The sequence below is a fragment of the Dryocola clanedunensis genome (assembly GCF_038405435.1).
Lineage (GTDB): Bacteria > Pseudomonadota > Gammaproteobacteria > Enterobacterales > Enterobacteriaceae > Dryocola > Dryocola clanedunensis_A.
On sequence record NZ_JBBYHZ010000003.1, the window covers coordinates 111,792 to 155,391 of the forward strand.

The window sequence follows — 43,600 nt, forward strand, 5'->3', positions numbered from 1 at the left end:
CCGCCAGGCCTTTAGAAGCTTCAAAGTGGTAGCCAGCGGTTGGCCAGTGGCCCACGATGGTGGCACCGTTAGGCTCGATGATGTCGCGGATGGTGCCCAGCGCATCACAGAAGTATTCTGCGTAGTCTTCCTGATCGCCGCAGCCAAACAGCGCAACCAGCTTGCCGTTGAAATCTACCTCTTCCAGCGTCGGGAAGAAGTCGTCCCAGTCGCACTGCGCTTCGCCGTAGTACCATGTCGGGATGCCGAGCAGCAGGATATCAAAGCCTTCTAAATCTTCTTTGCTGCTCTTCGCAATGTCACGCACCTCAGCAACGTCTTTACCGAGCTGTTTTTGGATCATTTTCGCGATATTTTCGGTGTTACCGGTGTCGCTGCCGAAAAAAATGCCTACGATTGCCATGAGTTAAATAACCTCTTGAAACTTAATGATATGGTGGTGGCTTATTGCCCACAGATACGGCAATCATAGCAGAACACGCGACGGTGCGGAAACTGCTAACCGTTCGCTGTGCACAGACTGCAACATGCTGCGCAATAAGCGTTCACTTTTTTGCCAGATGGTACGGCTGGACGGCGGGTTTTAGCTGAGGTGCTGTTTAAGCTGGGCCAGCAGCATCTCTTCGATCAGCTCGCTGCGGCTGATGTTGCGCGCATCGGCAAGCTGGTTCAACGCATCCACCGCATCGTGGTTGAGTTTTAGCTCTACTCGTTTCAGGCCGCGTACTTTGTCGCGCTTGAGCTGGTTGCGCTTGTTGATGCGCAGCTGCTCATCCCGCGTTAGCGGATTGGTCTTTGGTCGCCCCGGGCGACGCTCGTCCGCGAACAGATCTAAGGTAGTACGGTCCGTTTGTTCTTTTGCCATGATTAGAGTACTGACAGGAAATTCAGGATGCTGCGAGCAGAATGCTCCGGCGCATTTAAGCGCGCCATCATACATCAGCAGGCACGGCGCGCCAACGCGTTAGCCACAAGTTGCGGCCAGTCGGTCTGTTTTTAAACAGTTTCGTCGATAAAACGGTGAATGGCGCGTAAAACGGCCTCTGGCTTTTCGGCATGAACCCAATGACCGGCACCAGCAACCACGTGTGCCCGTGCTTTAGGGAACTGAGAAAGCAGCGCTTCACGATGGGATTCATCTACGTAGGGAGAGTCGCCACCGCGAATAAACAGCGCGGGATGATCCCAGGCAGGGAGGGGCTGCCAGCCAACAATCTGCTCGTACTGATCCCACAGCACCGGGACGTTAAATTTCCAGACGCCTTCGGCGAAAGATTTCAGCAGGAACTGAATCACGCCTTCTTCCTTTATATATTCGCGCATCCGGGCTGCCGCCTGTGAGCGAGTTTTAATCCCCGCTTCGGTTACGGCATTGATGGCCGCAAAAATCTCATCGTGGCGGCGGACGTGATAATCAACGGGTGCGATATCAATCAGTACCAGCTTGTCGATGCGTTCCGGGGCGACGGCCGTCAGCGCCATCGCAACTTTGCCACCCATCGAATGGCCGATGATAATCGCCTTCTCAATGCCGTATTCGTCCAGCGTTTCCACAACATCCTGCGCCATCGCAGGGTAGTTCATCTCGTCACTGCGCTCTGACAAACCGTGATTGCGCAGATCAAGCTGCAGCAGCGTGCGATCCTGGCCGAGATCCCGGGCCAGCACGCCAAGGTTATCAAGGCTGCCAAACAGGCCGTGGATGAGGACGACAGGAGAATTGCTAGTCGATTGTTGCGCAGATTGCAGGCGAGCGTTTAATTTCATGGCAAAGTTCTTTTTTTTGATTCGTAGGGTTAGGGTATCATGAAGCTATTCCTGCCGCAGTGCCGCAAACATTCAGTTTAATCTGGCTTTATATGGCGACACCTGTTTGGCGCTACCCGCTGTTGGGATTTGCTCCTATAATCCCAGCGACTTGTATTCAGAAAAGATATCGCACTGGATGAAGATGAAAACGATTGAAGTTGATGACGAGCTGTATCGCTATATTGCCAGCCACACGCAACACATAGGCGAGAGCGCGTCCGACATTTTACGGCGTATGCTGAAATTTACCGCCGGTCAGACTCCCGCAGCGACGACTCCCTCTACCGTGAATGCAGCGCCTGCCGCCGCAGCTCCTGTCACCGAAGAGAAACCTGTAAACCGCGCCCGCGATCGCGTGCGTGCGGTACGTGAGTTGCTACTCTCAGATGAGTACGCGGAGCAAAAGAAAGCCGTTAACCGTTTCATGATGGTGCTTTCTACGCTTTATCAGCTGGACGCAAAGACCTTTGGCGAAGCCACCGAGTCTCTGCACGGCCGTACCCGTATCTACTTTGCCGGCAACGAGCAAACTCTGCTGGCCAACGGCAATCAGACTAAGCCAAAACACGTGCCGGGTACGCCATACTGGGTGATAACCAATACCAATACGGGCCGTAAATGCAGCATGATCGAACACATCATGCAGTCAATGCAGTTCCCTGCGGAGCTGATTGAGAAGGTTTGCGGCACTATTTAACCTGTTTCAAAAGGAAGGGCCAATGGCTAACCACAACCGTGCGGGTCAACCTGCGCAACAGAGCGATTTGATCAACGTAGCCCAGCTGACGGCCCAGTATTACGTGCTGAAGCCAGCAGTGGGAAATAGCGAACATGCGGTGAAGTTCGGGACCTCCGGCCACCGTGGCAGTGCGGCACGTCATAGCTTTAACGAACCTCACATTCTCGCGATTGCCCAAGCGATTGCCGAAGACCGTGCTAAAAATGGTATCACCGGGCCGTGCTATGTCGGCAAAGACACACATGCCCTGTCCGAGCCTGCGTTTATCTCCGTGCTGGAAGTGCTGGCGGCCAACGGTGTGGATGTTATCGTCCAGGAAGCAAACGGCTACACGCCAACGCCTGCGGTGTCTAACGCTATCCTTGTGCACAACAAAAAGGGTGGCGCTCAGGCGGACGGTATCGTCATTACCCCTTCCCACAACCCACCTGAAGATGGCGGCATCAAGTACAACCCGCCAAACGGCGGTCCGGCTGACACCAACGTCACCAAAGTGATTGAAGAGCGTGCCAACGCGCTGCTGGCCGAAGGGCTGAAGGGCGTTAAGCGCATCTCTCTGGATCAGGCCTGGGCAAGCGGCCACGTGAAAGAGCTGGATCTGGTCCAGCCGTTTATCGAAGGGCTGGTGGACATTATCGATATGGCCGCCATCCAGAAGTCGGGCCTGACGCTTGGCGTCGATCCGCTCGGCGGCTCCGGTATCGAATACTGGCAGCGTATCGCGAAGCACTACAATCTGAACCTGACTATCGTTAACGATCATGTCGATCAGACGTTCCGCTTCATGCACCTGGACAAAGACGGCGCAATCCGCATGGACTGCTCCTCCGAGTGTGCGATGGCGGGCCTGCTGGCGCTGCGCGATAAGTTCGACCTGGCGTTTGCCAACGACCCGGATTACGACCGCCACGGCATCGTGACCCCGGCGGGCCTGATGAACCCGAACCATTACCTGGCCGTTGCCATTAACTATCTGTTCCAGCATCGCCCGCAGTGGGGCAAAGATGTGGCGGTAGGCAAGACGCTGGTCTCTTCTGCAATGATTGACCGCGTGGTGGAAGACCTGGGCCGCAAGCTGGTGGAAGTACCGGTTGGCTTCAAATGGTTCGTTGACGGCCTGTATGACGGCAGCTTCGGCTTCGGCGGTGAAGAGAGCGCCGGGGCATCCTTCCTGCGCTTCGACGGCACGCCGTGGTCAACGGATAAAGACGGCATTATCATGTGCCTGCTGGCCGCAGAAATCACCGCGGTAACCGGCAAGAACCCGCAGCAGCACTACGACGAGCTGGCCGGGCGCTTTGGCGCGCCGAGCTACAACCGTCTGCAGGCTTCTGCCACCTCCGCACAGAAAGCGGCGCTGTCTAAGCTTTCCCCGGAAATGGTCAGCGCCGACACGCTGGCTGGCGACCCGATCACCGCGCGCTTAACGGCAGCTCCGGGTAACGGCGCCTCCATCGGCGGTCTGAAGGTGATGACCAAAAACGGCTGGTTTGCGGCACGTCCGTCCGGCACGGAAGACGCGTATAAAATCTATTGTGAAAGCTTCTTAGGCGCTGAGCACCGTCAGCAAATTGAGAAGGAAGCGGTAGAGATCGTCAGCGAAGTGCTGAAAAACGCGAAGTAAGCTATAAAAGAAAGGAAAGGGAGCGACTATTCGCTCCCTTTTTTGTGGATAGTTTATCAGATGTGGCGGTCTTTCAGCTCAAAGCGCGGAGAGACCAGGCCATACAGCGTCCAGCCCAGGAACGTGACCATCGCGCCCCAGAGCATCGCTTCCTCACCGGAAGAGTAAAGCGCGTAGAAGCTGTAAATCGCCCCTACCAGAGCAATGAAGTTGCCCAACTTCGCTTTCCCCGGCTCCACCTTCGCCAGCTTCTGAATGATCACCAGCGCCGCCATCGACAGGATGTACGGAATGATGTTGGTCACCACAGCCAGGTTCACCAGCACGTTAAACTGATTATTAAGCGACGGGCTGATGGTCATCAGCGACAGCAGGCTCTGGAAGATAACGATGACCAGCATGCCTTTCACCGGCGCTTCAGTTTTTGACAGCTGAGAGAAGATTTTCGGGAAGTAGCCTTCATCGGCCGAGGATTTAAACACCTGCGCGATGGTGAACTGCCAGCCCAGCAGCGAGCCGCAGCAGGACATGACCATCAGCGCCATGATGATTTTACCCACCGTCGGGTTGAACATCTGGGCGAAGGCTACGCCGAACGGCGCGGTAGAGTTGGCAATATCCATATTCGGTACGATACCGGCGATGACGTTAGTGGAGATGATATAGATCACCGCCGCGCCTAACGTACCGCCCAGCACGGCGATAGGAACATTGCGCTCCGGGTTTTCGACCACGTCGGTATTCGCGCAGGCGGACTCCAGGCCGAGGAAGGCCCACAGCGTCATGGCGATGGAAGAGCCCACGGCTTTAAAGAACGGCACGTGGTGCGGGTTCCATGAAGCGGCGTAAAGAGACGGGCTAAACCAGAACCAGCCGATAACGGACAGGCCAACTACCGGGATAATCACACCCCAGACGGTGATACCGCTAAGCTGCCCGGTGATGCGTGCGCCGCCGAAGTTGGCGACGGTGCAAATCCACAGCACGCAGATCGTGGCAATGGCAATTTGCACCGGCGAGAGGACAGCGCCGAACAGCTCGCTGCCGTAGCCGACCGCCGAAATGGCTATCGCGACGTTGGCTATCAGCAGCGATACGCCGTAGGTGTAGTTCGCCATAAAGTTGCCGGACTTGCCGAACGCATATTCTGCGTAGCCGCCCATCCCGCCTGACTTACGGCTGAACATCCCGCATTTTGCGAAGGCATAGGCCAGCGCCATCGAGCCTACGGCTGTTACCAGCCAGGAGATGATGGAGATAGTCCCGACGTCCGCAAGCTTGGTAGGGAGCATGATGATGCCGGAGCCCATCATGTTGACCGTGGTAAGGATAGTCAGCTGCACCACGCCCATTTTGTTACTTTTCTGAGTACTCATAATTTCTTCTCATTGTGAAAGTAGACGAGGATTAGCGCTTAAGCACGTAGCTCCAGACCTGTTTGCGTCCGTCGCATTCGTGGATGTACACGCCCTGTAATTCCGGAGCAAAGCCCGGCAGCTGATTGATGCCGTCTTCCAGCGCCTGGAAGTAACGCTGCACCGCGCCGCCCCAGATTTCGCCCGGGACCACGCACAGCACGCCCGGCGGGTAAGGAAGCGCACCTTCAGCCGCAATCCGGCCTTCCACTTCGCTCAGCGGCACCAGATCCACCTCACCACGAACAAAGGCGATGTTGGCCTGCTGGGCGTTCATCACCACGCGTGGGAAATGCGCCTGACGGAACATCTCTTTTTGCAGCTGTTTTACGTTATGGCTGGCATAAAGGTTGTGCATTTCCTGACAGAGCTGACGCAGCGTGTAGCCTTCATAGCGCTGCTGATGCTGGCTATAGAAAGATGGCAGAACGTCAGCGAGCGGCGCGTCGGTTTCCAGAAGTTGTTCAAAGCGCACCAGATGCGCCACCAGATGCTGCATCTTGGCCATGTCTTCTGCCGGGGTCAGCAGGAAGAGGATGGAGTTCAGATCGCATTTTTCCGGGACGATGCTGTTCTCGCGCAGGTAGTTCGCCAGAATGGTCGCCGGTACGCCGAAGTCTTCGTATTCGCCGGTCCGCGCGTCGATGCCCGGAGTGGTGAGCAGCAGCTTGCAGGGATCGACAAAGTATTGATGCTCGGCGTAGCCTTCAAAGGCGTGCCAGCGTTCGCCAGGAATGAAATTGAAGAAGCGCAGATCGTTAGCAATCACCGGCGTGTCAAACGACTCCCACGGCTGGCCATCGACGGTAGCCGGAACGAACGGACGCAGATATTTGCAGTTTTTCAGCAGCAGCTTGCGGGTATCAATTCCGGTTTCAACGCAGCGCATCCACATGCGCTTACCGCTTTCACCTTCATGCATACGGGCGTTAACGTCGAGTGCCGCAAACAGCGGATAGAACGGGCTGGTGGAGGCGTGCATCATAAAAGCATTGTTCATGCGCTTATGGTTAACGTAGCGGGCCTGGCCTTTGATATGGCTGTCTTTTTTATGGATTTGCGAAGTCTGCGAGAAGCCTGCCTGCTGCTTATGCACGGACTGGGTGACGATAATCCCCGGATCGTTAGCCGTCAGCTCCAGCAGCAGCGGCGAACAGTCAGCCATCATTGGAATAAACTGCTCGTAGCCGACCCAGGCGGAATCAAACAGAATGTAGTCGCAAAGATGACCAATTTTATCCACCACCTGGCGGGCGTTATAGATGGTGCCGTCGTAGGTGCCGAGCTGGATAATCGCCAGGCGGAACGGGCGTTTTTCCCCGATACGGTTTGGGGCAACCTGCTCAATCTGCTCGCGTAAATAGCGCTCTTCGAAGCAGTGGGCGTCAATCCCGCCGATGAAGCCGTACGGGTTGCGGGCCGTCTCCAGATAAACCGGCGTGGCGCCTGCCTGAATTAACGCACCGTGGTGGTTTGATTTATGGTTGTTACGGTCAAACAGAACTAGATCCCCTGGAGTGAGCAGGGCGTTTAATACAACTTTATTTGAAGAGGATGTTCCGTTAAGAACGAAATAAGTTTTGTCGGCATTAAATACTTTTGCCGCATGCTGTTGCGCGGTGCTCGGCGCACCTTCATGAATAAGTAAATCGCCCATTGAAACATCGGCATTACATAAATCAGAGCGGAATAATGTTTCGCCAAAATATTCAACGAATTGATTGCCGGTCGGGTGCTGGCGGAAAAATTGTCCACCCTGGTGTCCGGGACAATCGAAAGCGCTGTTTCCCTGTCCGACATAATCTACCATCGCATCAAAAAATGGTGGCAGGAGGTTTTTTTCATATTTGACAGCGGCTGCTTCTAGCTGGCGGCCATAATAATCGGCCTGGGTTTCGCTTTTTTCGAAGACGCCGGTAATACGGGTTAAATACTCGGCCGGAATGATTTCATTTTCAAGCGTCGCAACAAAAACGGGTAAACCGAAGCCGGTCAGCTCCACTTCCTCAAGCATTCCGCTGTGCAGGTCAGGCACAGACAGCACGACAGCAGCAACGTCAACAAAGTCGGTCGCCAGTAAATTAGCGACTTCGCGGGTAGTAGTAAAACAGTCAGGGCAGGTACGGTTTAACGCAATTTTTAAAGATTTCATGGCATAGCCTATATTTCAGATAGCACTTCTCTTCAGCGTTCAAATAAATGAAAGCTGTTGATGGCTGGAAAAATGACAACGCGGTTCCGATGGTCATTAATAATGATCATGGCGATTGTCTTTTTTTAGATAATAAAAAACCTTCGGTCCAGCAACCGAAATTAATTGATTTTAAATTATTGCGGACAGCGTCGGGCGCAGGTAAATAACTAAACCTATAAAGAGTCAGGCAGGTAGATATAATTGCGCTAACGCGATGTCAGCTATCTGAGGGACTAGCGGGCGTTGAAGAAATGGAAGTCAAAGCAGCTTCGGTGGGTAACCATCATAATATGCGTCGTACGCCGGATATGCGGCATGACGCGATTGTTGTTTTCCATCAGGGTTTTTCCTTTTATGTAAAGGTGACGCCATTTTATCGGGCGGCAACCCTTTAACTGTGATGGAGATCACGAGATTTTGCGGGATTCAGAAATAAATAGTCAATTAGCATGCATAGCTTAGTGAATAAATTTGCATACCTGACAATTGTTGGTGAATTTGTGTGGCGGTTGTTAAATGTTCTGGATAAACACTCTGCCGACTTGTTATTTCGGCAGATCGTCGTCAAAGCATGAAGCGGTAGCCGATGCCCGTTTCGGTTAACAGGTGGGCAGGGCGAGCGGGATCGTTTTCCAGCTTCTGGCGCAGGTGGCCCATATAGATACGCAGGTAGTGGCTGTGCTCAACCGCGTTCGGCCCCCATACCTGGTTAAGCAGCTGGCGCTGGGTCAGCACTTTGCCGTGATTATTCAGCAGCACCGCCAGCAGGCGAAACTCGATGGGGGTGAGGTGAATCTCTTCGCCGCCACGGGTAATGCGCCGGGCGGCCAGGTCCACGGTAATGGTCGAAAACTGATAAACCGGATCGGGCTGGGCGAGGCTGGCATGACGACGCAGCGCCACGCGCAGGCGGGCCTGAAGCTCGCCGATGCCGAAGGGCTTACTCAGGAAATCGTCGGCCCCCGCGTCCAGGGCGGCAATTTTGTCCGCCTCGTCGCTGCGGGCAGAAAGCACGATGACCGGCGTCTGGCTCCACTGGCGGAAATCGCGGATAAAATCAATGCCGTCGCCGTCCGGCAGCCCCAGGTCGAGGATCACCAGGTCGGGCTTGCGGGTCGCGGCTTCCAGTAGCCCGCGCTGCAGCGTCTCTGCGTCGTAGACGCGCAGCGACTCGCCTTCCAGCGCGGTGCGCAGAAAGCGGCGGATCTCTTTTTCATCTTCAACAATCAGTACGGTTATCACAGCGCCTCGTTAAATTCTTCCAGCTCGGGTGGCGGAGGAAGAGGGAGCAGCACGTGGAAACTGGCTCCGCCTTCAGGGCGGTTTACGGCGTAGATTTCCCCGCCGTGGACCTCGACAATCGCCTGGCAGATAGCCAGCCCCAGCCCTACGCCGGGAATTGCAGATTCTTTAGTGCCCCGGGCGAATTTAGCAAAGATAGACTGCTCCTGGCCAGCCGGAATACCTGGGCCGCTGTCCCAGACCTCCAGATCCAGCCGGTCGCTGGTTTCCCGCGCGCGGATGCCGATGTCGGCTTTATGCCCGGCATACTTCACCGCATTCTCGAGCAGATTGATCAGCACGCGCTCAAACAGCGGTCCGTCTACGTGGATCAGCATCAGCGGATCCGGCAGCGACAGCCTGATTTGCTCTCCTCCCAAACCCGGCTCAAGCATCTTCAGCGCGCTGCCGACAACTTCCTCCAGCGTCAGCCACTCTTTACGCAGGCTGAAGCCGCCGGACTGGATGCGGGCCATATCCAGCAGGTTATTAACCAGCCGGGTCGTGTTCAGGACGTGCTGGCGGATCTCGTTGGCCTGGGGCGCATGCTTTGAACCTTCCGATGCCAGATCGAGCGTTAAAATTTCGGCCTGCCCAAACAGCACGGTGAGCGGGGTACGCAGGTCGTGAGAAAGCGCCGCCAGCAGCGAGTTGCGCAGCTGTTCGCGTTCGCTGGATAAGCGGGCCTGCTCTTCACTTGCGGTAAGCTGTAGCCGCTCCAGCGCGGTCGCCACCAGCAGCGTGAAGGTTTCCAGCAGGCGCTGCTGTTCCGGGATCATCAGCTGGCGGAGGTTGTTTGGCTCAACCACCAGCAGCCCCAGCGTTTTTTCCGGCGTGCGCAACGGCAGGATTTGATAAGGCACGCCGGGCAGCGTATCCGTCCCGGCCCCGGCCGGCTGGCCTTTGTCAAAGCTCCAGCGGGCAATGGCCTCGTCCCAGTTGGCAGGCTCCCCCTGCGGGCTGACGAGATGCAGCATGCCCTGGCCGTCCGGCAGCAGCAGCTGGCTACGGGCGTGGAAGCTGTTATTGATAAAGAGCTCGCTGGTGGCGGCTATGGCCTGCGGCGTTCTTTCTGCCGCCAGGGCTTTGGACATTTCGTACAGGTGGCGGGTGCGCTGCTCGCGATAGCGGGCGATGCGCGCCTGGTAACGAACCCCTGCGGTCAGATTGCCGATGATAAGCCCGACGCTGAGCATGACGGCGAACGTCAGAACGTACTGCACGTCGGAGACGGCGAGCGTGCCGCGCGGGTTAATAAAGAACAGATCAAAGCTGACGACGTTAATCACCGTTGCCAGCACCGACGGCCAGCGCCCGTAAAACAGGGCCACGACCACGACGCCCAGCAGGTAAATCATCACAAGGTTTGCCGCATCGAAGGCAACAAGCCACTGGTTCGCTATAAAAGTTATTACTGCGCAGAGCAGAACCGCGAGCGCACAGCCTCGAAGCTGGACACGCCATTTTTCGGACATGCTGCGTGTATCAGGCGCGCGCGGAGCGGCTGGCGCGGGTTTGTCATCCAGAGCAATAATCACCAGATCAAGATCCGGGGCGCGGTTCGCGAGCTTATCGGCAAAGGATTTACGGCCCCATCCCCGACGATTTGTCCGGCGGCCAATCACGATTTTTCCCAGGTTATGCTCGCGGGCGTAGCGCAGCACGGCTTTCTCTTCTGACGGATCGGCGAGGGTGGCGGTTTCAGCCCCCAGCTCCTGAGCCAGACGTAGCGCGCTGAGAATTGCCCTGCGCTGATGTTCCGGTAGCTGGTGGAGCTGCGGCGTTTCCACATAGACGGCGTGCCACACGCTGCCGAGCTTCGCCGCCAGACGCGCCGCCGTTCGCACCAGCTTTTCATTGCCGGAGTTATGGCCGATGCATAGCAAAATTGCGTCCCTGGTATGCCAGACTTTTTCCTCGCCCTGATTATCCCGCCAGGCGCGCATCTGATCGTCTACGCGGTCAGCCGTGCGGCGCAGAGCAAGTTCGCGCAGGGCAATCAGATTCCCTTTGCGGAAGAAATGTTCGATGGCGCGTTCAGCCTGTCCGGCGATATACACCTTGCCTTCGTTCAGGCGCTGGCGCAGGTCGTCCGGGGGCAGGTCAACCAGCACGATTTCATCGGCAGAATCAAAAATCGGGTCGGGCACCGTTTCACGGACCTGGATGCCGGTAACGCCGCCGACGATATCGTTGAGGCTTTCAAGATGCTGCACGTTGACGGTGGTAAAGACGTCGATACCCGCGTCCAGCAGCTCCTCAACGTCCTGCCAGCGCTTCGGGTGGCGGGAGCCCGGCGCGTTGCTGTGCGCCAGTTCGTCCATCAGGATTAGGGCGGGATTACGGGCGAGGGCGGCATCAAGATCGAATTCCTGTACCACGCGGTCGCGGTGGCGAATGCGTTTCGCGGGCAAAATACTCAGCCCGGTTAATAGCGCAGCGGTCTCTTTCCGGCCGTGGGTTTCCACTACGCCAGTCAAGATATCCAGACCCTGCCCGCGCAGGCGCTGCGCCTCCTGAAGCATGGCGTAGGTTTTTCCGACGCCCGCACAGGCGCCGAAAAACACTTTCAGCTTGCCGCGCGGGTGGCGGCTCGCCTGCTGCAAAAGTTTGTCCGGGTCGGGGCGCAACGGCTCCTCAGTCATGACTTTTCCTTTATGGTGCCTGGAGGGCGTCCAGCGCCAGGTTTAGGCGCAACACGTTGACCACAGGCTGGCCGATGTATTTGACCAGCGGTGAGGTGGTGTTCTCATCAATCAGCCTGGCAACCTGCTCTACGGGAAGATTACGTGCTTTTGCCACGCGCTGGATTTGCCATGCCGCAGCCTGCGGGGAGATCTGACCGTCCAGGCCGCTGGCCGAGGCCGTCACCAGCTCAACCGGCACCGCCGGATCGGCCTGCGGATTGGCGGCGCGTAACGCAGCGACGCGTCCGGCGATCTGCTTATCCAGCTCGGGATTACTGCCCGCCAGGTTGCTGCCGCCGGAGGCCATTGGATTATAAGGGCTTTCTGCGGTGGCAGAAGGGCGGCCCTGAAAATATTTATCCCCGGTAAAGTTCTGCCCAATCAGGCCTGAACCGCGGACCACGCCGGTGTCGATAATCAGCGAGCCGTTTGCCTGCGCCGGGAACCACCACTGGCCCAGCAGCGTGGTCAGAAGGGGATACAGTCCCCCGGTGATGAGCGTCAGTAAAAGCAATAACAGTATAGCGGGACGAAAGATAGCCATTTGTTTTTCCTCTTAAACCAGACCGCAGGCGGTGAGCAGCAGGTCGATAACTTTGATGCCGATGAAGGGCACAACTAACCCCCCCATGCCGAAGATAAGCAGATTGCGGCGCAGCATGGCGGCGGCGCTCAGCGGCTTATAGCCGATGCCTTTCAGGGCCAGCGGGATCAGGCAGATAATGATCAGGGCGTTGAAAATCACCGCGCTCAGGATGGCCGAAGTCGGGGAGTGCAGATGCATGATGTTCAGCGCGTTGAGCTGCGGGTAGGTCGCCGCAAAGGCCGCCGGGATAATGGCAAAGTACTTCGCCACATCGTTAGCGATGCTGAAAGTGGTGAGCGAGCCACGGGTCATCAGCATCTGTTTGCCAATATGCACGACCTCAATAAGCTTGGTGGGGTTGGAGTCCAGATCCACCATGTTGCCCGCCTCTTTTGCGGCCTGGGTGCCAGAGTTCATGGCGACCGCCACGTCGGCCTGCGCCAGCGCTGGTGCGTCGTTGGTGCCGTCGCCGGTCATCGCCACCAGGCGGCCTTCGGCCTGATACTGACGGATCAGCGCCAGCTTGGCCTCCGGCGTCGCTTCGGCCAGGAAGTCATCCACGCCCGCTTCGGCGGCAATGGCGGCGGCGGTCAGGCGGTTATCGCCGGTGATCATCACCGTTTTGATCCCCATCTGACGCAACTGGGCAAAACGTTCTTTAATGCCGCCTTTAACGATATCTTTCAGGGCTATTACGCCCATCACGTTGGCACCTTCGGCGACAACAAGCGGCGTCCCGCCCACGCGGGCGACGTTTTCCACCAGCTTATCAACCTGCGGCGGGAAGTGGCCGCCGTTGGCCTCGACATGGCGACGGATCGCGTCAACCGAACCCTTACGGATCATTCGATCCTGAATGTTGATGCCGCTCATGCGGGTTTGCGCCGTGAAGGGAACGAACGTTGCGTGCAGATTCTGGACGTCGCGCTCGCGCAGGTTAAAGCGCTGCTTCGCCAGAATTACGATGCTGCGACCTTCCGGCGTTTCGTCGGCCAGAGAGGAGAGCTGTGCCGCATCTGCCAGCGCTTTTTCCTCAATACCCGGAGCGGGAAGGAAGTCCGTCGCCTGGCGGTTGCCCAGCGTAATCGTTCCCGTTTTGTCCAGCAGCAGAACGTCCACGTCGCCTGCTGCTTCCACGGCGCGTCCGCTGGTGGCGATAACATTCGCGCCGAGCATGCGGCTCATTCCCGCCACGCCAATGGCGGAAAGCAGGCCGCCGATGGTTGTGGGGATCAGGCAAACCAGCAGCGCTACCAGCACGGTGACGCTCACCGCCGTCCCGCCGTACTGCGAGAATGGATAAAGCGTTGCGGTTGCCAGCAGGAAGACGATGGTCAGCGCGACCAGCAGAATCGTCAGCGCGATCTCGTTTGGCGTTTTCCGGCGCTGGGCGCTTTCTACCATCGCAATCATGCGGTCGAGGAAGGTTTCGCCCGGGTTAACGCTGCACTGAATAACCAGCCAGTCAGACAGAATGCGCGTACCGCCCGTGACCGAGGCGAAGTCACCGCCGGATTCACGAATCACGGGAGCGGACTCGCCGGTAATCGCGCTTTCATCCACCGACGCGCCGCCTTCCAGCACTTCGCCGTCGCAGGGGATAATATCGCCCGCTTCGACCAGCACGATATCGCCTTTGCGCAGGTCGGCGGCCGGAACGCGGTCCATCTGGGCGTCATGCTTAGGCGCACGAAGTTTACGTGCCCAGCTCTCTTTTTTGACCCCCTTCAGGCTGTTGGCCTGGGCTTTACTGCGCCCCTCGGCCAGCGCTTCGGCAAAGTTTGCGAACAGCACGGTAAACCACAGCCAAAGGCTGATAGCTGCGGTAAAAAGTGCATTGCCCGGCAGTGAACCCGCATACATTGCGATGGCCAGCGCGGTGGTGATAACGCTGCCAATCCAGACGATAAACATCACTGGATTGCGCCACTGGGTGGCCGGGGAGAGCTTTTTGAAAGAATCAATCAGCGCCTGACGAATAAGCGCAGGTTCAAACAGCGCCTGTTGCTTGCGACTCATGGAAGCCTCTTAATCACAAATGCACTAAAGAAAGGTGTTCCGCGACCGGGCCTAAGGCGAGGGCGGGAATAAAGGTCAGCGCGCCAACCAGCAGCACGGTGCCAATCAGTAAACCGATAAACAGCGGGCCGTGCGTGGGCAGCGTGCCGACGCCTGCGGACTGGGCTTTTTTCGTCACCAGCGTGCCGGCAATAGCCATCACCGGAACGATCACCGCAAAACGCCCAAACCACATGCAGACGGCCAGCAATACGTTCCAGAACGGGGTGTTTGCGCTCAGGCCTGCAAAGGCGCTGCCGTTGTTGTTGGCGGCGGATGAGACGGCATAAAGCACTTCGCTGAAGCCGTGAATGCCGGGATTCAGCATGCCCGCACGTCCCGCATCGGTCATCATCGCTAAGGCCGTGCCGAGCAGCACCAGGGCAGGGGTGACCAGAATGGCCAGCGCGGTCATTTTCATCTCCGCAACGTCGATTTTTTTACCGAGATACTCAGGCGTGCGCCCAATCATCAAACCGGCAATAAAGACCGTCAGCAGAACGAACAGCAACATGCCGTACAGGCCAGAACCCACGCCGCCGAAGACCACTTCGCCAATCTGCATCAGCCACATTGGGATCATGCCGCCGAGGGCGGTGAAGGAGTCATGCATGGCGTTGACCGCTCCGCAGGAAGCGGCGGTAGTAATCACCGAGAACAGGCTGCTGACCAGTACGCCGAAGCGGCTCTCTTTGCCTTCCATATTGAAGTTGCTGTTTGCGCCCAGCGCGGTGAAGTGCGGATTGCCGCTGGTTTCCGCCCACATCACGACGGCAACGCAGATAACAAAGATGATCCCCATCGCCCACAAAATAGCGCGGCCCTGGCGCTTATCCCCCACGGCCTCACCAAACGCGAAGCACAGGGCGGTCGGGATCAGGAAGATCGCCAGCATCTGCACAAAGTTGGCCAGCGCGGTTGGGTTTTCAAACGGGTGGGAGGAGTTGGCGTTAAAGAAGCCGCCGCCGTTGGTGCCGAGCATTTTGATCGCTTCCTGAGAGGCGACCGGCCCCATCGGCAGAACCTGATGCACGCCCTCAACGGTGGTAAACGGCAGATAGGCCGACAGGTTTTGCAGCGTCCCCTGGCTGATGAAGAACAGGGCGATCAGTAACGAGATCGGCAGCAGGATATAAAGCGTGATGCGCGTTAAGTCGACCCAGGCGTTACCCAGCGTAGTCATTGAATGGCGGGCAAAAGCGCGGATCAGGGCAAAAACCACCGCGATGCCGGTGGCGGCAGACAGGAAGTTCTGTACCGTCAGCCCGACTATCTGGCTGAAGTAGCTCAGCGTCGTTTCACCGCTGTACGCCTGCCAGTTGGTGTTTGAGACGAAGCTCACGGCGGTGTTCAGCGCCAGGTGCCAGGAGAGGCCCGGCAGCCGCTGAGGGTTAAGCGGTAAATGCCCCTGCATCAGAAGAGTAGCGAACAGGAGCACGGCCCCGAAGGCATTGAACGCGAGAATAGCCAGCAAGTAGCGTTTCCAGCCCATCTCTTCGGTATTGCTTTTGCCCAGCGCTCCCCACAGGAGGGGTTCTATCCGCCCGGCAAAGGGTATTTGCCCCCCTTCGATCAGGCGCGCCAGCAGCGTCCCCAGCGGTTTGGCCAGAATAAAAAGGATCAGTAAATAACTGGCGATCAGTAAAAATCCCGAGGCGGCCATCAGAATGCCTCCGCATTAATCAGGGCGTAAATCAGGTAGCCCAACAGTACAAACACCAGCACCACGCCAGCAATCAGTCCTGCACTCACAATCCACCTCCAGAGGCGTTAACGATGTGCAGGCAGAGTAAGAATTCGGGTGCAAAGATGTCGTAAAAGTCAGGGGGCAGGGTGTAAAAAAAGTATAAAAATGCCAAAAACCATAATTTAACTAATGATTAGTATTTATTTAACCATCGTGTAACTAAATTACGGGCTAAATGTAAATCTCAGCTAAACGATGCAAATTTAGTGGTCGGATGAGTAGTAAACTTTCAGACAATGCGATACTATTTTAGCCAGATAACAAGCTCTGAATTCCCGACTTAAGCTGTCGGTCACAAAATAAAGGGAGAAGCCTATGTCTTTATATAAAGAATATCCTGCGCATCAGGTCATCCTGCGACGCACCTTCGCGGTTGTGGTCGGCGTACTGGCCCTGCCGGTAATGCTGTTCTGGAAAGATCGCGCGCGTTTTTACAGCTATCTGCACCGCGTCTGGTCTAAAACCAGCGATAAGCCGGTATGGATGGCCCAGGCCGAAGCCGCCTCTGGCGATTTCTACTGAGTGCTGAAGACATAAAAAAAACCGCCGTGAAGGCGGTTTTTTTATGTCGGTTGGATTCGCGGTCCTCGCGACCTTTGCTGCATTACGCAGGCGCTGTCAAGCAGAGTGATTTTCATACTATTTGAGTGGACTGTCAAATAACTGCTTTTTAAAGTTTCGTGACGAAGGGTCACTATTGTTTCCGCCTTTGCTGCCGCCAGAAGGCTACCTTTCGGGTTAGCCTTTTTTGTTATGGCGACTTGCTACACTTACTGATTTAAGGTGAGGGCACCTGCGCAAGCTGTTAAAACATTCTCTGCCAGAATATCCTGATAACTATCTGGCGGAACAACGCTATTTTGAACCGTATCCGGAAGCACTGCGTCTGCGCTACGGCAATTAATTCAGGGAGTTGTATGACCACCCATCTGGTCTGGTTTCGCAATGATTTACGTATTACGGATAACCTTGCGCTGGCGGCGGCATGTCGCGATCCTGATGCAAGAGTGATTGGTTTGTTTATCGCCACGCCGCAGCAGTGGCGACAGCACGGCATGTCCCCTCGGCAGGCTGAATTTATCTGGCTTCATCTTGCTGAACTTCAGCGTTCGCTGGCCGAGCGGGGCATAGCCCTGCATGTCAAAGAAGTGGATGATTTCGTCGCCTCCATCGACTGCGTTAAACAGTTTTGCGACGATGAGAGCGTCGACGCGCTGTTTTACAACTATCAGTACGAGCTAAACGAGCGGGAGCGCGATGCTGCGGTTGAAAAAATTCTCGGGCGTGAGGTTATCTGCCAGGGTTTTGACGACAGCGTGCTTCTGGCGCCGGGCAGCGTGACCACCGGCAATCATGAAATGTACAAAGTGTTCACGCCGTTCAGTAAGGCATTTATCCGGCGGCTCCACGAAGGGCTTCCTGAATGTGTTACCGCGCCGCAATCGCGCGGTGAACCATTGTCGGTTTCAGATCTCACGCCTTTTAATTACCCACGCGAAACAGTCGATGCTTCTTTATTCCCGGCGGGGGAAAAAGCGGCCATTGCCCAGCTAAGAAAATTTAGCCAGTCACCGGCCTCAGAGTATCCTGAAAAGCGTGATTTTCCCGCAGTTGAGGGCACCAGCAGATTGTCGCCCTATCTTGCACTTGGCATTATTTCTCCCCGGCAGTGCCTGCATCGCCTGCTGAAGGAGCACCCTCAGGCGCTTGACGGCGGGGCCGGGGCTACGTGGCTCAACGAACTTATCTGGCGTGAGTTCTACCGGCACCTGCTGGTGGCCTGGCCAAAGCTCTGCCGCTTTCAGCCGTTTATCCCATGGACGAACGGCGTGCGCTGGGCTCAGGACAGGCAGAGGCTGACCGACTGGCAGCAGGGAAAAACAGGCTTCCCGATAGTGGATGCAGCAATGCGTCAGCTGAATACAACGGGCTGGATGCATAACCGCTTACGTATGGTTGTCGCCAGCTTTCTGGTTAAGGATCTGCTCGTCGACTGGCGTGAAGGCGAACGCTATTTCATGTCGCAGCTGATTGATGGCGATCTCGCCGCCAACAACGGCGGCTGGCAGTGGGCCGCCTCGACGGGCACCGATGCGGCACCCTATTTTCGTATTTTCAACCCAACAACCCAGGGGGAGCGTTTCGACGCCACGGGCGAGTTCATTCGCCGCTGGCTGCCGGAGCTTGCAGAGGTCCCGGATAAGTTTATCCATACCCCGTGGGTTTTCGCGGATAAACAGCAACATACGCTGGACTATCCGCGCCCGATTGTTGACCATAAGCAGGCACGAATCGCGACCCTTGCCGCCTATGAGGCGGCCCGAAAACCGGAAGATAAACGAGATGAAAAATAGCGAACTGGAACGCCTGATTAACGAAAAGCTTAACAGCGCGGCCATCAGCGACTACGCGCCAAACGGCCTGCAGGTCGAGGGGCGCGAAGAGATCCGCAAAATTGTAACCGGCGTAACGGCAAGCCAGGCGCTGCTGGATGAGGCCGTCCGTCAGAACGCGGATGCGGTAATTGTGCACCATGGCTACTTCTGGAAGGGGGAATCCCCGGTGATTCGCGGCATGAAGCGCAATCGTCTGAAAACGCTGCTTGCTAATGACATCAATCTGTATGGCTGGCATTTGCCGCTGGACGCCCATCCGCAGCTGGGGAATAACGCGCAGCTGGGTTCACTTCTGGGTATTGAAACCAAAGGTGAAGTTGAGCCGCTTGTGCCGTGGGGGGAATTTCCCTCTTCGCTGACGGGTGTAGAGCTGGCTTCCTGGATAGAGCTTCGTCTTGGCCGCACGCCGCTCTGGTGTGGCGATACCGGCCCGGAACACATTCGCCGCGTAGCCTGGTGCACCGGCGGCGGACAAAGCTTCATAGACAGCGCCGCTCGTTTCGGCGTGGATGCTTTTATTACCGGCGAGGTTTCCGAGCAAACCATCCATTCCGCACGTGAGCAGGGCCTGCATTTTTATGCGGCGGGCCATCACGCCACCGAACGCGGCGGTATTCAGGCGCTGAGCGACTGGCTGAACAGCGAAACGGATCTGGACGTCACCTTTATTGATATTCCGAACCCGGCATAAGACGGTATTCAGGAGGATAAGTGCAAAGAGCTCGGTGTTATTTATTAGGTGAAAGTGCGGTGGTTCTGGAGCTGGAGCCGCCGGTTTCCCTCGAAAGTCAGCAGCGCATCTGGGGATTGACCCGCAGGCTCGAAGAGTCGGATGCGATACGGGAAGTTATCCCGGGTATGAATAACATCACGGTGATCCTGCGCGATCCGCAAAGCCTTGCCATCGACGGCATAGAGCGGATCCAGCGCTGGTGGGAAGAGAGTGAAGCGATTATTCCCGAATCGCGCCGGGTCGAAATCCCGGTGATATACGGCGGGGATTTCGGGCCGGATCTTAGCGTGGTTGCGGAGCATAACGACCTGACGATTAGCCAGGTGGTCGAGCAGCACGCCAGCGCGGAATACATCGTCTACTTTCTTGGATTCCAGCCGGGCTTTGCCTATCTTGGCGGGCTTGCGCCAGAGTTGTATACCCCACGTCGCGCCGAGCCTCGCCTGCTGGTGCCTGCGGGTTCAGTTGGCATTGGCGGCGGCCAGACGGGGATTTATCCGCTGGCAACGCCCGGCGGCTGGCAGATTATCGGCCAGACGTCAGTGAAATTATTTAACCCGACATCTGAACCACCAACGCTGTTAGCGCCGGGCGATACCGTGCGCTTTGTTCCCCAGAAGGAGGGCGTGTGCTAAAAATTATTCGTGCCGGGATGCACACCACCGTGCAGGACAGCGGGCGTTTTGGCTATCGACAGCTCGGCGTCAGCCGCTGCGGCGCGCTGGATGGCCCCGCGCTGCGTATTGCTAATTTACTGGTTGGCAACGAACCGGGCAGCGCCGCGCTGGAAATCACCCTCGGCCAGTTTTCGGTGGAGTTCACCGAAGACGGCTGGTTTGCGTTAACCGGCGCGGGCTGCCACGCCGAGCTGGATGGCAAAGCCGTATGGACAGGCTGGCGTCTGCCGGTAAAAGCCGGGCAGCAGCTGCATCTGAAGTCCCCGGAGCGCGGCATGCGCAGCTATCTGGCGGTAGCCGGTGGGCTGGATGTGCCTTTGCTGATGGGCTCGGCAAGCACGGATTTGAAAGCGCAGGTGGGTGGGTTTGAGGGGCGTTTGCTGAAAGATGGCGATGTTATTCCCGCTCATCCGTCAAAGCGCCATTTTCGCGAGGCTCGCGGGATTAAACAGCTGCAGTGGGGCAACCGCATACGTGCGCTTCCGGGGCCGGAATACCATGAGTTCAGCCAGACGGCGCAGGACAGTTTCTGGCGTCTTCCCTGGCAGCTAAGCCCGCAGAGTAACCGCATGGGCTACCGCTTTATGGGGCAGAGGCTGGAGCGAAACACCGACCGGGAGCTGTTATCCCACGGGCTATTGCCGGGCGTGGTGCAGGTTCCCCACAACGGCCAGCCAATCGTGTTGCTCAACGATGCCCAGACCACCGGCGGCTACCCGCGCATTGCCTGCGTTATCGAGGCCGATATGTTCCACCTGGCGCAAATCCGCCTGGGCGAGCCGATCCATTTTGTGCAGTGCACGATTGAAGAGGCGCTGAAGGCGCGGCGCGACGGGCTACTCTATCTCGAGCAGCTGGCCTGGCGGCTTAACGACGGCGATTAGCTTATCAAGGAGACGGCATGCCGGAAGGCTCGGAAATAAGACGTGCGGCGGATGCGCTTGAGGCCGCCGTCCTCAACAAACCTCTTACCGACGTCTGGTTTGCTTTTCCCACGTTAAAAACGTTCGAGCAGCAGCTGATTGGCGAAAAAATCGAGCGTATCGACACGCGGGGTAAAGCGCTGTTAACACACTTTTCGAATGGTAAAACGCTTTATAGCCATAACCAGTTATATGGCGTATGGCGAGTCGTCAACGCGGATGAAACTCCGCAAACCACTCGCGTTCTGCGCGTTAAATTGCAGACGGCGGACAAGGCGATTTTGCTCTACAGCGCGTCGGAAATCCTCATGCTGGATGATGATGAGCTGGCAAAGCACCCGTTTTTACTGCGCGTGGGGCCGGACGTGCTGGATCTGACGCTGACGGTGGAGGAAGTTAAAGAGCGGCTGCTGTCGACGAGATTTCGCAGGCGGCAGTTCAGCGGCCTGCTGCTCGATCAGGCATTTCTTGCGGGGCTGGGAAACTACCTGCGCGTGGAAATACTCTGGCACGCCGGGCTGAGTGCGAGCCATCGGGCACAGGATTTAACCCCGGAGCAGCTGGAAAGGCTTGCCAAAGCGCTGCTGGAAATACCGCGTCTTTCGTACAACACGCGGGGCAGCGTGAATGAAAACAAGCATCACGGCTCGATTTTCAGCTTTAAGGTTTTTCATCGGGCAGGGGAGTTGTGCGAGCGTTGCGGCGGGGTGATAGACAGAACTATGCTCTCGTCCCGGCCTTTTTACTGGTGTCCGCACTGTCAGAAATAGCCATAAAAAAACGCGCCCTTGAGCGCGTTTTCATTATCAGCGAGACATTAGTTTTTCAAATCAGATTTGAAATCACGCTTGTCGTAGCCGGTGTAAAGCTGGCGAGGACGGGCAATTTTGATACCGTCGTCGTGCATTTCGTTCCAGTGTGCAATCCAGCCAACGGTACGTGCCATGGCGAAGATAACGGTAAACATAGAAGACGGAATGCCCATCGCTTTCAGGATGATGCCGGAGTAGAAGTCCACGTTCGGGTAGAGTTTCTTCTCGATGAAGTACGGGTCGTTCAGCGCAATGTGCTCAAGCTCCATCGCCACTTCCAGCAGGCTGTTATCTTTCAGATTCAGCTCTTTCAGCACTTCATGGCAGGTTTCACGCATTACGGTGGCACGCGGGTCGTAGTTTTTGTAGACGCGGTGACCAAAGCCCATCAGGCGGAAAGAGTCATTCTTGTCTTTCGCGCGGCGGATGAATTCCGGAATGTGTTCAACGCTGCTGATCTCTTCGAGCATTTTCAGCGCGGCTTCGTTAGCGCCACCGTGCGCAGGTCCCCACAGGGAGGCGATACCGGCAGCGATACAGGCGAACGGGTTAGCGCCGCTTGAGCCTGCGGTACGCACGGTAGAGGTGGAGGCGTTTTGCTCGTGGTCGGCGTGCAGGATCAGAATACGATCCATTGCGCGTTCCAGAATTGGGTTAACCACGTACTCTTCGCACGGCGTGGAGAACATCATATTCAGGAAGTTGCCGGCGTAGGAGAGGTCGTTACGCGGGTAAACAAACGGCTGACCGATAGAGTACTTGTAGCACATCGCTGCCATGGTCGGCATTTTTGACAGCAGGCGGAACGCGGCAATCTCGCGGTGGCGCGGGTTATTCACGTCCATTGAATCATGATAGAACGCCGCCAGCGCGCCGGTTACGCCGCACATTACCGCCATCGGGTGGGAGTCGCGACGGAAGCCGTGGAACAAACGGGTAATTTGTTCGTGGATCATGGTGTGGCGGGTAACGGTGGTTTTGAACTCTTCGTATTGTTCCTGGGTCGGCTTTTCGCCGTTCAGCAGGATGTAGCAGACTTCAAGATAGTTGGAGTGGGTTGCCAGCTGGTCGATCGGGAAACCACGATGGAGCAGGATGCCTTCATCACCGTCGATAAAGGTGATTTTAGATTCACATGATGCGGTGGAGGTAAAACCCGGGTCAAAAGTAAACACACCTTTAGAACCAAGACTACGGATATCAATTACATCCTGACCGAGCGTGCCCTGTAGCACATCCAGTTCGATAGCATCTTCACCGGTGCTGGTGAGGGTTGCTTTTTTGTCAGCCATTTACGGTCTCCTTAGCGCCTATTTTATAAGACTGCCGGGGGCCTGATTTGCATTCAAACTCACTGTGGTCGTTACCCGTTTTTTTAGTTGGCTCGCAGCTCTGTTTTAGAGGAGTACTACCAGGGTACAGAGCGATGGGCGCTTGCAGGTAACTTAGCCACGCAGGCGAAAAACAACAAATCAGGGTGTTAGCAGTCCGTATCAGTCAAACCTGTGTACCACTAATAACTGTCCTGAATACTGGGGTCAATACCGACACACTGTTACATAACTTATTCTCAGGTGAAAGGCTGACCCTATAACTTTTGCGAATTATACGGCTTTTCTGGCCTTGTTTGTAACAAGAATGTTTAACTTTTGTCAAATCAGATGATTAAATTTTAAAATAATGTTGTTATCGTGATACAGGTCACTGTTCCGAGCAAAACCCTTCAAACTATATGTAGGTTAATTGTAATGATTTTGTGAAGAGCCTATACTGCCGCCAGGTCTCCGGAATACCCTGCCACCGGGCGCCACCCAGCGTTGTAGCCAGCATTTTGGCATCTGGACGTAGCTGTTTTTGCATGACGCACAGTTATAGAAAGTTCGCGCTGTCTGACCCCGCCTGCAGACCCGGAGGAAGGAAACAATAAGAACAGCATGTGGGCGCTATTCATGATAAAAAATGCGAAAAAACAAAGACCTGTCAATCTGGATCTCTCAACGATCCGATTTCCCGTGACTGCAATCGCTTCCATCCTCCATCGTGCATCCGGCGTGATCACTTTTGTGGCTGTCGGCATCCTGCTTTGGTTACTCGGTCTGTCACTCTCCTCCCCGGAAGGCTTCCTCGTTGCGTCATCAATGATGAGCGGCTTCTTCGTTAAATTCATTATGTGGGGCATCCTGACCGCTCTCGCTTATCACGTTGTCGGCGGTATTCGCCACATGATGATGGACGTGGGCTATCTGGAAGAAACCTTCTTAGCGGGCAAACGATCCGCAATGATTTCCTTTGTAATAACTGTCGTGCTTTCAATTCTCGCAGGAGTCCTCGTATGGTAAGCAATGCCTCCGCATTAGGTCGCAATGGCGTGCATGACTTTTTGCTGGTTCGTGCCACCGCCATCGTTATCACCCTGTACATCATCTATATGATCGGGTTCTTCGCCGTGACCGGCGAGTTAACCTACGAGGTCTGGCGTGGTTTCTTCGCCTCCGCCTTCACCAAAGTCTTCACCCTGCTGACGCTGTTCTCTATTTTGATCCATGCCTGGATTGGCATGTGGCAGGTACTGACCGACTACGTTAAACCGGTAGCGATTCGTCTTGGGCTGCAACTGCTGATTGTTGTCGCGCTGCTGGTGTACGTCATTTATGGATTTGTTGTGGTGTGGGGTGTGTAATGAATTTACCAGTCAGAGAGTTTGATGCAGTTGTTATCGGTGCGGGCGGTGCAGGTATGCGCGCCGCGCTGCAAATTTCTCAGTCAGGCCAGACCTGTGCCTTACTGTCCAAAGTATTCCCGACCCGTTCCCATACCGTGTCTGCGCAGGGCGGTATCACCGTCGCGCTGGGTAACACCCATGAAGACAACTGGGAATGGCATATGTACGACACGGTAAAAGGCTCCGATTACATCGGTGACCAGGACGCCATTGAATATATGTGTAAAACCGGCCCGGAAGCGATTCTGGAACTGGAACATATGGGTCTGCCGTTTTCCCGTCTTGACGATGGCACTATTTATCAGCGTCCGTTTGGCGGCCAGTCGAAAAACTTCGGCGGCGAGCAGGCGGCACGTACAGCAGCAGCAGCGGACCGTACCGGTCACGCCCTGCTGCACACGCTTTATCAGCAGAACCTGAAAAATAAAACCACTATCTTCTCCGAGTGGTACGCGCTGGATCTGGTAAAGAATGATGATGGCGCAGTCGTTGGCTGTACCGCGTTGTGTATTGAAACCGGTGAGGTTGTCTACTTCAAAGCCAAAGCTACCGTGCTGGCGACCGGCGGCGCAGGCCGTATTTATCAGTCCACGACCAACGCCCACATTAATACCGGCGACGGTGTCGGCATGGCCCTGCGTGCAGGCGTGCCCGTGCAGGACATGGAGATGTGGCAGTTCCACCCAACCGGTATCGCCGGGGCGGGTGTTCTGGTTACCGAAGGCTGTCGTGGTGAAGGCGGCTATCTGCTGAACAAACACGGTGAGCGCTTCATGGAGCGTTATGCGCCGAACGCCAAAGACCTGGCGGGTCGTGACGTGGTGGCGCGTTCCATCATGATCGAAATCCGTGAAGGCCGCGGCTGCGAAGGCCCATGGGGTCCACACGCTAAACTTAAGCTGGATCACCTGGGTAAAGAAGTGCTGGAATCTCGCCTGCCGGGTATCCTGGAGCTGTCCCGCACCTTCGCACACGTCGACCCAATCAAAGAGCCAATCCCGGTTATCCCAACCTGCCACTATATGATGGGCGGTATTCCGACCAAAGTAACCGGACAGGCGCTGACCGTGAATGAGCAGGGCGAAGACGTTGTCATCCCTGGACTGTTTGCAGTGGGTGAGATCGCCTGCGTATCGGTACACGGTGCGAACCGCCTTGGCGGTAACTCGCTGCTGGACCTGGTGGTCTTTGGCCGCGCAGCTGGCCTGCATCTGCTGGAATGCATTGCCGAGCAGGGTGAACTGCGCGATGCAACGTCCGAGCAAATCGACGCCGCGCTGGAACGTCTGAACCGCTGGAACGGCAACCGTGACGGCGAAGATCCTGTACAAATTCGTAAAGCCCTGCAGGAATGCATGCAGCACAACTTCTCGGTCTTCCGTGAAGGTGACGCGATGGCCAAAGGGCTTGAGCAGCTGAAGCAGATCCGCGAGCGCCTGAAAAACGCCCGTCTGGACGATACCTCCAGCGAATTCAACACCCAGCGCGTCGAATGCCTGGAGCTGGATAACCTGATGGAAACCGCCTTTGCCACCGCCGTCTCCGCTAATTTCCGCACTGAAAGCCGGGGCGCCCATAGCCGCTTCGACTACCCGGACCGTGACGATGCAAACTGGCTGTGCCACAGCCTGTACCTGCCAGAGTCGGAAAGCATGACCCGCCGTGAGGTGAACATGCAGCCGAAACTGCGTCCGGCATTCCCACCAAAAGTGCGTACTTACTAATAGCGGAGCAAAGTGATGAAACTCGAATTCTCTATTTATCGCTACAACCCGGACGTTGACGATGCTCCGCGCATGCAGGAGTACACTCTGGAAGGGGAAGAAGGGCGCGACATGATGCTGCTCGACGCGCTTATTCAGCTGAAAGAAAAAGATCCAACGCTGGCGTTTCGCCGCTCGTGCCGTGAAGGGGTTTGTGGCTCCGACGGCGTGAACATGAACGGTAAAAACGGCCTGGCCTGTATTACCCCTATCTCCGCACTGGGCAACGGCAAGCAGAAGATTGTGATCCGTCCGCTGCCGGGTTTACCCGTCGTGCGCGATCTGGTGGTAGACATGGGGCAATTCTATGCCCAATATGAGAAGATTAAGCCTTACCTGTTGAATAATGGGCAAAATCCACCTGCTCGCGAGCATTTACAGTCGCCTGAGCAGCGTGAAAAACTGGATGGTCTGTACGAGTGCATTCTTTGCGCCTGCTGCTCAACGTCCTGCCCGTCGTTCTGGTGGAACCCGGATAAGTTTATCGGGCCTGCAGGTCTGCTGGCGGCATACCGCTTCCTGATTGACAGCCGCGATACCGAAACGGCAAACCGTCTGGACGGCATGAGCGACGCTTTCAGCGTATTCCGCTGCCATAGCATCATGAACTGCGTCAGTGTATGTCCTAAGGGGCTGAACCCGACGAAAGCCATCGGCCACATTAAGTCGATGCTGCTGCAAAGAAGCGCTTAGTCAGAAAAGCATTGGCGGATGGCGCGGGCTTATCCGCCCTACTTAAAAGGTAGGGTGGATAAACGAAGAGCCATCCACCACTCGGCTCCCGGGAAGGGAGCTATGCAGGAAATCTTTAAAAACTGCCCTACGTAACCTCGTACAGCGACAGTTTTTAAAGGTTCCTTCGCGGGCCAAATTTCCACGGCACTGGCCCGCTGAATGTGAACCCTGGAATGTGTACCAAACGTGTACGCTATAGTTATCCACGGCGAATAAGCAGATAAATGCTTAAGGGATCACGATGCAGAACGGCGAAATGAAAGCCTGGCTGGATTCCTCTTACCTGGCGGGTGCGAACCAGTCCTGGATAGAGCAGCTCTATGAAGACTTCTTAACCGATCCTGACTCTGTTGATGCGCACTGGCGCTCAATGTTCCAGCAGTTACCTGGAACCGGAGCCAGACCGGATCAATTCCATTCCAAAACACGTGATTATTTTCGTCGTCTGGCGAAGGATGCCTCACGTTACTCCACCGCGATTACTGACCCTGACACCGACGTTAAGCAGGTTAAAGTCCTGCAGCTGATTAACGCCTGGCGTTTCCGTGGGCATCAGGCGGCAAATCTCGATCCGCTTGGCCTCTGGAAGCAGGATGCGGTTCCCGATCTTGACCCTGCGTTCCACAACCTGACGGAAGCAGACCTGCAGGAAACCTTCAACGTCGGTTCTTTTGCCAGCGGCAAAGAGACGATGAAGCTTGCGGATCTGATCGCAGCCCTGAAGCAAACCTACGGCGGCTCCATCGGTGCGGAATACATGCACATCACCAACACCGAAGAAAAGCGCTGGATCCAGCAGCGTATCGAATCGGTTGTCGGCCACTCCACCTTCAGCGTGGAAGAGAAAAAACGTTTCCTGAGCGAGCTGACCGCAGCGGAAGGTCTGGAGCGCTATCTCGGTGCGAAATTCCCGGGTGCGAAGCGCTTCTCGCTGGAAGGCGGCGACGCGCTGGTGCCAATGCTCAAAGAAATGATCCGCCATGCGGGCAAGAGCGGCACGCGCGAAGTTGTTCTGGGGATGGCACACCGTGGCCGTCTGAACGTGCTGATTAACGTGCTGGGCAAAAAACCGCAGGATCTGTTCGACGAGTTCGCGGGCAAACATAAAGAGCATCTCGGCACCGGCGACGTGAAGTACCACATGGGCTTCTCATCGGATGTCGAAACCGAAGGCGGACTGGTTCACCTGGCGCTGGCGTTTAACCCGTCTCACCTCGAAATCGTCAGCCCGGTGGTTATTGGTTCCGTGCGCGCGCGCCTGGATCGTCTGGAAAAACCAGGCATCAATCAGGTTCTGCCTATCACCATTCATGGTGACGCAGCGGTTGCGGGCCAGGGCGTCGTTCAGGAAACGCTGAACATGTCCAAGGCGCGTGGTTACGAAGTGGGCGGCACCGTTCGCATCGTTATCAACAACCAGATTGGCTTCACCACGTCTAACCCGCTGGACGCTCGTTCCACACCATACTGTACCGATATCGGTAAGATGGTGATGGCGCCGATCTTCCACGTTAATGCTGACGATCCGGAAGCGGTCGCGTTCGTGACCCGTCTGGCGCTGGACTTCCGTAACACCTTCAAACGCGACGTATTTATCGACCTGGTTTGCTACCGTCGCCATGGTCATAACGAAGCCGATGAGCCAAGCGCAACCCAGCCGGTGATGTACCAGAAAATTAAAAAGCACCCGACGCCGCGTAAAATCTACGCTGACCGTCTGGAGCAGGAAAAGCTGGCCACGCTGGAAGACGCCACCGAAATGGTGAACCTCTACCGTGACGCGCTGGACGCCGGTGAATGCGTGGTGAAAGAGTACCGTCCGATGAACATGCATTCGTTCACCTGGTCGCCGTACCTTAACCACGACTGGGACGAAAGCTACCCTAACAAGGTTGAGATGAAGCGCCTGCAGGAGCTGGCGAAACGCATCAGCTCCGCGCCTGAAACCGTCGAACTGCAGTCCCGCGTCGCGAAAATTTACAGCGATCGCCAGGATATGGCGAACGGCGATAAGAAATTTGACTGGGGCGCGGCAGAGAACCTGGCGTATGCCACGCTCGTTGACGAAGGCGTCTCCGTCCGTCTGTCCGGCGAAGATGCTGGTCGCGGCACGTTCTTCCACCGTCACGCTGTGATTCACAACCAGACTAATGGTTCGACCTACACGCCGCTGCAGCACGTTCACAACAGCCAGGGCGAGTTCAAAGTCTGGGACTCCGTGCTGTCTGAAGAAGCGGTACTGGCCTTTGAATACGGTTATGCCACAGCAGAGCCACGCACCCTGACTATCTGGGAAGCGCAGTTCGGCGACTTCGCCAACGGTGCGCAGGTTGTTATCGACCAGTTCATCAGCTCCGGCGAGCAGAAGTGGGGCCGTATGTGTGGCCTGGTGATGCTGCTGCCGCACGGCTACGAAGGGCAGGGGCCAGAGCACTCCTCGGCACGTCTGGAGCGTTATCTTCAGCTGTGCGCCGAGCAGAACATGCAGGTTTGCGTTCCTTCTACTCCGGCACAGGTTTACCACATGCTGCGTCGTCAGGCGCTGCGCGGTATGCGTCGTCCGCTGGTTGTCATGTCGCCTAAATCTCTGCTGCGCCACCCGCTGGCGGTCTCCACGCTGGATGAGCTGGCTAACGGCACTTTCCTGCCGGCAATTGGTGAAGTTGACGAGCTGGATCCGGCAGGCGTGAAGCGCGTGGTTCTGTGTTCCGGTAAGGTTTACTACGACCTGCTTGAGCAGCGCCGTAAGAAAGATCAGAAAGATGTCGCGATTGTGCGCATCGAGCAGCTCTATCCGTTCCCGCACCAGGCGGTGCAGGAAGCGTTGAAACCGTTCGCTCACGTGCATGATTTTGTCTGGTGCCAGGAAGAGCCGCTTAACCAGGGCGCATGGTACTGCAGCCAACACCACTTCCGCGAAGTGATTCCATTCGGATCTGCCCTGCGCTATGCAGGTCGTCCGGCCTCCGCCTCTCCGGCGGTAGGGTATATGTCCGTTCACCAGAAACAGCAGCAAGATCTGGTTAATGACGCGCTGAACGTCGATTAATTAAAGGATAAAAAATGAGTAGCGTAGATATTCTTGTTCCTGACCTGCCTGAGTCCGTTGCCGATGCGACCGTTGCAACCTGGCATAAAAAACCGGGTGATGCCGTGACCCGTGACGAAGTGCTGGTAGAAATCGAAACTGACAAAGTGGTACTGGAAGTACCGGCGTCGGCAGATGGTATTCTGGATGCGGTGCTGGAAGATGAAGGCACCACCGTAACTTCTCGCCAGATTCTGGGCCGCCTGCGCGAAGGCAACAGCTCCGGGAAAGAGACCTCTGCGAAAGCAGACGCTAAAGAGTCCACCCCGGCACAGCGCCAGCAGGCCTCTCTGGAAGAGCAAAACAATGACGCGCTCAGCCCGGCTATTCGCCGCCTGATTGCGGAGCACTCCCTTGACGCCAGCGCTATTAAAGGCAGCGGCGTAGGCGGTCGTATCACCCGTGAAGATGTGGATAAGCATCTGACCCAGGCGAAAGCGGCACAGCCAGCTCAGGCCAAAGCAGCGACAGAAACCAAAGCACCGGTTGCACCGCTGGCTGGCCGCAGCGAAAAACGCGTGCCGATGACTCGTCTGCGCAAGCGCGTTGCTGAACGCCTGCTGGAAGCGAAAAATTCCACCGCCATGCTCACTACCTTTAACGAAGTGAACATGCAGCCAATCATGGCGCTGCGTAAGCAGTACGGTGAGTCCTTCGAGAAGCGCCACGGCGTGCGCTTGGGCTTCATGTCCTTCTACATTAAAGCGGTTGTTGAGGCCCTGAAACGCTACCCGGAAGTGAACGCTTCCATCGATGGCGATGATGTGGTTTACCACAACTATTTCGATGTCAGCATCGCGGTATCCACGCCACGTGGTCTGGTTACCCCAGTACTGCGCGACGTTGATACTCTCGGCATGGCCGATATCGAAAAGCGCATTAAAGAACTGGCCGTGAAAGGCCGTGACGGCAAGCTGACCGTGGAAGATCTGACCGGCGGTAACTTCACTATTACCAACGGTGGCGTATTCGGATCCCTGATGTCTACCCCGATCATCAACCCACCGCAGAGCGCGATCCTCGGGATGCACGCCATCAAAGATCGTCCAATGGCGGTTAACGGCAAAGTAGAGATCCTGCCGATGATGTACCTGGCGCTCTCCTACGATCACCGTCTGATCGACGGGCGTGAGTCCGTGGGCTATCTGGTGGCAATTAAAGAGCTGCTGGAAGACCCAACTCGTCTGCTGCTGGACGTGTAGTTGTAAAGCATCACCTGCCCTGTAGGTCGGATAAGCGTAGCGCCATCCGGCATTAAACCGCACCGGCCTACAGGTTTGAAGATAACGATTACCCTGAAGGATGGATAGAACTCATGAACTTACACGAATATCAGGCGAAACAATTGTTTGCTCGGTATGGTTTACCGGCACCAGTCGGTTACGCCTGCACCACACCGCGTGAAGCCGAAGAAGCTGCCTCTAAAATTGGCGCAGGTCCGTGGGTGGTAAAATGTCAGGTTCATGCCGGTGGCCGTGGTAAAGCGGGCGGCGTGAAAGTGGTCAACAGCAAAGAAGACATTCGTGCTTTTGCTGAGCACTGGCTGGGCAAACGTCTGGTGACCTACCAGACAGACGCTAACGGCCAGCCGGTACACCAGATCCTGGTTGAAGCGGCGACCGACATTGATAAAGAGCTGTATCTGGGCGCGGTAGTAGACCGTAGCTCCCGTCGCGTAGTCTTCATGGCTTCCACCGAAGGCGGCGTGGAAATCGAGAAAGTCGCGGAAGAAACCCCGCACCTGATTCATAAAGTTGCCCTCGACCCGCTGGCTGGCCCAATGCCATACCAGGGACGCGAGCTGGCATTCAAACTGGGTCTGGAAGGCAAGCAGGTTCAGCAGTTCACCAAAATTTTCATGGGCCTGGCCACTATCTTCCTGGACCGTGACCTTGCGCTTATCGAAATCAACCCGCTGGTTATCACTAAGCAGGGCGATCTGATCTGCCTCGACGGCAAGCTGGGCGCTGATGGCAACGCACTGTTCCGCCAGCCAGAGCTGCGCGAAATGCGTGATCCAAGCCAGGAAGATGCTCGTGAGTCTCAGGCTGCACAGTGGGAGCTGAACTACGTTGCGCTTGATGGCAACATCGGCTGCATGGTTAACGGTGCGGGCCTGGCAATGGGCACCATGGACATCGTTAAGCTGCACGGCGGCGAACCGGCTAACTTCCTGGACGTTGGCGGCGGCGCAACCAAAGAGCGCGTGACCGAAGCATTCAAAATCATTCTGTCAGACGACAAAGTGAAAGCCGTTCTGGTTAACATTTTCGGCGGCATCGTGCGCTGCGACCTGATCGCAGACGGCATCATCGGTGCGGTTGCCGAAGTGGGCGTAAACGTTCCGGTCGTTGTTCGTCTGGAAGGGAACAACGCCGAACTGGGCGCGAAGAAACTGGCTGACAGCGGCCTGAATATTATTGCAGCGAAAAGTCTGACCGATGCAGCACAGCAGGTAGTTGCTGCCGTGGAGGGGAAATAATGTCCATTTTGATCGATAAAAACACCAAGGTAATTTGCCAGGGTTTCACCGGCAGCCAGGGGACCTTCCACTCCGAACAGGCAATTGCCTACGGTACGCAGATGGTTGGCGGCGTAACGCCCGGCAAAGGCGGCACCGAGCATCTGGGTCTGCCAGTCTTTAACACCGTGCGTGAAGCCGTAGACGCAACGGGTGCTACTGCCTCTGTTATCTACGTTCCAGCTCCGTTCTGTAAAGACTCCATTCTGGAAGCTATCGACGCAGGTATTAAGCTGATTATCACTATCACCGAAGGCATCCCGACGCTGGATATGCTGACCGTGAAGGTGAAGCTGGATGAAGCTGGCGTGCGCATGATCGGGCCAAACTGCCCGGGCGTTATCACCCCTGGCGAATGCAAAATCGGCATCATGCCGGGTCACATTCACCTTCCCGGTAAAGTGGGCATCGTTTCCCGCTCCGGTACGCTGACTTATGAAGCGGTCAAGCAGACTACAGATATCGGTCTGGGCCAGTCCACCTGCGTGGGCATCGGCGGTGACCCGATCCCTGGGTCTAACTTCATCGATATCCTGAAAATGTTCGAGGAAGATCCGAAAACTGAAGCCATCGTGATGATCGGTGAAATCGGCGGCAGCGCGGAAGAAGAAGCGGCAGCTTACATCAAAGAGCATGTGACCAAGCCTGTTGTGGGTTACATCGCGGGTGTTACCGCGCCGAAAGGCAAGCGTATGGGCCACGCGGGCGCCATCATCGCGGGCGGTAAAGGTACAGCGGACGAGAAGTTCGCCGCTCTGGAAGCCGCTGGCGTGAAAACTGTTCGCAGCCTTGCTGACATCGGCGATGCGCTGAAAGCGATTTTGCCGCAGTAAACCTAACTAATAATAAATGTTCGACATGGTTGGCCACCCTTTGGGTGGCCTTTTTTATGGCTAACGGCAGGGCCAGAGCAAACACAGCCGCATCTCTCTGTTTACCTCCCTTACAATGCCAAATTAGTAAGGTTTTTATGCGAAGAGAATAAATATTGCTGATGCTTAACCGCATCAAAAATAATGATTTGTTAATGCATGTAACCCATAAAGTGAATTATTTGTGAATTAATTGGCGTGTTAAGCGGAAGAAGGCGGTCATTCCGTGAGGTGATTAACACCGATGAACGACTTTGTGGCGAAAAGCGGAATGTAAACCATAGTTGAAGCGAATAGTTTTTAATTATACAAGGCTGGTTATGATTAACTTTAGCGCATGTTTAAAAACACCTTATTAACAATGCGTTTACCAATCTTTCTTAAAATAAACGCAATTAACAAAGTGAAATTAAATTGCGCCAGATCAATATCTAAGGCTGGCATCTATGGCTGGAAAAGGGGTAAATTGTCGCGGATCAAAGTAGCGGGATCACGACATTTTCGCTATAAATTGATCACTGTCGAGAAACGTAAAAAACCCTTAGCAAATACCTATTTATCGTAAGGGAATTGCAGGGTAATATATTTGCGGATTATTTTAGGCTTTTATTAACGTATTTGTAACCTTTCACCTTTTGTCGTCACATTTGAATGAAATGTGAGGGCAAAGCGTAGTCTGGAAGCGAATGTTTTTGTATTAGGGCATGCGTTGTGGGGAGCCAGGCGGCGAACCACGGTCGGAGTCTTCATGCGAAGAGCAAGGAGTCAAGATGTTTGATATTGTCGAGCTGTCGCGCTTACAGTTTGCCTTGACCGCGATGTACCACTTCCTGTTTGTGCCACTGACGCTGGGTATGGCGTTCCTGCTGGCCATCATGGAAACGGTTTACGTCCTGTCGGGTAAGCAAATTTATAAAGATATGACCAAGTTCTGGGGCAAGTTGTTTGGTATCAACTTTGCGCTGGGTGTTGCTACTGGTTTAACCATGGAGTTCCAGTTCGGGACTAACTGGTCTTACTATTCACATTACGTGGGTGACATTTTTGGTGCGCCTCTGGCTATTGAAGGCCTGATGGCGTTCATGCTTGAATCCACTTTTGTCGGCCTCTTCTTCTTCGGTTGGGATCGCCTGGGTAAAGTTCAGCACATGGCGGTGACCTGGCTGGTGGCGTTAGGCTCCAACCTTTCCGCACTGTGGATTCTGGTGGCGAATGGCTGGATGCAAAACCCTATTGCTTCCGACTTCAACTTCGAAACCATGCGCATGGAGATGGTCAGCTTCTCCGAACTGGTGCTTAACCCGGTCGCTCAGGTGAAATTCGTTCACACTGTGGCAGCAGGTTACTGTACTGGCGCAATGTTTATCCTCGGTATCAGCTCTTACTACCTGCTCAAGGGTCGCGACACCGCGTTTGCAAAACGCTCCTTCGCTATCGCTGCAAGCTTCGGTATGGCGGCTGTGCTGTCCGTTATCGTTCTGGGCGATGAGTCCGGCTACGAAATGGGTGACGTGCAGAAAACCAAACTGGCTGCCATTGAAGCCGAGTGGGAAACTCAACCGGCTCCAGCATCCTTTACGCTGTTCGGTATTCCTGACCAGGATAAGCAGGAAAACCACCTGTCCATCCAGATCCCTTACGCGCTGGGTATTATCGCGACACGTTCTGTTGATAAGCCGGTGACCGGTCTTAAAGACCTTCTGGTTCAGCATGAAGAACGTATCCGTAACGGTATGAAGGCGTACAGCCTGCTCGAGCAGCTGCGTTCCGGCTCTGCCGACCAGTCCGTTCGCGACGACTTCAACGCAATCAAGAAAGATCTCGGCTATGGCCTGCTGCTGAAACGCTATACCCCGAACGTCACCGACGCGACGGAAGAGCAGATTCAGCAAGCCACCAAAGACTCAATCCCACGCGTTGCGCCGCTGTACTTCGCGTTCCGTATCATGGTGGCATGCGGCATCCTGATGCTGTTTATTATCGGCGTCTCCTTCTGGACGGTGTGTCGTAACCGTATTGGCGAGAAGAAATGGCTGCTCCGCGCCGCGCTGTATGGCTTACCATTGCCATGGATTGCGGTTGAAACCGGCTGGTTCGTTGCCGAGTACGGTCGTCAGCCGTGGGCGATTGGTGAAGTGCTGCCGACCGCGGTGGCGAACTCGTCGCTGACGGCGGGCGATCTCATCTTCTCTATGTTGCTGATTTGCGGTCTGTATACGCTGTTCCTGGTGGCCGAACTGTTCCTGATGTTCAAGTTTGCTCGCCTTGGGCCGAGCAGCCTGAAAACAGGTCGCTATCACTATGAGCAGTCTACCGTGGCTTCTCAGCCGGCACGCTAAGACAGGAGTCGTCAAATGTTCGATTATGAAGTATTACGTTTTGTCTGGTGGCTGCTGATTGGCGTACTGCTGATCGGTTTTGCAGTGACCGATGGCTTCGACATGGGCGTCGGGATGCTCTCACGCATCATCGGCCGCACCGATGTCGAGCGCCGCATTATGGTTAACTCCATTGCCCCGCACTGGGATGGTAACCAGGTCTGGCTCATCACCGCTGGTGGCGCACTGTTCGCCGCCTGGCCAATGGTTTACGCCGCGGCGTTTTCTGGCTTCTATGTGGCGATGATTCTGGTGCTGGCTTCTTTGTTCTTCCGTCCGGTTGGTTTCGACTACCGCTCGAAGATCGAAGACGTGCGCTGGCGTGGCATGTGGGACTGGGGCATCTTCATCGGTAGCTTCGTGCCGCCGCTGGTCATTGGTGTGGCGTTCGGCAACCTGTTGCAGGGCGTGCCGTTCCACGTTGATGAGTATCTGCGCCTGTACTACACCGGTAATTTCTTCCAGCTGCTGAATCCGTTTGGTCTGCTGGCCGGTATCGTTAGCGTTACTATGATCCTGACCCAGGGTGCGACTTATCTGCAAATGCGTACGGTAGGTGAACTTCACCTGCGTTCACGCGCTGCAGCGCAAATCGCTGCGCTGGTGATGATGGTCTGCTTCGCGCTGGCGGGCGTCTGGGTGATGTACGGCATCGACGGTTACGTTGTGACCTCCGAGCTGAACCACCACGCCGCATCGAATCCGCTGACTAAAGAAGTCGCCCGTCAGGCTGGTGCCTGGATGGTGAACTTTAATAACATGCCGGTTCTGTGGCTCATCCCTGCGCTGGGCGTGGTTCTGCCTCTGCTGACAATACTGATGTCTCGCCTTGAGAAAGGGGCTATGGCATTCGTATTCTCATCGCTGACTCTGGCCTGTGTGATCCTGACTGCTGGTATCGCTATGTTCCCGTTCGTGATGCCTTCCAGCACCATGATGAACGCCAGCCTGACAATGTGGGATGCCACATCCAGCCAGCTGACGCTGAACGTGATGGCATATGCCGCCGCGGTGTTCGTACCGATCATTCTTATCTACACCACTTGGTGTTACTGGAAGATGTTCGGTCGAATCACCAAAGAGCATATCGAAAGCAACACCCACTCTCTGTACTAAGTAAGGAGCTGATTATGTGGTACTTTGCATGGATTCTGGGGACGCTTCTGGCCTGTGCTTTTGGCATTATTACCGCCCTTGCGCTTGAGCATGTGGAAGCAACTAAAGCCGGTAAAGAAGAACACTGATGGAAGCAATTATCGCAAAGCTTTACGCGATAATGGATAAGAGCCCTTTAAGGGCTCTTTCCTTGATCATGGCCCTGGCGCTTGCGGGCTGCATCTTCTGGGACCCCTCTCGCTTCGCGGCGAAGACCAGTGAGCTGGCAGTCTGGCACGGTTTTCTGCTGATGTGGGGCGTCTGTGCAGGCGTTATTCATGGCGTAGGTTTTAGCCCCCGCAAGACCCTCTGGCAGGGGCTTTTCTGCCCGTTAATTGCCCAACTTGTGCTGCTGGCAGGATTGCTCTTCTTCTTCGCCTGAAGCCCGCGCCAGGACAAGTTTGTTTACCCAATATTTATAGGCTTTAACAAGCCTATAAATATTTACCTATCGTTTAATACAACCCATTCCCAACCCCCATCCTCTTGCGTATAGTAGCAACGTTTAAAGCACTACCGGGATGTAAAGTGAGTACAACGCCGTTTCGATGGCCGGTTCGTGTCTACTATGAAGACACAGACGCCGGCGGTGTGGTTTACCACGCCAGCTATGTTGCTTTTTATGAAAGAGCTCGCACTGAGATGCTGCGCCAGCACCACTTTCACCAGCAGGATTTGCTGGCGGAGCGCATCGCCTTTGTCGTTCGCAGGATGACCGTTGATTATCTTGCGCCTGCCCGACTTGACGATTTACTCGAAATCCAAAGTGAAATTACATCGATGCGCGGCACCTCTTTGGTGTTTACGCAGCGAATAGTCAATGCCGAAGGTCGGGTACTCAATGAAGCTGAGGTCCTGGTCGTCTGTGTTGATCTTCTCTCAATGAAGCCTCGTGCGCTTCCCAAGTCTATTGTCGCGGAGTTCAAGCAGTGACTGACATGAATATCCTTGATTTGTTCCTGAAGGCTAGCCTTCTGGTCAAATTTATCATGTTGATTTTGATTGGTTTTTCCATTGCATCATGGGCAATCATCATTCAGCGTACGCGCATCCTCAATACCGCCACCCGCGAAGCGGAAGCGTTTGAAGATAAGTTCTGGTCGGGCATTGAATTGTCCCGTCTGTATCAGGAAAGCCAGGGGCGCCGCGACACCCTTGCCGGCTCTGAGCAGATTTTCTATTCAGGATTTAAAGAGTTTGCCCGCCTGCATCGTGCGAATACCCATGCCCCGGAAGCGGTGGTAGACGGGGCCGCGCGCGCAATGCGTATTTCAATGAGCCGTGAACTCGAAACGCTTGAAACACATATTCCATTCCTTGGCACCGTGGGTTCCATCAGTCCTTATATCGGCCTGTTTGGTACGGTCTGGGGGATCATGCACGCCTTTATCGCACTGGGTGCGGTGAAACAGGCGACGTTGCAGATGGTTGCACCGGGCATTGCAGAAGCACTGATCGCCACCGCGATTGGTCTGTTTGCCGCCATTCCAGCTGTTATGGCCTATAACCGCCTGAACCAGCGTGTGAACAAACTGGAATTGAATTACGACAACTTCATGGAAGAGTTCACGGCTATCCTGCACCGTCAGGCTTTTACCAGCAGCGATAAGCAGTAAGGGGTAAGTCATGGCCAGACGTGTACGTGGTCGTCGTGAACTAAAGTCAGAAATCAACATCGTACCTCTGCTGGACGTGTTGCTGGTGCTGCTGCTGATCTTCATGGCAACGGCACCCATCATCACCCAGAGCGTAGAGGTGGACCTGCCCGATGCGACTGATTCGCAGACGGTAAGCAGTAACGATGAGCCGCCGGTCATTATTGAAGTGTCCGGGGTAGGGCAGTACAGCGTGGTGGTTGAGAAAGACCGTATGGATCAGTTGCCGTCTGAACAGGTTGTTGCTGAAGCCCAGCGTCGCCTGCAGGCAAATCCAAAAACGGTCTTTTTGATCGGTGGTGCAAAAGATGTTCCGTATGAAGAGATCATCAAAGCATTGAACCTGCTGCACAGCGCGGGCGTGAAATCCGTCGGCCTGATGACGCAGCCAATCTGATCTACCTCGCGATAGCTATATTTGGGAACCGAGAGTGTCAAAGGCAACCACAGAAAACGATAAGCTCAAACGCGCGATAATCGTCTCAGTGATTCTGCATATCATCCTGATTGCGATCCTGATATGGAGCTCGTTTGACGAACACATTGACGCCAGTGCTGGTGGCGGTGGTGGTTCGGCTATTGACGCTGTCATGGTCGACCCTGGCGCCGTAGTGCAGCAATACAACCGCCAGCAGCAGCAGCAGGCGAGCAGTAAACGTGCGGCAGAGCAGCGCGAAAAGCAGGCCCAGCAGCAGGCAGAAGAGCTGCAGGAGAAACAGGCTGCTGAACAGCAGCGTCTGAAAGCCCTGGAGAAAGAACGCCTGGATGCGCAGGAGCAAGCGAAGCAGCAGGCCGACCAGCAGAAACAGGCTCAGGAAGCAGCAAAAGAAGCTCAGGAGCAGCAGAAGCAGGCGGAAGCCGCAGCGGCGAAAGCCAAAGCAGATGCTAAAGCCCAGGCTGATGCTCAGGCTAAAGCTGCCGCAGATGCTCAGAAAAAAGCTGCGGAAGAGGCTGCAAAAAAAGCCGCTGCCGCAGAGAAAAAAGTAGCCGCCGCCGAAGCTGCCGCTGCGGCCAAAAAGGCCCAGCAGGAAGCCGAGAAGAAAGCGGCTGCTGAAGCCGCGAAAAAAGAGGCCGCTGCCGAAAAAGCAGCCGCCGACAAAGCTGCATCGGAAAAAGCAGCTGCGGACAAGGCTGCCGCTGCAAAAGCAGCCGCAGATAAAAAAGCGGCTGCTGACGCGAAGAAAAAAGCTGCAGCAGAGAAAGCCGCTGCCGATAAAGCAGCTACTGAGGGCGTAGACGATCTGTTTGGTGACCTCAGTTCGGGTAAGAATGCACCGAAAACCGGTGGTGGGGCGAAAGGTAATGCCGCAGCCGCTGCCGGAAAAGGGAATACTAAGAATAATGGCGCATCTGGTGCCGAGATCAGTGGTTATGCAGGTCAGATAAAAGCGGCGATCGAAAGTAAGTTTTATAATGATCCTTCGTTTGCCGGTAAGACCTGTTCATTACGAGTCAAACTGGCTCCTGATGGTTTACTGCTGGATATCAAATCAGAGGGGGGCGATCCGGCCCTTTGTCAGGCGGCAATAGCAGCCGCGCGACTGGCAAAGATACCGAAGCCACCGAGCCAGGACGTGTATGAAGTATTCAAAAACGCGCCGATTGACTTCAAACCTTAATAGCCTTCCCCGAAGCGGGCAGAAATGATGAAGTGCTATATAAAGGGGTTATGATAGTTTTGTGTATTTGGGTTTGTTAAAATTCTGCTAAATTATCGTGGGCTTTGGGTCCGGATAAGGGAGATATGATGAAGCAGGCATTTCGAGTAGCATTAAGTTTCTTGATGCTGTGGGCAGCCGTGCTGCACGCAGAAGTTCGTATTGAGATCACACAAGGTGTGGACTCAGCACGTCCTATTGGTGTTGCACCGTTCAAATGGGCAGGCCCAGGTGCGGCGCCTGAAGACGTTGGCGGCATTGTTGCCGCTGACTTACGCAACAGCGGTAAGTTCAATCCGCTGGATCGCTCCCGTCTCCCGCAGCAGCCTGGTTCCGCTCAGGAAGTGCAGCCGGCAGCCTGGACCGCTCTGGGGATTGATGCCGTCGTTGTCGGCCAGGTTACGCCAAACGGTGACGGTAGTTATACCGTGGCTTACCAGTTGGTAGATACCTCTGGCGCGCCGGGTACGGTTCTGGCTCAGAACTCTTACAAGGTTAACAAGCAGTGGCTGCGCTACGCCGGTCATACCGCCAGTGATGAAGTGTTTGAAAAACTGACCGGTATCAAAGGCGCGTTCCGCACTCGTATCGCTTACGTGGTGCAGACCAACGGCGGTCAGTTCCCTTACGAACTGCGTGTGTCTGATTACGATGGCTATAACCAGTTTGTGGTTCACCGTTCTCCGCAGCCGCTGATGTCTCCTTCCTGGTCTCCAGACGGCAGCAAGCTGGCTTACGTAACGTTTGAAAGCGGTCGCTCGGCGCTGGTCATTCAGACGCTGGCGAATGGTGCCGTGCGCCAGGTGGCTTCGTTCCCTCGCCACAACGGTGCACCGTCGTTCTCTCCGGACGGGACTAAACTGGCCTTCGCGCTGTCCAAAACCGGTAGTCTGAACTTGTACGTGATGGATATTGGCTCCGGCCAGATTCGTCAGGTTACTGATGGACGCAGCAACAACACGGAACCTACCTGGTTCCCGGATAGCCAGAACCTGGCCTATACCTCCGATCAGGCTGGACGTCCGCAGATTTACAAAATTAATATCAACGGCGGTGCCCCGCAGCGTCTGTCCTGGGAAGGTGGCCAGAACCAGAATGCTGATGTAAGTACCGACGGGAAGTTTATGGTAATGGTGAGCTCCGCAAGCGGGCAGCAGCACATTGCCAAACAGGATCTGGTAGCGGGTGGCGTACAAACTTTATCGTCAACGTTCCTGGATGAAACGCCAAGTCTGGCACCTAACGGCACTATGGTAATCTACAGCTCTTCTCAGGGGATGGGATCCGTGCTGAATCTGGTCTCAACAGATGGGCGTTTCAAAGCGCGTCTTCCGGCAACTGATGGTCAGGTGAAATCACCTGCCTGGTCGCCGTATCTGTGATAATAAAATCTAAAGGATCAAAGAAATGCAACTGAACAAAGTGCTGAAAGGGCTGATGATTGCTCTGCCTGTTATGGCTGTCGCGGCATGTTCTTCTAACAAGAACGCGAGCAACGAGAGCGGTGAAGGCATGCTGGGTGCCGGCACTGGTATGGACGCTAACGGTCAAGGCGGTAACATGTCTTCCGAAGAGCAGGCACGTCTGCAAATGCAACAGCTGCAGCAGAACAACATCGTTTACTTCGGTCTGGACAAGTACGATGTGAGCTCTGAATTCGCTGCAATGCTGGATGCACACGCTAACTTCCTGCGTAGCAACCCATCTTACAAAGTGACCGTAGAAGGTCATGCGGACGAACGTGGTACCCCGGAATACAACATCTCCCTGGGCGAGCGTCGTGCTACTGCCGTTAAGATGTACCTGCAGGGTAAAGGCGTTTCTGCAGACCAGATCTCCATCGTTTCTTACGGTAAAGAAAAACCTGCAGTACTGGGCCATGACGAAGCGGCATATGCCAAAAACCGTCGTGCCGTACTGGTTTACTAAGAGAATTGCATGAGCAGTAACTTCAGACATCACTTGTTGAGTCTGTCGTTACTGGTTGGCATAGCGGCCCCCTGGGCCGCTTTTGCTCAGGCGCCAATCAGTAGTGTCGGCTCAGGCTCGGTCGAAGACCGTGTCACTCAACTCGAGCGTATTTCTAACGCTCACAGTCAGCTTTTAACCCAACTCCAGCAACAGCTCTCCGATAATCAACGTGATATTGATTCCCTGCGCGGTCAGATTCAGGAAAACCAGTATCAGCTGAACCAGGTGGTAGAGCGACAGAAGCAGATTCTGCTGCAGATAGATGGCCTCAGCAACGGCGGTGCCGCTGCGGGTCAGGCTAGCGGCGGCGAGCAAGGTGCTGCTCCGGCAACGCCTGATGCGGGTGTGTCCACTGGCGCCCCTGCTGCGGCAGCTCCTGTGCAGGGGGGCGATGCAAACAGCGACTACAATGCTGCTATCGCCCTCGTGCAGGATAAATCCCGCCAGGATGACGCCCTTGTTGCTTTCCAGAACTTTGTGAAAAAGTATCCGGATTCAACCTACCAGCCTAATGCGAATTACTGGCTGGGGCAGTTGAACTACAACAAAGGGAAAAAGGATGATGCGGCCTATTATTTTGCCTTTGTGGTAAAAAATTATCCGAAATCGCCTAAAGCCCCGGACGCAATGTATAAGGTCGGTCTGATCATGCAGGACAAAGGCGACACCGCGAAAGCGAAAGCCGTGTACCAGCAGGTGATCAAACAGTTCCCAAACACCGATGGCGCGAAGCAGGCGCAAAAGCGTCTGAATGCCATGTAATGCTTGCGGCCTGACCAGATATCGTTGTTTTTCTGGTCTTGCCGCGCAATTACTAAGCAGTTGAGAAAAATGTTCAAAATTGTTGTTGCGTCAAAATCTTAAATCAGTAATATATGCCGCCGTTGCCGGGGGATAAGAAACAAACCGGAAATGACACGAAAATGGGTCGTTAGCTCAGTTGGTAGAGCAGTTGACTTTTAATCAATTGGTCGCAGGTTCGAATCCTGCACGACCCACCATTTTCGAATTGAAATACGATTAGTGAATCGTGAAGGGTTTGGACCTGCAGCAGGTTCGAGTGGAGCGAAGCAACACAGCGTTGCGCAGCAACGACCCGAAGGGTGAGGCCAGAGGCCGAATCATACTGCACGACCTACCGTTTTCGATGTCGTAGTAAGCAGTAACCGCATAGCGGGGCGTTAGCTCAGTTGGTAGAGCAGTTGACTTTTAATCAATTGGTCGCAGGTTCGAATCCTGCACGCCCCACCATCTTTTAGATGGATTGCATAAAGTGAAGCGTGAAGGCTTAACAAAACTTCAAAAAGCAGTAACCGCATAGCGGGGGCGTTAGCTCAGTTGGTAGAGCAGTTGACTTTTAATCAATTGGTCGCAGGTTCGAATCCTGCACGCCCCACCATC

At 55.3% G+C, this 43,600-nt stretch carries 42 protein-coding genes, 3 tRNA genes, 1 other RNA gene and 1 pseudogene (1 of these 47 running past the window's edge); 33 read left to right on the forward strand and 14 right to left on the reverse strand.

The window, feature by feature from the left end; all coding sequences use genetic code 11:
* From fldA to ybfF, 3 genes are all read right to left on the reverse strand, one after another.
* Positions 1-403 carry the 5' portion of a flavodoxin FldA gene (fldA, locus tag AAE045_RS08085; protein WP_271131650.1) on the reverse strand. The gene continues 128 nt to the left of window position 1, outside the view, so the window shows 403 of its 531 coding nt (coding positions 1-403); the start codon lies at positions 401-403; its stop codon lies off the left edge, out of view.
* Positions 404-583: 180 nt separating this feature from the next.
* Positions 584-865 (reverse strand): LexA regulated protein, encoded by a 282-nt coding sequence (ybfE, locus tag AAE045_RS08090; protein ID WP_202303790.1) that lies wholly within the window; start codon positions 863-865, stop codon positions 584-586.
* Between the two features lie 131 nt (positions 866-996).
* A complete protein-coding gene (gene ybfF / locus AAE045_RS08095) occupies positions 997-1,767 on the reverse strand; it encodes an esterase (RefSeq protein ID WP_455547278.1) in 771 nt (256 codons plus the stop codon).
* A gap of 184 nt (positions 1,768-1,951) precedes the next feature.
* On the opposite strand from ybfF, the gene seqA reads away from it, so the two are divergent.
* Both seqA and pgm read left to right on the forward strand, forming a co-directional pair.
* Complete coding sequence (gene seqA / locus AAE045_RS08100; RefSeq protein ID WP_455547279.1) at positions 1,952-2,506, forward strand: replication initiation negative regulator SeqA; 555 nt, start codon at positions 1,952-1,954, stop codon at positions 2,504-2,506.
* Positions 2,507-2,528: 22 nt separating this feature from the next.
* The gene (pgm, locus tag AAE045_RS08105) at positions 2,529-4,172 is read left to right on the forward strand and encodes a phosphoglucomutase (alpha-D-glucose-1,6-bisphosphate-dependent) (RefSeq protein WP_455547280.1); all 1,644 of its coding nucleotides are present in this window, start codon (positions 2,529-2,531) and stop codon (positions 4,170-4,172) included.
* A 56-nt stretch (positions 4,173-4,228) separates the two neighbouring features.
* On the opposite strand, the gene potE is transcribed toward pgm, so the two are convergent.
* Together potE and speF are read right to left on the reverse strand one after the other, a co-directional pair.
* Positions 4,229-5,548 (reverse strand): putrescine-ornithine antiporter, encoded by a 1,320-nt coding sequence (gene potE / locus AAE045_RS08110; protein ID WP_455547281.1) that lies wholly within the window; start codon positions 5,546-5,548, stop codon positions 4,229-4,231.
* A 31-nt stretch (positions 5,549-5,579) separates the two neighbouring features.
* The gene (speF, locus tag AAE045_RS08115) at positions 5,580-7,739 is read right to left on the reverse strand and encodes an ornithine decarboxylase SpeF (RefSeq protein ID WP_455547282.1); all 2,160 of its coding nucleotides are present in this window, start codon (positions 7,737-7,739) and stop codon (positions 5,580-5,582) included.
* 47 nt (positions 7,740-7,786) lie between these two features.
* Here speF and AAE045_RS08120 point away from each other — a divergent pair, with 47 nt between their 5' ends.
* Positions 7,787-7,948 (forward strand): hypothetical protein, encoded by a 162-nt coding sequence (locus tag AAE045_RS08120; protein WP_455547283.1) that lies wholly within the window; start codon positions 7,787-7,789, stop codon positions 7,946-7,948.
* A 66-nt stretch (positions 7,949-8,014) separates the two neighbouring features.
* Here AAE045_RS08120 and speFL read toward each other — a convergent pair whose 3' ends face one another.
* From speFL to kdpF, 7 genes are all read right to left on the reverse strand, one after another.
* Positions 8,015-8,119 carry a leader peptide SpeFL gene (speFL, locus tag AAE045_RS08125; RefSeq protein WP_202303796.1) on the reverse strand — a complete coding sequence of 35 codons (105 nt, stop codon included), beginning with the start codon at positions 8,117-8,119 and terminating at the stop codon, positions 8,015-8,017.
* A 226-nt stretch (positions 8,120-8,345) separates the two neighbouring features.
* Positions 8,346-9,023 carry a two-component system response regulator KdpE gene (gene kdpE / locus AAE045_RS08130; protein WP_455547284.1) on the reverse strand — a complete coding sequence of 226 codons (678 nt, stop codon included), beginning with the start codon at positions 9,021-9,023 and terminating at the stop codon, positions 8,346-8,348.
* Positions 9,020-11,707, reverse strand: a complete 2,688-nt coding sequence (gene kdpD / locus AAE045_RS08135; protein ID WP_455547285.1) for a two-component system sensor histidine kinase KdpD — start codon at positions 11,705-11,707, stop codon at positions 9,020-9,022. The genes kdpE and kdpD overlap by 4 nt, the downstream gene beginning before the upstream one ends.
* Before the next feature lie 10 nt (positions 11,708-11,717).
* Complete coding sequence (gene kdpC, locus AAE045_RS08140; RefSeq protein WP_455547286.1) at positions 11,718-12,293, reverse strand: potassium-transporting ATPase subunit KdpC; 576 nt, start codon at positions 12,291-12,293, stop codon at positions 11,718-11,720.
* Between the two features lie 12 nt (positions 12,294-12,305).
* Entirely contained in the window at positions 12,306-14,354 is a 2,049-nt protein-coding gene (kdpB, locus tag AAE045_RS08145) for a potassium-transporting ATPase subunit KdpB (protein ID WP_455547287.1), read from the reverse strand.
* 13 nt (positions 14,355-14,367) lie between these two features.
* Positions 14,368-16,056, reverse strand: a complete 1,689-nt coding sequence (kdpA, locus tag AAE045_RS08150) for a potassium-transporting ATPase subunit KdpA (RefSeq protein ID WP_455547288.1) — start codon at positions 16,054-16,056, stop codon at positions 14,368-14,370.
* Positions 16,056-16,145: a K(+)-transporting ATPase subunit F gene (kdpF, locus tag AAE045_RS08155; RefSeq protein ID WP_139878070.1), complete on the reverse strand. Its 90-nt coding sequence runs from the start codon at positions 16,143-16,145 to the stop codon at positions 16,056-16,058. The genes kdpA and kdpF overlap by 1 nt, the downstream gene beginning before the upstream one ends.
* A 310-nt stretch (positions 16,146-16,455) precedes the next feature.
* Here kdpF and AAE045_RS08160 point away from each other — a divergent pair, with 310 nt between their 5' ends.
* The 7 genes and pseudogenes from AAE045_RS08160 (at position 16,456) to nei (ending at position 21,639) form a co-directional block, all read left to right on the forward strand.
* Positions 16,456-16,662 (forward strand): YbfA family protein, encoded by a 207-nt coding sequence (locus tag AAE045_RS08160; RefSeq protein ID WP_455427394.1) that lies wholly within the window; start codon positions 16,456-16,458, stop codon positions 16,660-16,662.
* A 280-nt stretch (positions 16,663-16,942) separates the two neighbouring features.
* Positions 16,943-17,044 (forward strand): annotated as a pseudogene (locus AAE045_RS08165) (DUF1722 domain-containing protein); the annotation flags it as partial.
* Between the two features lie 13 nt (positions 17,045-17,057).
* Complete coding sequence (gene phrB / locus AAE045_RS08170; protein ID WP_455547289.1) at positions 17,058-18,494, forward strand: deoxyribodipyrimidine photo-lyase; 1,437 nt, start codon at positions 17,058-17,060, stop codon at positions 18,492-18,494.
* The gene (locus tag AAE045_RS08175) at positions 18,484-19,227 is read left to right on the forward strand and encodes a type 2 GTP cyclohydrolase I (protein WP_455547290.1); all 744 of its coding nucleotides are present in this window, start codon (positions 18,484-18,486) and stop codon (positions 19,225-19,227) included. The genes phrB and AAE045_RS08175 overlap by 11 nt, the downstream gene beginning before the upstream one ends.
* Before the next feature lie 20 nt (positions 19,228-19,247).
* Positions 19,248-19,904, forward strand: coding sequence for a 5-oxoprolinase subunit PxpB (gene pxpB / locus AAE045_RS08180; protein ID WP_455547291.1), 657 nt, complete (start codon positions 19,248-19,250; stop codon positions 19,902-19,904).
* Complete coding sequence (gene pxpC, locus AAE045_RS08185; RefSeq protein WP_455547292.1) at positions 19,898-20,830, forward strand: 5-oxoprolinase subunit PxpC; 933 nt, start codon at positions 19,898-19,900, stop codon at positions 20,828-20,830. The genes pxpB and pxpC overlap by 7 nt, the downstream gene beginning before the upstream one ends.
* Positions 20,831-20,847: 17 nt before the next feature.
* Complete coding sequence (gene nei / locus AAE045_RS08190; RefSeq protein ID WP_455547293.1) at positions 20,848-21,639, forward strand: endonuclease VIII; 792 nt, start codon at positions 20,848-20,850, stop codon at positions 21,637-21,639.
* Between the two features lie 47 nt (positions 21,640-21,686).
* Here the strand turns inward: nei and gltA are convergent, their stop codons facing one another.
* Together gltA and AAE045_RS08200 are read right to left on the reverse strand one after the other, a co-directional pair.
* The gene (gene gltA / locus AAE045_RS08195) at positions 21,687-22,973 is read right to left on the reverse strand and encodes a type II citrate synthase (protein ID WP_455427400.1); all 1,287 of its coding nucleotides are present in this window, start codon (positions 22,971-22,973) and stop codon (positions 21,687-21,689) included.
* Positions 22,974-23,178: 205 nt separating this feature from the next.
* Positions 23,179-23,337: a hypothetical protein gene (locus AAE045_RS08200; RefSeq protein WP_455547294.1), complete on the reverse strand. Its 159-nt coding sequence runs from the start codon at positions 23,335-23,337 to the stop codon at positions 23,179-23,181.
* A 278-nt stretch (positions 23,338-23,615) separates the two neighbouring features.
* Between AAE045_RS08200 and sdhC the strand changes: the two genes are divergently transcribed.
* From sdhC to AAE045_RS08315, 23 genes are all read left to right on the forward strand, one after another.
* On the forward strand, positions 23,616-24,020 hold the full coding sequence (gene sdhC, locus AAE045_RS08205) for a succinate dehydrogenase cytochrome b556 subunit (protein ID WP_455547295.1): 405 nt from the start codon (positions 23,616-23,618) through the stop codon (positions 24,018-24,020).
* Complete coding sequence (gene sdhD, locus AAE045_RS08210) at positions 24,014-24,361, forward strand: succinate dehydrogenase membrane anchor subunit (RefSeq protein WP_455547296.1); 348 nt, start codon at positions 24,014-24,016, stop codon at positions 24,359-24,361. The genes sdhC and sdhD overlap by 7 nt, the downstream gene beginning before the upstream one ends.
* Positions 24,361-26,127, forward strand: a complete 1,767-nt coding sequence (gene sdhA, locus AAE045_RS08215) for a succinate dehydrogenase flavoprotein subunit (protein ID WP_455547297.1) — start codon at positions 24,361-24,363, stop codon at positions 26,125-26,127. Before sdhD ends, sdhA begins: the two co-directional genes overlap by 1 nt.
* Before the next feature lie 15 nt (positions 26,128-26,142).
* Entirely contained in the window at positions 26,143-26,859 is a 717-nt protein-coding gene (locus AAE045_RS08220) for a succinate dehydrogenase iron-sulfur subunit (RefSeq protein ID WP_121267110.1), read from the forward strand.
* A gap of 283 nt (positions 26,860-27,142) precedes the next feature.
* Positions 27,143-29,950 carry a 2-oxoglutarate dehydrogenase E1 component gene (gene sucA, locus AAE045_RS08225; protein WP_455547298.1) on the forward strand — a complete coding sequence of 936 codons (2,808 nt, stop codon included), beginning with the start codon at positions 27,143-27,145 and terminating at the stop codon, positions 29,948-29,950.
* A 14-nt stretch (positions 29,951-29,964) separates the two neighbouring features.
* The gene (gene odhB / locus AAE045_RS08230) at positions 29,965-31,191 is read left to right on the forward strand and encodes a 2-oxoglutarate dehydrogenase complex dihydrolipoyllysine-residue succinyltransferase (RefSeq protein ID WP_455547299.1); all 1,227 of its coding nucleotides are present in this window, start codon (positions 29,965-29,967) and stop codon (positions 31,189-31,191) included.
* A gap of 113 nt (positions 31,192-31,304) precedes the next feature.
* Entirely contained in the window at positions 31,305-32,471 is a 1,167-nt protein-coding gene (gene sucC / locus AAE045_RS08235; protein ID WP_455427406.1) for a succinate--CoA ligase subunit beta, read from the forward strand.
* On the forward strand, positions 32,471-33,343 hold the full coding sequence (sucD, locus tag AAE045_RS08240) for a succinate--CoA ligase subunit alpha (RefSeq protein ID WP_455547300.1): 873 nt from the start codon (positions 32,471-32,473) through the stop codon (positions 33,341-33,343). Before sucC ends, sucD begins: the two co-directional genes overlap by 1 nt.
* Before the next feature lie 809 nt (positions 33,344-34,152).
* Positions 34,153-35,721, forward strand: a complete 1,569-nt coding sequence (gene cydA / locus AAE045_RS08245; protein ID WP_455547301.1) for a cytochrome ubiquinol oxidase subunit I — start codon at positions 34,153-34,155, stop codon at positions 35,719-35,721.
* 15 nt (positions 35,722-35,736) lie between these two features.
* Positions 35,737-36,876 carry a cytochrome d ubiquinol oxidase subunit II gene (gene cydB, locus AAE045_RS08250; RefSeq protein WP_455547302.1) on the forward strand — a complete coding sequence of 380 codons (1,140 nt, stop codon included), beginning with the start codon at positions 35,737-35,739 and terminating at the stop codon, positions 36,874-36,876.
* Positions 36,877-36,890: 14 nt separating this feature from the next.
* Positions 36,891-37,004 carry a cytochrome bd-I oxidase subunit CydX gene (gene cydX / locus AAE045_RS08255; protein WP_049292487.1) on the forward strand — a complete coding sequence of 38 codons (114 nt, stop codon included), beginning with the start codon at positions 36,891-36,893 and terminating at the stop codon, positions 37,002-37,004.
* A complete protein-coding gene (gene ybgE / locus AAE045_RS08260; protein ID WP_455547303.1) occupies positions 37,004-37,297 on the forward strand; it encodes a cyd operon protein YbgE in 294 nt (97 codons plus the stop codon). The genes cydX and ybgE overlap by 1 nt, the downstream gene beginning before the upstream one ends.
* 146 nt (positions 37,298-37,443) lie before the next feature.
* Positions 37,444-37,848 (forward strand): tol-pal system-associated acyl-CoA thioesterase, encoded by a 405-nt coding sequence (gene ybgC, locus AAE045_RS08265; protein WP_202303822.1) that lies wholly within the window; start codon positions 37,444-37,446, stop codon positions 37,846-37,848.
* Entirely contained in the window at positions 37,845-38,531 is a 687-nt protein-coding gene (tolQ, locus tag AAE045_RS08270) for a Tol-Pal system protein TolQ (RefSeq protein ID WP_455547304.1), read from the forward strand. Before ybgC ends, tolQ begins: the two co-directional genes overlap by 4 nt.
* Positions 38,532-38,541: 10 nt before the next feature.
* Positions 38,542-38,967, forward strand: coding sequence for a protein TolR (tolR, locus tag AAE045_RS08275; RefSeq protein ID WP_455427412.1), 426 nt, complete (start codon positions 38,542-38,544; stop codon positions 38,965-38,967).
* Between the two features lie 34 nt (positions 38,968-39,001).
* A complete protein-coding gene (tolA, locus tag AAE045_RS08280; RefSeq protein ID WP_455547305.1) occupies positions 39,002-40,189 on the forward strand; it encodes a cell envelope integrity protein TolA in 1,188 nt (395 codons plus the stop codon).
* Between the two features lie 128 nt (positions 40,190-40,317).
* Complete coding sequence (gene tolB / locus AAE045_RS08285) at positions 40,318-41,610, forward strand: Tol-Pal system beta propeller repeat protein TolB (RefSeq protein ID WP_455547306.1); 1,293 nt, start codon at positions 40,318-40,320, stop codon at positions 41,608-41,610.
* Between the two features lie 25 nt (positions 41,611-41,635).
* On the forward strand, positions 41,636-42,157 hold the full coding sequence (gene pal, locus AAE045_RS08290; RefSeq protein ID WP_202303827.1) for a peptidoglycan-associated lipoprotein Pal: 522 nt from the start codon (positions 41,636-41,638) through the stop codon (positions 42,155-42,157).
* Between the two features lie 9 nt (positions 42,158-42,166).
* Positions 42,167-42,961, forward strand: coding sequence for a cell division protein CpoB (cpoB, locus tag AAE045_RS08295; RefSeq protein ID WP_455547307.1), 795 nt, complete (start codon positions 42,167-42,169; stop codon positions 42,959-42,961).
* A gap of 163 nt (positions 42,962-43,124) precedes the next feature.
* Positions 43,125-43,200: transfer RNA gene (locus AAE045_RS08300), tRNA-Lys, on the forward strand.
* A gap of 15 nt (positions 43,201-43,215) precedes the next feature.
* Positions 43,216-43,340: non-coding RNA, RtT sRNA (locus AAE045_RS08305), on the forward strand.
* A gap of 34 nt (positions 43,341-43,374) precedes the next feature.
* Positions 43,375-43,450, forward strand: a tRNA-Lys gene (locus AAE045_RS08310).
* A gap of 72 nt (positions 43,451-43,522) precedes the next feature.
* Positions 43,523-43,598 (forward strand) — tRNA-Lys (locus AAE045_RS08315).
* Positions 43,599-43,600 lie beyond the last annotated feature (2 nt).

What these genes read in the sequence shown, in the direction of transcription:
- ybgE (WP_455547303.1), top strand. Translation starts at nt 37,004, where the DNA reads ATGGAAGCAATTATCGCAAAGCTTTACGCGATAATGGATAAGAGCCCT.
- cpoB (WP_455547307.1), top strand. Translation starts at nt 42,167, where the DNA reads ATGAGCAGTAACTTCAGACATCACTTGTTGAGTCTGTCGTTACTGGTT.
- sucC (WP_455427406.1), top strand. Translation starts at nt 31,305, where the DNA reads ATGAACTTACACGAATATCAGGCGAAACAATTGTTTGCTCGGTATGGT.
- odhB (WP_455547299.1), top strand. Translation starts at nt 29,965, where the DNA reads ATGAGTAGCGTAGATATTCTTGTTCCTGACCTGCCTGAGTCCGTTGCC.
- cydB (WP_455547302.1), top strand. Translation starts at nt 35,737, where the DNA reads ATGTTCGATTATGAAGTATTACGTTTTGTCTGGTGGCTGCTGATTGGC.
- tolB (WP_455547306.1), top strand. Translation starts at nt 40,318, where the DNA reads ATGAAGCAGGCATTTCGAGTAGCATTAAGTTTCTTGATGCTGTGGGCA.
- AAE045_RS08160 (WP_455427394.1), top strand. Translation starts at nt 16,456, where the DNA reads ATGTCTTTATATAAAGAATATCCTGCGCATCAGGTCATCCTGCGACGC.
- kdpA (WP_455547288.1), bottom strand. Translation starts at nt 16,056, where the DNA reads ATGGCCGCCTCGGGATTTTTACTGATCGCCAGTTATTTACTGATCCTT.
- nei (WP_455547293.1), top strand. Translation starts at nt 20,848, where the DNA reads ATGCCGGAAGGCTCGGAAATAAGACGTGCGGCGGATGCGCTTGAGGCC.
- kdpC (WP_455547286.1), bottom strand. Translation starts at nt 12,293, where the DNA reads ATGGCTATCTTTCGTCCCGCTATACTGTTATTGCTTTTACTGACGCTC.
- phrB (WP_455547289.1), top strand. Translation starts at nt 17,058, where the DNA reads ATGACCACCCATCTGGTCTGGTTTCGCAATGATTTACGTATTACGGAT.
- AAE045_RS08175 (WP_455547290.1), top strand. Translation starts at nt 18,484, where the DNA reads ATGAAAAATAGCGAACTGGAACGCCTGATTAACGAAAAGCTTAACAGC.
- potE (WP_455547281.1), bottom strand. Translation starts at nt 5,548, where the DNA reads ATGAGTACTCAGAAAAGTAACAAAATGGGCGTGGTGCAGCTGACTATC.
- sdhA (WP_455547297.1), top strand. Translation starts at nt 24,361, where the DNA reads ATGAATTTACCAGTCAGAGAGTTTGATGCAGTTGTTATCGGTGCGGGC.
- sdhC (WP_455547295.1), top strand. Translation starts at nt 23,616, where the DNA reads ATGTGGGCGCTATTCATGATAAAAAATGCGAAAAAACAAAGACCTGTC.
- gltA (WP_455427400.1), bottom strand. Translation starts at nt 22,973, where the DNA reads ATGGCTGACAAAAAAGCAACCCTCACCAGCACCGGTGAAGATGCTATC.
- AAE045_RS08220 (WP_121267110.1), top strand. Translation starts at nt 26,143, where the DNA reads ATGAAACTCGAATTCTCTATTTATCGCTACAACCCGGACGTTGACGAT.
- tolR (WP_455427412.1), top strand. Translation starts at nt 38,542, where the DNA reads ATGGCCAGACGTGTACGTGGTCGTCGTGAACTAAAGTCAGAAATCAAC.
- AAE045_RS08120 (WP_455547283.1), top strand. Translation starts at nt 7,787, where the DNA reads ATGAAAGCTGTTGATGGCTGGAAAAATGACAACGCGGTTCCGATGGTC.
- cydX (WP_049292487.1), top strand. Translation starts at nt 36,891, where the DNA reads ATGTGGTACTTTGCATGGATTCTGGGGACGCTTCTGGCCTGTGCTTTT.
- sdhD (WP_455547296.1), top strand. Translation starts at nt 24,014, where the DNA reads ATGGTAAGCAATGCCTCCGCATTAGGTCGCAATGGCGTGCATGACTTT.
- kdpB (WP_455547287.1), bottom strand. Translation starts at nt 14,354, where the DNA reads ATGAGTCGCAAGCAACAGGCGCTGTTTGAACCTGCGCTTATTCGTCAG.
- ybfF (WP_455547278.1), bottom strand. Translation starts at nt 1,767, where the DNA reads ATGAAATTAAACGCTCGCCTGCAATCTGCGCAACAATCGACTAGCAAT.
- pal (WP_202303827.1), top strand. Translation starts at nt 41,636, where the DNA reads ATGCAACTGAACAAAGTGCTGAAAGGGCTGATGATTGCTCTGCCTGTT.
- pgm (WP_455547280.1), top strand. Translation starts at nt 2,529, where the DNA reads ATGGCTAACCACAACCGTGCGGGTCAACCTGCGCAACAGAGCGATTTG.
- kdpD (WP_455547285.1), bottom strand. Translation starts at nt 11,707, where the DNA reads ATGACTGAGGAGCCGTTGCGCCCCGACCCGGACAAACTTTTGCAGCAG.
- cydA (WP_455547301.1), top strand. Translation starts at nt 34,153, where the DNA reads ATGTTTGATATTGTCGAGCTGTCGCGCTTACAGTTTGCCTTGACCGCG.
- ybfE (WP_202303790.1), bottom strand. Translation starts at nt 865, where the DNA reads ATGGCAAAAGAACAAACGGACCGTACTACCTTAGATCTGTTCGCGGAC.
- sucA (WP_455547298.1), top strand. Translation starts at nt 27,143, where the DNA reads ATGCAGAACGGCGAAATGAAAGCCTGGCTGGATTCCTCTTACCTGGCG.
- sucD (WP_455547300.1), top strand. Translation starts at nt 32,471, where the DNA reads ATGTCCATTTTGATCGATAAAAACACCAAGGTAATTTGCCAGGGTTTC.
- speF (WP_455547282.1), bottom strand. Translation starts at nt 7,739, where the DNA reads ATGAAATCTTTAAAAATTGCGTTAAACCGTACCTGCCCTGACTGTTTT.
- seqA (WP_455547279.1), top strand. Translation starts at nt 1,952, where the DNA reads ATGAAAACGATTGAAGTTGATGACGAGCTGTATCGCTATATTGCCAGC.
- speFL (WP_202303796.1), bottom strand. Translation starts at nt 8,119, where the DNA reads ATGGAAAACAACAATCGCGTCATGCCGCATATCCGGCGTACGACGCAT.